The organism is Azospirillum sp. P4_B5 (genome assembly GCF_056402275.1).
The window spans coordinates 1-55,946 of sequence record NZ_JBFUHT010000016.1 but is presented as its reverse complement, the minus strand read 5'-3'; the positions used below and the strand labels follow the sequence as shown (position 1 = coordinate 55,946).

Sequence of the window (55,946 nt, the reverse complement as noted above, 5' to 3'; positions counted from 1 at the left end):
TTCTCCATGTGCCGGATGGCGCGGCGCCGGATGTAGGGCTCGCACACCGAGGACATGGGAATGGCCGACTGCACGCGGGTCGCCACACCCATCCGCTCCAGAGCGCTCTGCATCGACAGGGCGTTCATCACGGTGGCGAGCATCCCGATGTAGTCGGCCGAGGCGCGCTCCATGCCGCTCGCCGCACCCTTCACCCCGCGGAAGATGTTGCCCCCGCCGATGACCAGGCTGACCTGGACGCCCAGCTGGATCACCGCCTTCACCTCGTTGGCGACGCGGTTGACCACCTCCGGGTCGAGGCCGTAGTCGCGCTGACCCATCAACGCCTCGCCCGACACCTTCAGCAGGACTCGTTTGAAGCGGATGCCGTCAGCCGGCTCGGTGGTCCCGGTGGTCTGGGCCATGGGGGGCTTTCTCCCGGTTGGTGTGAAGAGTGCGTGCGGCGGGTCGCCGGGTCCTTACTTCTGGCCGGCGGCGGCGGCGACTTCGGCGGCGAAATCGCTCTCCGCCTTCTCGATGCCCTCGCCCAGCGCGAAGCGGACGAAGCCCGTCACCTTGACCGGGGCGCCGACGTCCTTGGCGGCGTTCTCCACGACCTTGCGGACCTTGGTCTCGCCGTCGATCACGTAGGTCTGCTCCAGCAGCACCACTTCCTCGTAGTACTTGCGGATGCGGCCTTCGAGCATCTTCTCGACGATGTTTTCCGGCTTGCCGGAGGCGCGGGCCTGCTCGGCGAGCACGTTGCGCTCACGCTCCAGCGCGGAGGTATCGACGTCGGCGATGTCCAGGGCGTCCGGACGGGCGGCGGCGATGTGCATCGCGACCTGCTTGCCCAGCTCGTTCAGCTTGGCGGTGTCGCCGGTCGACTCCAGGGCGACCAGAACGCCGATCTTGCCGAGGCCCGGCGCGATGGCCGAGTGGACGTAGGACACGACGACGCCCGCCGGAACCGACAGCTTGGCCGAGCGGCGGATGTTCATGTTCTCGCCGATGGTGGCGATCAGGTTGGTCAGCTCTTCCTGGACCGTGCGGCCGGCGTCCGGATAGGCGGTGCCCTTCAGACCCTCGACGTCGCCCGAACCGGACAGGACCAGCTCGGCGGCCTTCAGGGAGAAGGCCTGGAACTTGTCGTTGCGCGCGACGAAGTCGGTCTCGGCGTTCACCTCGACGACGGCGCCAGCGGTGCCGGCGGTGGCGACGGCGACCAGACCTTCGGCGGCGACGCGGCCGGACTTCTTGGCGGCGGCGGCGAGGCCCTTCTTGCGCAGCCAGTCAACGGCGCCCTCGAGGTCGCCCTGGGTCTCGGCCAGCGCCTTCTTGCAGTCCATCATGCCCGCGCCGGTCTTCTCGCGCAGTTCCTTGACGAGCGCGGCGGTAATCTCGGCCATGGTTTCGCCCTCTTCCTTCCGAACAGATCCAAGCGGATCGGGTTGATCCAAACAACTCATAAAAAAGGCAGCCGGGCCATAGGTCATAAGGCCCGGCTGCCCCGTATCACCGGGATCAGGCCTGGGCTTGCTCAGCCGGCGCGGCCTCTTCCGCTTCGGCTTCCGGCAGCTGCTCGGCCGGAGCCTCCTCGCTGGAGCCGACGTCGATGCCGGCGGCGCTCATCTCGGCCTGCAGACCGTCGAGCACGGCGCCGTTCACCAGCTCGCAGTACAGGTCGATGGCGCGCAGGGCGTCGTCGTTGCCCGGGATCGGGAAGGCCACGCCGTCCGGATCGGAGTTGCTGTCGATCACCGCGATGACCGGAATGCCGAGCTTGTTGGCTTCCTTGACGGCGATCGACTCCTTGTTGGTGTCGATGATGAAGAGGACGTCCGGCAGGCCGCCCATCTCCTTGATGCCGCCCAGCGCGCGCTCCAGCTTGTCGCGCTCGCGGGTCAGCTCCAGGATTTCGCGCTTGGTCAGGCCCGAGGTGTCGCCGCCCAGACGCTCTTCCATCTCGCGCAGGCGCTTGATCGACTGGGAGATGGTCTTCCAGTTGGTCAGCATGCCGCCGAGCCAGCGGTGGTTGACGTAGTACTGGCCACACTTCGACGCGGCCTCGGCCACCTTTTCCTGGGCCTGGCGCTTGGTGCCGACGAACAGGACGCGGCCACCGCCGGCGACGACGTCACGGACGGCCTGCAGGGCGCGGTGCAGCGCCGGGACGGTCTGCTCCAGGTCGATGATGTGCACGCCGTTGCGCACGCCGAAGATGTACGGACCCATCTTCGGGTTCCAGCGACGGGTGTGGTGACCGAAGTGGACGCCGGCTTCGAGCAGCTGGCGCATGGTGAAAGACGGAATAGCCATTTGGAAAAGTCCTTTTCCGGTTGCTCCGCCGCGGGCACTGTCCGTTTGACAGGACACCGGATCGGGCCATCGGGGTAAAGCCGAGGGACCGCCAGCCCGCGTGAGGTTTTGACGACGGCGCTTACATAGCCCGCCGCAACCGCTTTGGCAACACCGGTTTGCCAATTGGTTGGCGCCGAATGCGGTGCATCGCGCACCGCTTCGTCATGGAAAGCGTATTCTTTACAGCTCCACCACCTCGACCACCCCTGGCACCGCCTTCAGCGCGGCCCGGCTCTGGTTGGTGATGTTGAAGGAGCCGGGGAGCTGGATTTCCACCTCCTTCAGCGGGTCGATCTCGACCAGCAGGTGGATCTTGCCCTTGCCGCGGGCCAGCCGCTCCAGCATGCCGCGGATGCTCTCCACCGGTCCGCCGTCGCGCACCACCACCTTCAGCCCATCGGAGACCTGGGCGACGGCGTCCTCCAGCGGCTTCACCTCCTGGCAGGTCAGGCGGATGTCCTCGCCGTTCATCTGTACGTCCACGGTCATCAGAACCGGGCGCCCGGCCTCCAGCAGGTCGCGGTTGGTCGCCAGCACCTCGGAGAAGACCGTCACCTCGTAGCCGCCGCTGCCGTCGGACAGCTCCACGAAGGCGAAGCGGTTGCCGGACTTCGCGGTCTTCTCCTTGCGGCTGACCACGATGCCGGCCACGCTGCGCCGCGTCGAGCCCCCGCCGACCACCGCCCCCGCGAGATCCGCCGACCGCACCACCCTCATGCGGGCCAGCGGACCGGCGAAGGCGTCCAGCGGGTGGGCGGACAGGTAGAAGCCGATGGCGCCGAACTCGTGCTTCAGCTTCTCCAGCGGCTCCCATTCCTTGACCTTGGGCAGATCCGGCTCCTTCAGCCCGCCTCCGGCTCCGCCGAACAGGTTGCCGATGCCGCTGTCGCGCTCCGCCGCCTCGGCCTGGGCGTAGCGGATCAGAGTCTCCAGCGCCGCGTGGACCTGGGCGCGGTTGGGGTTGATCCCGTCGAAGGCGCCGGCGCAGGTCAGGTTCTCCAGCTGGCGCTTGTTGATGGTCTTGAGGTCGAGGCGGCGGGCGAAATCGAACAGGCTCTTGTAGGGGCCGTTCATCCGCCGCTCCTCCACCACCGCCTTCATGGCGGGCAGGCCGACGCCCTTCACGGCGGCCAGCGCGTAGCGCACCGCCTTGCCGCCGTCGGGCAGCGCCTCCACCCCGAAGATGCTGTCGGACTTGTTGATATCCGGCGTCAGCAGCTTGATCTTCAGCCGCACCAGCTCCTGCCGGAAGACGTTCAGCTTGTCGGTGTTGCCGAGGTCGAGCGTCATCGACGCCGCCATGAACTCCACCGGGTGGTTCGCCTTCAGATAGGCGGTGTGGTAGGCGACCAGGGCGTAGGCGGCGGCGTGGCTCTTGTTGAAGCCGTAGCCGGCGAACTTGGCCACCTGATCGAAGATCATGCTGGCCTGATCGGGGTCCACGCCCTTGTCCTTGGCGCCGACGACGAACTTGTCGCGCTCCTTGTCCATCTCCTCCTTGATCTTCTTGCCCATGGCGCGGCGCAGAAGATCGGCGCCGCCCAGCGAATAGCCGGACAGCACCTGGGCGATCTGCATGACCTGCTCCTGGTAGATCATGATCCCGAAGGTCTCCTTCAGGATCGGCTCCAGGGCCGGATTCATGTAGTCGGGCAACTCCTCCCCGTTCTTCACCTTGATGTATTTGGGGATGTTGTCCATCGGGCCGGGGCGGTAGAGCGACACCAGCGCGATGATGTCCTCCAGCCGGTTCGGCTTCAGCCGGCGCAGCACGTCGCGCATGCCCGAGCTTTCCAGCTGGAACACGCCCGTCGATTCGGCGCGCCCCAGGATCTCGTAGCTTCGGGGGTCGTCCAGCGTGACCGTGGTCAGGTCCGGCTTTTCGGGGATCAGGTCCACCGCCGTCTTCAGCACGGTCAGCGTCTTCAGGCCGAGGAAGTCGAACTTCACCAGACCGGCCTGCTCGACGAACTTCATGTTGAACTGGGTGACCGGCATGTCCGACCGCGGGTCTCGGTACAGCGGCACCAGATCGTGCAGCGGCCGGTCGCCGATCACCACGCCTGCCGCGTGGGTCGAGGCGTGACGGTACAGACCCTCCAGCTTCAGCGCGATGTTGACGAGGCGCGCCACCGTCTCGTCGCCGTCGCGGGCCTGGCGCAGCATCTCCTCGCTGTCCAGCGCCTGCTGGAGCGTCACCGGGTTGGCCGGGTTGTTCGGCACCAGCTTGCAGATCTTGTCCACCTGCCCGTAGGGCATCTGCAGCACGCGCCCGACGTCGCGCAGCACGGCGCGGGCCTGCAGCTTACCGAAGGTGATGATCTGGGCAACGCGGTCGTAGCCGTACTTGTCCTGGACGTAGCGGATCACCTCTTCGCGGCGGTCCTGGCAGAAGTCCACGTCGAAATCGGGCATCGACACGCGTTCGGGATTAAGGAAGCGCTCGAACAGCAGGCCGAAGCGCAGCGGGTCCAGGTCGGTAATGGTCAGCGCCCAGGCGACGACCGAGCCGGCGCCCGAACCACGGCCCGGCCCCACCGGGATGTCGTGCGACTTGGCCCATTTGATGAAGTCCGACACGATCAGGAAGTAGCCGGGAAACTTCATCGACACGATGACGTCCAGCTCGAACTCCAGCCGCTCGAAGTAGGTCTTGCGGGTCTCCGCGCGCTGCTCCGGCGTCATGTCCGGGGTGTAGACGACGCTGTTCAGCCGCATTTCCAGACCCTCGCGGGACTGGGCGCGCAGCTCCTCCCCCTCGTCGCGGCCGCCCTCGCAGGGGAAGGGCGGCAGGATGGGCTTGATCGGCTTCAGCAGGAAGGAGCAGCGCCGGGCGATGGCGACCGTGTTGTCCACCGCCTCCGGCAGGTCCTTGAACAGGTCCCGCATCTCCTCGGCCGACTTGAAGCGGTGGTCGGGGGTCAGGCGGCGGCGCTCGGTCTGGCTGATGTAGGCGCCCTCGGCGATGCAGAGCAGCGCGTCGTGCGCCTCGTACATGTCCTCGGTCGCGAAGTAACAGTCGTTGGTGGCGACCAGCGGCAGGTCATGGGCGTAGGCGAGGTCGATCAGCGCCGGCTCGATGGCATCCTCGATCACCTGGAAATGATCACGATGGCGCTGAAGCTCGACGTAGAGCCGACCGGGAAACAGCCGCTTCAACCGCTCCAGCACGTCGAGCGCCAGATCCTTCTGCCCCTCCCCCAGCAGCCGCCCGACCGAACCGGCTGGGCCGCCGGTCAGCGCGATCAGCCCGGCGGAGTGGCCCTCCAGCGCGTCCAGCGGGATTTGCGGCCCGGCCATCGGGTCGGATTCCAGGAAGGCCTTGGAGACCAGCTTCATCAGGTTCCGGTAGCCCTCGTCGCTCTGGCAGAGCAGGACGAGCTGGTCGGGAACCGACGCGGCCTTGCCCGGCAGGCCCGGCTTGCCGTTGGCGGGACCGACTCGGGTGATGCCCAGGACCGTGCCGATGATCGGCTGCACGCCCGAATCCGCGGCGGCCAGCGCGAACTCCAGCGCGCCGAACAGGTTGCCGGTGTCGGTCACGGCGACCGCCGGCATGCCCTTCTTCTGGCAGAGCTTGACCAGCTCCTTCACCTTGATGGCGCCCTCGGACAGGGAATAGGCGGAGTGGACGCGCAGGTGGATGAAGTCGGCGTGGGGCATGGCGGAGATGGGCACCGGTTCCAGCGAAGGGGGAAGTCTCCCCTAGTCGTCGCGCATCCCGCCCGCATCTGCAAGGGACCAAGCGCGGGCCCGGCCATGCGGCGATGCGCCGGCCCTATCGAAGGTAAGGGAAGATTTCCCGATCATGCGTGTTCGTGCTATCGAAAGAGGCAGAGCCACGATTCGAGAATGACCCGTTCCATGCGCCGCATCCGCTCCAGCGCCGTTCTGGCGGTGCTGGCGGCCACGCTCCTCACGGCTTGCCAGACCACCGGTGCACCCGCACCGTCCGCGGAGCAGACCCACCGGCCGCCGCCGCCCGAAACCGTCGCCTCCCCCCTGTCCGACGCGCCGGGGCGCGTCGTCGCGCAGAACAAGGGCTGGGTCGTGCGGGCGCATCCGGCGACCAAGACCGGCTCGGCCTATTGCTACGCCACGCGGACGGACGACTCCTCCCCCCTCTCCTTCCGGGCGACGGCGAAGGGAGCCGCCATGCTGGTCAACGCCGACCAGCACGCCCAGGCCAGCACGGACACGGAAAGCCGCCTGACCGCCATCTTCCCCGACGGCGAGACCATGGCGCTGGAGGCCAGCCCCATGCCCGACGGCGGCGTGGTGGTTCCGGTCGAACTACCGAAATACGAGGATCTCTTCGAACCCTTCATGCGGTCGCGCGCGGTGACGCTGCAACGGGACGGCGGCGGGACGGACATCGGCGACGTCAACCTGGGCGGTTCCTCCTGGGCGCTGGCGGCGTTGGACGAGTGCCGCATCCTGCACACGGATAAGTGAAGGGTTTCGGGGACCTGACCCGCGATGAGTGCATCGGGCACCGCATTGACCAACGGGTTGTCCACCGCTAACCTCCGCTCCCATGCGCACCGCTCACATTGGCCTTGCCCTCGCCGTCGCGGCGATCTGGGGCCTCAACTTCGTCGCCATCAAGGTCGGTCTGGCGGATTTCCCGCCCATCCTGTTCTGCGCCCTGCGCTTCGCGCTGGCGGCGCTGCCGCTTCTTTTCCTGGGGGTTCGCGGCGGTCCGCCGGTGCCCTGGCGCTTCATCCTGGGCATCGGGATGGTGCTGGGGGTGGTGAAGTTCTCGCTGCTGTTCGTCGGGATGGACATCGGCATGCCGGCAGGGCTGTCGTCGCTGGTGCTGCAATCGCAGGCCTTCTTCACCGCCCTGTTCGCCGCGGCGGTTCTGGGCGAGCGGCCCGGACCGAAGCAGGTGTTGGGCATGGCGGTGGCCTTCTCCGGAATCGGCCTGATCGCGCTGGAGATGCCGGCGGGCGATTCGCTGCTCGGGCTGGGGCTGGTCATCGCCGCCGCCGCGACCTGGGGCGTGGCCAACCTGCTGATGAAGCAGGCCAAGGCGCCGGACCTGTTCCGCATGATGCTGTGGATCAGCGTGGTGCCGCCGATCCCGCTGCTGCTGCTGTCGCTGGGGCTGGAGGGGCCGGACCGGGCATGGCAGGCCCTGACCCATCTGACTCCGCTGGGTGTCGGGGCGGTGGCCTACATCGCCTTCGGAGCGACGCTGTTCGGCTTCGCCGCCTGGGGCTTCCTGCTGCGCCATTACCCGGCGAGCCTGGTGGCGCCCTTCTCCCTGCTGGTGCCGGTCTTCGGCATGAGTTCCAGCGCGCTGTTCCTGGGGGAGAGCTTCACCCCGCTGAAGATGGCCGGCGCGCTTCTCGTCCTCGCCGGGCTGGCGGTGGCCGTGCTGAAGCTGCCCTCCGCACGGCCCGCCACCCATCGGCTATGACCCGGCCCTACGATTCGGTCATGACCGGTCAGGTCAGTTTCTTCTTCAGGAATTCCACGGACCGGCCCCAGGCGAGGTCCGCCGCTTCCTTGTTGTAGCGCTCCGCCGACGTGTCGTTGTGAAAGGCGTGGTTGACGTTCTCGTACATGAAGAGTTCGTAGGACTTGCCGGCCTTCTTCAAGGCCTCCTCATAGGCCGGGACCTTGGCGTTCACGTTGTTGTCCAGCCCGGCGTAGTGGAGTTGCAGCGGCGCCTTGATGGTGGTGACCAGCGCCGGGTCGGGCGACGGACCGTAGAAGACGACACCCGCCTTGAGGTCCGGCGCCTTGATGGCCAGCCGGTTGGTCATGCCACCGCCCCAGCAGAAGCCGATGGCACCCACCTTGGCGTTCGAATAGCGATAGGCCATGAGGTCGCTCATCGACGCGATCAGGTTGTTCACCGCCTTGTCGGGGTCGAGCTGACCGATCATCTCGCGCGCACGGTCGGGGTCCTGCGGGGTGCCGCCGAGCGGGGACAGCAGGTCCGGGGCCATGGCGACGAAGCCGGCCACCGCCAGCCGCCGCGTCACGTCCTCGATGTAGGGGTTCAGGCCACGGTTCTCGTGGACCACCACCACCGACGGCGCCTGCTCGGCCAGCTTCGGGCGCGCCCGATAGGCATGAACGTCGCCGGTCGCCCCCTGGAAGGTGACGCGGTCCGTGGCGATCCGGCTGTCATCCTCCGGCACCTCGGCGGCCAGGGCGTAGTTCGGCTCGATCTGTGAGAGGATCGCCGGAATGGCCGCCGCGCTGCCCGCCAGCACCGCCAGCCGCTCCAGAAAGACGCGGCGCGGCAGCGGCCGATGGGTGTACTCGTCGTACAAATCGATGATCTTCTGATCCATAGACTCCGGTCCCTCCTTGTTGGGTTGCGCGAAGTCTGCCCCAGGACGCGCCGATCACCAATCCGCCGAACGGCGATGCCACTCTTACGCGGTTTGGCCGGTTGCCCGGCCGCGCCACGACGGCGATCAAACCCGGGCGTGCTCCACGAGAAGACCGTCGCTCATCTCGAACACCCGGTCCATGCGGTTCGCCAGTTCCAGATTGTGGGTGGCGATCAGGGCACCGACACGGGCCTGCCGGACGATGGTGGTCAGCATGGCGAAGACCCCCTCGGCCGTGTGCGGGTCGAGGTTGCCCGTCGGCTCGTCGGCGATCAGCAGGCCCGGCCCGTTGGCCAGCGCGCGGGCGATGGCGACCCGCTGCTGCTCGCCGCCCGACAGGCGGGCCGGACGATGGCCGGCGCGCGGCTCCAGCCCGACCATGCGCAGCAGTTCCAGGGCGCGCTCGCGGGCGGTGCGCTTCGGCACGCCGTTGATCATCTGCGGCAGCACGATGTTCTCCAGCGCGGAGAATTCCGGCAGCAGGTGATGGAACTGGTAGACGAAGCCGACCGAGCGGCGGCGCACCTCCGTCCGCTTCCCGTCGTCCAGGGCGGACACGTCGGTCCCGGCGATGCGCACGGTGCCGGCGGTGGGGCGCTCCAGCAGGCCGGCGATGTGCAGCAGGGTCGATTTGCCGGCGCCCGACGGGCCGACCAGGGCGACCAGCTCGCCCGCATGGACGGTCAGCTCCGCCCCGCGCAACACCTGAAGCTCCGTCCCCGCCTGCTCGAAGGTGCGGACGATCCCCGACAGTTCCAGCATCGGCTCACTCATAGCGCAGGGCCTCCACCGGATCGAGACGGGCCGCCCGCCAGGACGGGTAGACGGTGGCGGCGAAGGACAGTCCCAGCGCCATCAGGGTGACCTGAACCACCTCCGACCAGTCGATCTTCGCCGGCAGTTGCGACAGGAAATAGATCTCGGCGTTGAACAGGTTGGTGCCGGTCAGCGCCTGGATGCCCTGGCGGATCGTCTCGATGTTCAGGGCGAAGGACACGCCCAGGGCCACCCCCAGCAGCGTCCCCGCCACCCCCACCGAGGCGCCGGACAGGAAGAAGATGCGCATGATCATGCCGCGGGTGGCGCCCATGGTGCGCAGGATGGCGATGTCCCGTCCCTTGTCCTTCACCAGCATGATCAGGCTGGAGATGATGTTGAAGGCGGCCACCGTGATGATCAGCGACAGGATCAGGAACATTACGTTGCGCTCGACCTGGAGCGCCGTGAAGAAGCTGGCGTTCGACTGCTGCCAGTCGACCACCCGCCCCACCCCGGCCACCGCCGCCTGGATGGCGTCGCGCGCCTCCCGTATCCGGGTCGGGTCGCTGACGAAGACCTCCAGCGAGGTCACCGCCTCACCGGTGCGGAAGAAGGCCTGGGCCTCCGGCAGGGGCAGGAAGATGAAGCTGTTGTCGTATTCGAACATGCCGACGTCGAACACGGCGCCGATGGTGAAGCTGCGCATCCGCGGCACGGTGCCGAAGGCGGTGACGTTGCCCTGCGGAGCGATCAGGGTCAGCTGATCGCCGACCACCAGACCCAGCCGCTGCGCCATGCGGATGCCGATGGCGATGTTGTCCTCTCCGAACGCCTCCACCGTGCCGCGCACGATGTTGCGGGACAGCGTCGGACGCACCCGGAAGTCCTCCGGCCGCACGCCGCGCACCACCGCGCCGGAGGCGACCCCGCGCACCGAGACCAGCGCCTGCCCCTCGACCGTCGGCGTCACCCCGACCACGCCGGGCACGCCCTGGAGCCGCTGCACCAGCGGGTCGTAGTCGGGCAGCGGGCCACCGCGGACGCTGTAGACGTTGAGATGGCCGTTCAAGCCGAGCACGCGGCCCAGAAGCTCCGCCCGGAAGCCGTTCATCACCGACATCACGATGATCAGCGTCGCCACGCCGAGCGCGATGCCCAGCAGCGAGAATCCCGCGATGACGGAGATGAACCCTTCCTGGCGGCGCGCCCGCAGATAGCGCATCGCGACCATGCGTTCGAAAGCGGAGAAGATCATGAGTTGTCCTGGGAGGGCACGGAAACGGCGTTTCTTGCGAAACGCCGCTCCGAACATAAGGCCGTGACCGTGGCAGGAAAAGGGCGACGGCCCCCTGCCCACGGCCTCAGGACATTTCCGTGATGTCCGCGACACCTTCGGCATGAAGCAGCCTCAGCGTTTCCAGCGTCGCGATGCACAGTTGAACCGTGGTTTCAGTCGTCGTGGTTACCACCGCATGGGCTTGCGACTGCCCGGCCGCCGGAGAATCGCCAGGGCCGGCGGACCCGACGAGCGCGTCCGTGGTGGCAACACTCGCCTCCCCCGTGGTCACGATCCAGCGGAACCGGCCGATGCCCTCGCCCTGGACCTGACAGCGCAAGGAAGCCAACAGTTTGAAGATGCGGCCCGCTGGCAAGAGAATGCCCTGGTCGGACACCGTCAGCCTGCCTCCCAACGGTTTGTCGAACCGCAGGAAATCGCCTTCCGTCAGGGAAGCGCCGGGGCTGGAGACAAGGGAGAAGACCACCCAGAGCGGAGGTTGGACGGACACGGCGCGCACCGCCATGTCACTGCCCTTCCCCCGTGGTCACGTCAAGAATCGTGTTTCCGTTATCCCCGGTACCGGCGATGTAGCCATTGGCTTGGCGATCGAAGATTTCAACCGTGCGTGCCAGGATTGTCAGCGTGTTCATGGTGGTCGACGTGAAGGACGCCGTAAACTTAAGGGTGGTTTCCAGAACTCCGGCGAAACCCGCGGCACGTACCTGTAATTGATCAGGTGGCCGTGATCCGCGGCTTTCTGCACCATTCAATGCGCAAGAAGGGCTTTCAGGTACCACCGCAGTGCGAAAAATTTTGACCGTCCTGAAGATGGGCATGACCTATGATGGCCTCTGGGTGGGGCGCAGAAGCATGGTTTGAGCCAGGGCGGCGATGATGGCCAGCTCGAAGCCCAGGATAGGCTTAGACCAGTCGGTGGGCTTGAGAACGCCCAAGTACACGACCAGCGCAAAGACCGGCATGTCGAGGAAGTGGGTGAACGAGGGCAGAAGGCTCCCCCGCGCTTCCGGCGGCCAGCTGTGGCGTCCCGATGCCGCCGCCTCCGCCGTCACCCACCGCAGGCGCAGGAAGAACAGCCGGGTGATGGTGTTGCCTTCGAGGAATTCCAGCGAGAACAGGATCACCATCCCGGCCAGCCAGGGGATGTCCAGGAAGGCGCTGCCGTAGAATATGGCGATCATCCATCCACCCGACGCCATCATCAGCAGGGCACCAGGGACCACGACCGCGTCGTAGGCCAGAGCGACCCGTCGGGCTGCCGTTGCGATCTCGTCCAACGAGCGCGCTCGGCGTCCAATGAGATCCATAACCCACACGGCCGCCAAGCCCAGCCCCAGTACGACCACGCCCACGATATGGGCCGTCTTCAACACCTCATGCATGGGCACGCCGCCCGCTCAGGCGCCCAGACATGCGCAGTCCGTCACGAGCGTTCATGACCAAGAAGGCGATCTGCACCGCGCCCACGGCAAGTTCGATGACCTGGACCAGGAAGAACAGGGCATCGGCCTCGTTGGCCGTGGCCTTAAAGTTCAGGAACAGCGCCGCCGGAATCATAACCAGCACACCGTTCATGGCCAGGATCTTCATCCGTTTGGTCTTGGCCACCACCAACCCGCCGCCGTGTCCCTTGGACAGCACGGCTCCGGTTATGCCCGTCACCGCCATGGCGGGAACCAGGACGAACAGCCCGTTGACGATGGCACCCTTGACGGCGACCACCGCTGGCCAGCCCAAGAAGCCCTCAGCCACTGCGGTTGAGATCCAGAAGGAGAGCAGGGTTAGTAGTGCCAGGGAGCCAGAAGCGGCGTGTAGTCGTTTCAGCATCGGGTCCTCGCCGGGTTGGGGAGATGCGCCGCGCCACCCAGCCCGTGGCTGGGCGACATTGGGGGCCTTCAGCGCTGCGCCATTTGACAACCAGTTACCATAATGGTAACCGGTTGTCAATCCTGTTTTGACAACCGGTTGTCCACTGTGCTTATCTGGATTTCCTTCCCGTCCGACCAGAGGAAACAATGACCCGTTCGAAAGAGAAGTTGGTGGCCGAGCTCATGGTGTTGGTGTTCCGTCTCAACGGTCGCCTGCTGGAGCAAGGCGACCGGCTGGTCGAGGGGCTGAACCTGACCAGTGCCCGGTGGCAAGTGTTGGGGGCGCTGAGCTTGGCTGGCCAGCCACTGACTGCACCACAGATCGCCGATGCCATGGGGATCACCCGCCAAGGGGCGCAGAAGCAACTGAACCTGCTGATGGAAGAAGGATTACTGGAACGGCGCCTCAATCCGTCCCATGAGCGCTCCCCGTTTTACGTCCTGACGGACGCAGGTGGGCGCGCCTTCTCCGAGGCCGACCGGCTATGCGACCTGTGGGCTGCCGACTTGGGGCAGGTGTTTTCCGAGGAGGCGTTGCACACCACCGAGACCGTGCTTGCCGAACTGTTGGCCCGCCTGAACCGCCCCCTGCCAATCCCAAATCGGGAATTGGGGCAGCACGTGTCTTGTTAGCCGCTGGTCTCTGTTTCCGTCAGAGCGGGTTTTCTGGAAATCAGCGTTGTGGCGCCGACACTCCCTGACCTCGCACCAGTTCCCCTGCCTCTGGCATGGGGAGGCTGGTATGGGACCAACAGCGGTGGAACTGGTGGCAGGCATCATTGACCAGATGGAATGGGCCGTCACAGGAACGGGTCGGCCTCCGGTGCCGACCAACACCATCCTTGAGACGCTGCGCTTCTTTCTGCGCGAAGGCGTGCAGTGGCGGGAACTTCGGGCCTCACCGGATCGCGCCTCCGGCTCCACATTGCGCCGTCGTCTGACGGAATGGAGTGCAACGGCCCTCTTGCGCCGTGTCCACGCCGTGCTGATCCGGATGGTGCGCTCCGGCCCGGAAGCCGCCGCCCAGGCATGGGACGTCGTTGTGGATAGTTGCTCGGTGCGCGCTAAACGGGGCGGCGCCTTGACCGGCCCGAACCCCACCGACCGGGGCAAGCCGGGCACCAAGTACCACGTGGTCGTTTCGACGGATGGGCTTCCGCTGGCAGCGTTGCCTTCCGCGGCCAACGTTCACGACACCCGGCTCTTCCCCGACCTGCTCCGGTTGGCCCTGGTGGTCTGCGCCAGCATCGCTCGCCTCTACGCCGACGCCGGATACGACAGCGCCGACAACCGTTGGCTCTGCCTGCGTGACGGCATCCAACCCAATATCCGCAAGATCGGCCAGCCACACGGCTCCGGTCTCGGCCAAGTCCGCTGTATCGTCGAGCATGCCAATGCCTGGTTGCTCGCCAACAAACGCCTGGATCGCCGCCATGACAGGTTGGGCGTCATCATCGATGCGCTGCTCACCGCAGCCTGCATCTTTGTCGTCGCGGCTCGCCTCGTTGAGTTCTGAAAACCATGCTTTAATGCGCGCATCCGACGGACCGAGATTGGCGATGCGCACGTTGCGCCCGACGGAGGGAAGCGCGTGGGTGCTGGTGCTGCCGGCGGTGAGGCTGATGCGATTGGATCCGATCGGGCTGAACGCGAAGCTCATGTTGCTCGTCCTCCCTGGGTTGGATTCGACACTAGCGATGGAGCTGACCCACCAAGGCCTGTGTTCAGCGCGCCGAACACCCGCGGTAGACGAACTCCATCAAAATCATTGAAACTTTCAGGAGCATCGTCAAAGCAAAAACATGCAATCTCTGAGAGTTTCTCCGCTCGATTGTCGGTGACGATAGCAACTCCGGTCCTCCCTATGCGACCAGGGGGAAGTACGCCAGGATTCAACCGGAATGCCACCATCCGAATGGCGAATCGCGCAAAGCAAAACGCGCCGGCAATTGCTGCCGGCGCGTTTGCGATAGATCGGTGGGTCCGGATTACGCCGAGAGCTTCTCCAGCGCGCTCTCCACCGACAGCTCCTGCTTCTCGCCGGTGGCGCGGCGCTTCAATTCGACCACGCCGTTCTTCAGGCCACGCGGCCCGACGACGAGCTGCCACGGCAGGCCGATCAGGTCCATGTCGGCGAACTTCACGCCCGGACGCTCGTCGCGGTCGTCGTACAGCACGTCCAGCCCGTTGGCGCGGAGCTTGTAGTACAGCTCCTGGCAGACGCGGTCGGTCTCGGCGTCGCCGACCTTGAGGTTCACGAGGCCGACGTTGAAGGGCGCCACGGCGTCCGGCCAGATGATGCCGTTGTCGTCATGGCTGGCCTCGATGATGGCGCCCATCAGGCGCGACACGCCGATGCCGTAGGACCCCATCTCCACCGGAACCGGCTCGCCGCCCGGACCGGCGACGACGGCGTTCATCGGCTTCGAATACTTGGTTCCGAAATTGAAGATGTGACCGACCTCGATGCCCCGGGCCGAGACCAGATCCGACTCCGGAACCGGGCAGTTGCCGGGCTCGTGCTTCTCGTCGGTCGCCGCGTAGATCGAGGTGTAGGTGTCGAAGAAGGGCTGGAGATCCTCGTCGAATCCCGGGGCGTTCTGCAGCACGTCCAGGGTCAGCCAGTCCTTGTGGCAGAAGACGCCGCTCTCGCCGGTCTCGGCCAGGATGATGAACTCGTGGCTGAGGTCGCCGCCGATGGGGCCGGTGTCGGCGCGCATCGGGATGGCCTTCAGCCCCATGCGGGCGAAGGTCCGCAGATAGGCCAGGAACATCTTCTGGTAGGAGCGCCGGGCGCTGGCCGCGTCGATGTCGAAGCTGTAGGCGTCCTTCATCAGGAACTCACGCCCGCGCATCACTCCGAAGCGGGGACGGATCTCGTCCCGGAACTTCCACTGGATGTGGTAGAGGTTCAGCGGAAGCTGGCGGTAGCTCTTCACGAAGGCGCGGAAGATGTCGGTGATCATCTCCTCGTTCGTCGGGCCGAACAGCATCTCGCGGTCGTGACGGTCGGTGATGCGCAGCATCTCCTTGCCGTAATCGTCGTAGCGGCCGCTTTCCTTCCACAGCTCCGCCGACTGGATGGTCGGCATCAGCAGTTCCTGGGCGCCGGCGGCGTCCTGCTCCTCGCGAACGATCTGCTCGATCTTCTTCAGGACCCGATGGCCCAGCGGCAGCCAGGCGTAGATGCCGGCGCTGGTCTGGCGGATCATCCCGGCCCGCAGCATCAGGCGGTGCGAGACGATCTGCGCCTCGGTCGGGGTCTCCTTGAGGGTCGGCAGGAAGAAGGTGGACAGCCGCATGGCTCTGCTCTCGGTTTCGAGGGGATTCGTCCGGCTGGTCGCCGGGCCGCAACAGGGACAGGGACTTTAGGAAGCCACCGCGCGCTTGTCCATCGTCACGGCGTGCAGCGAAGGGCGGACCGGCCTATCGGACGGTGCGGCAATAGGCGTAGACCTCGGCCTCGCTCGGCGCGCCGATGGGCTGACCGTTGAAGTAGAGCCGATTGGCGTACCAGGTCAGATAGCCGACCTCGACGCCCGGCGGCGCCGCGCCCGGCGGCACCGGGAAGCCCATACGGCGGGCGAAGTCGACGGTCACCGGGATGTCGAACCGCTCCAGCGGCGGCGCGGCACCCGCCGAGCCCGGCAGGTCGGCGGGGGCCACCGCCTTGCCGCTCACGTCCACGCCCGGCGTGTACTCCACCCCCGCCGCCGGACGGTGGGCTGTCAGGAACCGGCAGGCGGACAGGTCGACTGGTTGCGCCGCCGCCCCTTCGGACAGTGCCAGAAACGCGACGAGAAGGGGAGCGGAGCGGCTGATCATGGCGGTGCCTCAGCCTTGTGCGGCGGCGGACTGGTTCATGGATTTCCAGTAGGTGGCGAGGTAGGGCATGCCCTTCTCGGCCTCCTCCTGGGTGCGGGCCGACTGGCGGATGTACTTGCCGATGAAGGGCTTGTTCACGAACTCCATGTCCACCGCCGCCTTCAACACCAGAAATTCGCCGATCCGGTCGGGCAGGTTGTAATGCCATTTCTGCAGGCACTCGGAAGTCACCCCCGGCTTCGCCTGATCCTGCCCCGACAGGTAGAATTCCTGGTGATGATACTGGTTGATTTCCTTCCAGGCCTTGAAGATGCGCGCCGGCTTCACGCGGACCAGCCCCTTCAGCACCTTGATGTCGTCGTGGAACAGCGGCAGGTAGCCCCGCCGCTCGGCCTGTTCGTTCAGCATGGTGTAGAGGCCCGCCATGACGTCCCCCTCCCCGCTTTGCTCCGCGGTCTTCGTCTCCGGCTTGGCCTTCCTCCCGAACAGGGAGGCGAAGAAGCCCTGCTTCTTGGCCGGCGCCGAAGCGCCGCCATCCGCCCCCACCTTCCGCTCGTCCCACAACGCGTCCCAGGCGTAATCCCACGCTGTGAAGACGGCGTTGGAGCGATCGTCGAGCACAGTCAGCAGATAGTCGCGGCCGTCCCGCGGCCAATCCACGTCACCGACGATGGCCCGCACCGGACGGCGGCTGAGCAGCACGGGGAAGATCCCGACGCGCACCAGTTCGGCGTAGATTTCCTGAAAGGACGGGGTCAGGGCAAAGGGGAGCTTGGCCGCCGGCTGCTCTTCGGGGGTCAGCAGTTCAAGACTTTTGCGAGTGCGGTCGAGCAGTTCGGCGGTGAGAATGGCCGCGAACTGCTCGAATTTCTCGTTATCACCCGCGGTCATCGGCGCCTCGACATCGTTCTCCCCGCTGACGGCCGCAAATTCTGCCTGCGAACGCCGCCGCGCTTGAATCCAAAGTCCGAACGGACGCTTGCCCGCTTCCTGCACAGCTGGACGAGCTATACCCGATAAAGGGTTAATTCATTCTGTACCGAAGCACAACGCTCCGTCTGCCTATGGACGAAGGTGGCTCTGGGCTGCGTGAACCGGGCCGGGACGAAAAAAGGACCGCGCGGCGATCGCGGCGCGGCCCGAGGTTTAGGGAGGAATCGCCACCAGGCGTCGGAAAAGAGGGAAGAACCCCTCTCGTCACACAAAGTACAATGAACCCGACTTCATCCGATGACAAGACGGAATTTGGAATAAGCCAAGTCGTTGCCAAAGAATTCGCAGAATTCGCCCAAGACATAGGCGGGTGATTACGTAGTAGGCTGCGATATGCCCGTTTTATGAGCGTCGTATCCTGCGAACCCCTGCCGAACGGCGATCATCCAGGGGGGATCGAGTGTGGCGACATCGGACCAGACCGGGCAATGGACCTGATGCGCGCCCGGCAGATAGCCGAGGCTCATCAGAAACTCTCCGGTGATCTCGCCGCCGGTGAAGCGGAAGGTGCGCTTGAACAGCCGAACCCACTCCGCCTTGCTCAACGGGTGGTGGGTGCGCAGCCATCCGTCGAAGGACCCGTGCGACGCGCGCAGGGCTATGATCCGCCGCGCGTTCTCGATGGCAGCGTCGATCTTCAGCCGGTTGCGGACGATTCCCGGATCGGCGAGCAACCGTTCCCGCTCCGCCTCGCCATAGGCGGCGACGCGGTCGATGTCGAAGCCGTCGAAGGCGGCGCGGAAGGCGTCACGCTTCTTCAGGATGGTCAGCCAGGACAGGCCCGCCTGGTTGATCTCGAGAATCAGCCGTTCGAACAGCACCCGGTCGTCAGCGCTGGGGAACCCGTACTCGGTGTCGTGGTAGGGGCCGTGATGCGCATGGCCGGGCGCCGCGTCGCAATAGGTCAGGCTCACGCGAAGGCTCCATCCGGGGGTGGGATCAGTGCGGCTTGGCCATTTCGCGGAAGGAAATCAGGTCCGACTGCACGATGGCGAAGATGACCAGCCACACCACCGCCGCGACCAGGGTGGTGGCGGCGAATTTCAGGAGGATGCGCGGGCGCTCCGGCGCGCTGCTCGCCATGCCCGGCTCGGGCTGGGCCGGGGTGCGCACGCCCCAGGGCAGCACCGCGAACAGCACCACCCACCAGACGACCACATAAACGCTGATGCCCGTCACCCAGCCCATCCCATGCCTCCCTTCGACTCAGGCCTGCTCGAGTTCGACCAGGGTCCCGCAGAAGTCCTTCGGATGCAGGAACAGAACCGGCTTGTCATGGGCGCCGATCTTCGGCTCGCCGTCGCCCAGCACGCGGGCACCCTGCGCCTTCAGCCGGTCGCGGGCGGCCAGAATGTCGTCGACCTCGTAGCAGATGTGGTGGATGCCGCCCGACGGGTTCTTCTCCAGGAAGCCGGCGATCGGCGACTTCTCGCCGAAGGGATGCAGCAGCTCGATCTTCGTGTTGGGCAGCGTGACGAAGACGACGGTGACGCCGTGCGGCGGCAGGTCCACCGGCTGGGACACCGCGGCACCCAGCGTGTCGCGGTAGAGCGCGGTCGCCGCCGTCAGATCCGGCACGACGATGGCGACGTGGTTCAGCTTCCCGATCATGGGTCCTCCCAAAAGGCGTAAAGTCGGAAACGCTTATACACGGACCAGATGCACGTCCGTCATCGGCTTCTTGCCGTGCGTCGCGTTGAAGCAGCGTCGGACGGCGATTCGGGCGGCGGCGCGCACCTGCTCGTCGTCGGCACGGGCCGATTTCGGCATCTCGGCGACGGCCTCGCGCACCGCGTCCACCACGTCGAGCAGCATGTCGCGGTCCGCCGAGTCGTCCAGCAGCCCCATCACCGCGATCTGCGGCGCGGTCACCAGCTCGCCCTTGCCGTTCATCACCAGCGTGACGACGGCGGCGCCGTTGTGGACCATCCGGTGGCGCGCCCGCATCAGACCGGTGTCGAGCGGAATCAGCCGCTTGCCGTCCAACGCCATGCGGCCAGAGCGGACCTGCGCGACCACCCGCGGCGGCGCGTCGGGCGTCAGCCGGATCAGGTCACCGTTGCCCGGGACCAGCGCTTCCGGCACCTGACAGGCGCGGGCCAGCTTGGCGTGCTCCAGCTGGTGGCGCTGCTCGCCGTGCACCGGCATGGCGATGCGCGGGCGCACCCACTGGTACATGCGGACCAGCTCGTCCTGCGCCGGGTGGCCGGAGACATGGACCGGCGCCTCGTCGGCGGTGACGATGCGGATGCCCTGCGCAACCAGCAGATTCTGCATGCGGCCGATGGCCCGCTCGTTGCCGGGAATCTCGCGCGAGGAAAAGATCACCACGTCGCCGCGCTGCAGCGACACCTGGGGGTGGTCGTCCGACGCGATGCGGGCGAGCGCGGAGCGCGGCTCCCCCTGGCTGCCGGTGCAGACCAGAACCAGCTTGTCACGCGGCACGTAGTTGGCGTCATGCTCGGTCAGGAAGGCCGGCACGTCGGCGAGGTAGCCGTTGGAGCGCGCGGCCTCGTTGATCCGCCACATCGACCGCCCGACCAGCGCGACGTGGCGCCCATGCGCCGCCGCCGCGTGGGCGATGCTCTCCAGCCGTGCGACGTTGGTGGCGAAGCAGCTCACCGCGACCCGCACGTCGGGAAACTGCCCGATCAGCTCGGTCAGTGTCTTGCGCACACTCCCTTCCGACCCGGAACTGCCGGGCACCAGAGCGTTCGTGCTGTCGCCGATCAGCGCCAGCACGCCCTCGTCGCCGATGGCGCGCAGCCGCTCCTCGTCGGCCGCCTCCCCCACCAGTGGTTCGGGATCAAGCTTCCAGTCGCCGGTGTGCAGCACCGTGCCGGCGGCGGTGCGGATCGCCAGGGCGTTCGGCTCGGGAATGGAATGGGTGACCGTCACATATTCGACGGAGAAGGGGCCGATCTCGATGGTGCTGCCCAGCGTCACCTCGTGCACCGGCACCACCCCGGCCAACCCGCGCTCGTGCAGCTTGGCACGCAGCACGGCGGCGGTGAAGGGCGTGCAGTAGACGGGCACGCGGAGTTGCGGCCACAGATACTGGATGGCCCCCAGGTGATCCTCGTGCGCGTGCGTCACCACGATGCCCACGAGGTCGTGCCGGCGCTCCGCGATGAAGGCGGGGTCGGGCATGATGACGTCCAGCCCCGGCATCGTGTCGTCCGCAAAGGAGATGCCGAGATCCACCATCAACCACTTGCCGCGATGGCCGTAGAGGTTGAGGTTCATGCCGATCTCGCCCGAACCGCCCAGCGGCAGGAAGTAGAGCGCGTCGTCCTCGGGAGCGAACAGGTCGCCGTCTCCCTCGACCGGGTGGACGGAGGGAGCGGAGTCGGTTTGGGTCATTGGGCCGTGTTGCGCTTGTGGATCAGGAGGAGGCCGCGCAGCGTGAGTTCGCCGTCGGTGTGTTCGATTACATGGGTTGCCTTGGCGAAAAGCACACCCAGCCCTCCGGTCGCGACCACCGTCATCGGCTCGCCGTACTCCGCCCGGATGCGGTTGACCAGCCCTTCGATCAGGCCGACATAGCCCCAGAAGACGCCGGACTGCATGCATTCGACGGTGTTGGTGCCGATAACGTGGCCCGGCTGCTGGATCTCGACGCGGGGCAGCTTGCTCGCCGCCATCTGCAGCGCCTCCAGCGACAGGTTCAGACCGGGCGCGATGACGCCGCCGCGGTAGTTGCCGTCGCGGTCGACCACGTCGAAGGTCGTCGCCGTACCGAAGTCGATGACGATCAGCGGCGTCTTGTAGGTGGCCGCCGCCGCCACCGTGTTGACCAGCCGGTCGGCGCCGACCTCGTCGGGGCGATCCACCAGCGCACGCGTACCGAGATCGACCTCCGGCTGGCCGACCACCAGCGGCTCGCAACCGAAATGATCCTTGCACAGGCGCTTCAGGTTGAAGGTCGCGCCGGGCACGACGCTGGCGATGATGGCGCTGTCGATGTCCGCCGGGCCCAGGCCCTTCAGCGCCATCAGGTGGGTCACCCACACCATGTATTCGTCGGCGGTGCGCTTCTTGTCGGTCGCCGTGCGCCACAGGCCGCGCTGTTCGTCGCCCTCATAGATCGCGAACACCACGTTGGTGTTTCCGGCGTCGATGGCGAGCAGCATCTCTCAGGTCTCCACCGCTGGTGGGAAAAACACGTCTCCGGCGGCGATGCGCTGGCGCCCCGCCCCGTCATCCCGATCAAGCAACAGAACGCCGTCGCTGTCCAGATCGGCGAAGGTGCCGGTCAGCGTGCGGTCCGGCAGACGGACGACGATGGGCTCGCCCAGGCCCCGCGCCCGCTTCAGCCAAGCGGCGCGCACCGGGCCGAAGCCATGCTCCGCCCAGACGCCGTACCAGCGCGCCAATTGCTCCGCATAGATTTCCAGCAGCGCCGCGGGCTGCAGCGCCGGAGCGCCCTCCGCTGCCAGCGACGTGGCCGCGTAGTCGGTGCCCTCGGGAAAATGCCGCAGGTTGATGCCGACGCCGAGCACCAGCCAGGACACCCCTCCCCCGGCAGCAGCCTCCGACTCGAGCAGGATGCCGGACAGCTTGCGGCCATGCACCAGCACGTCGTTCGGCCATTTGCAGCGCACGCCGTCGGGATCGGGGAGGACGGCGGCGGCGGTGTCGGCGATGGCGAGCGCCGCCACGAACGAAATCTGCGCCGCCTCGGCCGGTGGGCGCGAGGGGCGCAGAATGGTCGAACTGTAAAGATTGCCTTCCGGCGAGGTCCAGGCCCGGCCGCGACGGCCGCGGCCCGAGTCCTGACGCTTCGCCCAGACGATGGTGCCTTCGGCAGCCCCTGAACGCGCGAAGGCCTTCGCCTCGTCGTTCGTGCTGCCGACGGAGTCGAAGGCCATCACCCGGAAGCCCGGAGGCAAGCGCAAGCGCGCCGCCTCCGCTTCGTTGCCTGCCGTCATCCGGCGAACAGCGAGGCCGCCGCCGCCGCCGCGTAGTTCAGGATCGGCGCCGGAACCACGAAGAACAGCAGGGTGAACAGACCGGTGGCGATCAGGATACCGGTCATCCCGTCGTCGCCGATCTTGTCGAACGCCTCCACCGGCTCATCGAAATACATGATCTTGATGATGCGCAGGTAGTAGTAGGCGCCCACGACGCTGGTCAGAACGCCGATCACCGCCAGCGTGTAGAGCTGCGCCTCGATGGCGGCGAGGAAGACGTAGAGCTTGCTGAAGAAGCCGGCCATGGGCGGGATGCCCGCCATGGAGAACATGAACACCGCCATCGCGCCCGCCAGCAGCGGGTTGGTGCGCGACAGGCCGGCAAGGTCCTTGATCTCCTCGACCATGCGGCCCTGCTGCTTCATGCACAGGATGACCGCGAAGGTGCCGATGTTCATGACGATGTAGACCGCCATGTAGATCAGCACGCCGCGCACGCCTTCCTGGGTGCCGGACGCGAGACCGACCAGGGCGTAGCCGACGTGGCCGATGGAGCTGTAGGCCATCAGACGCTTGATGTTGCTCTGGGTGATCGCCGCGAAGGCGCCGAGCGACATCGACAGGATCGAGCTGACGATGATGATCTGCTGCCACTGATGGGCCAGATGACCGAACGGTTCGATCAGCAGGCGGGTGACCAGCGCGATGGCGGCGACCTTCGGGGCGGCGGCGAAGAAGGCCGTGACCGGAGTCGGCGCGCCCTCGTAGACGTCCGGCGTCCACATGTGGAACGGCACGGCGGAGATCTTGAAGGCCAGACCGGCGACGACGAAGACCAGACCGATGATGACGCCCACCGACGGGTGCGCGCCGCCGGCGAACAGGGCGGCGATCTTGTCGAAGGAGGTCGTCCCGGCGAAGCCATAGACCATCGAGGCGCCGTACAGCAGCATGCCCGAGGAAAGCGAGCCGAGCACGAAGTACTTCAGGCCCGCTTCCGACGACTTGGCGCTGTCGCGGCGGAAGGCCGCGATGACGTACAGCGCGAGGCTCTGCGTCTCCAACCCGACATAGAGAGAGATGAGGTCGTTGGCCGACACCATCATCAGCATGCCGAGCGTGGCGAAGAGCATCAGCACCGGGAACTCGAACCGGGCCATCTTCTCGCGCTCGTTGAAGCCGAGGGCGAGAAGGACCGACAGCGAGGCGGCGACGAGGATCAGCACCTTCATGAAGACGCCGAAGGCGTCCATCACGAAGAGGCCGTTGAAGGTGACGACGCGGCCGGTGCCGTAGCCCATGGTCAGAATAGCGGCCAGCAACAGCGCCACCATCGTCATGTAGCCGATGGGGCGCGTGAAGCCGTCGCCGCGGAACACGCCGATCAGCAGCAGGGCCATGCCGGCGCAGGCGAGGAAGATTTCCGGCAGGGCCGGCCAGATGTCGGGAAACACAGCGGTCATGTCGGAACCTCTAGCGCGCGGCGACGGAGACGTCGGCCCCGCCCTGAGCGGCGGCCAGCTTGGTCTGATAGGTCTGGATCAGCTGCCCGACCGACGCCGAAGTGACGTTCAGGAAGGTGTTCGGATAGACGCCCATCCACAGCACCACGGCGATCAGCGGCAGGAAGATGGCAACCTCGCGGGTGTTCAGGTCGAACATCGCGCGGACGTCCGCCTTGACCAGCTTGCCGTACACGACACGGCGGAACAGCCACAGCGCGTAGGCCGGACCCAGGATCAGGCCGGTGGCGGCCAGGAAGGCAACCCAGGTGTTGTCGCGGAAGGCGCCGAGCAGAACCAGGAACTCGCCGACGAAGCCGGAGGTGCCCGGCAGGCCGACCGAGGCCATGGTCATGAACAGGAACACAACCGCGTACTTCGGCATGTTCTTCACCAGACCGCCGTAACGGGCGATCTCGCGGGTGTGCAGCCGGTCATAGACCACGCCGACGCAGAGGAAGAGCGCGCCCGAGACGATGCCGTGCGACAGCATCGTGAAGATCGAACCCTCGATGCCCTGCTGGTTCAGCGCGAACATGCCGATGGTGACGAAGCCCATGTGGGCGACGGACGAGTAGGCGATCAGCTTCTTCATGTCCTCCTGCGCCAGGGCGACGAGGGAGGTGTAGATCACCGCGACGATCGACAGCGTGTAGACCAGCGGGGCGAAATACTCGGTCGCTTCCGGCAGCATCGGGATGTTGAAGCGCAGGAAGCCGTAGCCGCCCATCTTCAGCAGCACGCCGGCCAGGATGACCGATCCGGCGGTCGGCGCCTCGACGTGGGCGTCGGGAAGCCAGGTGTGCACCGGCCACATCGGCACCTTCACCGCGAAGGAGGCGAAGAAGGCCAGCCACAGCCAGAGCTGCATATTGCGCGGGAAATGAGTCGCCGTGATCGTCGGGATGTCGGTCGTGCCGGCCGCGAAGTACATGGCCAGGATGGCCAGCAGCATCAGGACCGAGCCGAGCAGCGTGTAGAGGAAGAACTTGAACGCCGCGTAGACGCGCCGCGCACCGCCCCAGACACCGATGATCAGGAACATCGGGATCAGCACGCCCTCGAAGAACATGTAGAAGAGGACGAAATCCAGCGCGCAGAACATCCCCACCATGAGGGTTTCCAGCACGAGGAAGGCGATCATGTATTCCTTCACCCGGTTCTGCACCGCCTCCCAGGAGGAGAGGATGCAGAGCGGCATCAGGAAAGTGGAGAGGATGACGAACAGCATCGAAATGCCGTCCACACCCATGTGGTAGGAAATCCCAAACTCCGGAATCCACTCCGCCTTCTCCACGAGCTGGTAGCCCGGGTTGCGCTGGTCGAAGTTGAACCAGATGAACAGCGACAGGACGAAGGTGATGACCGTCGTCCAGAGCGCGACGTAACGGACGTTCCGAACCACATCCGGCGTGTTGCCCCTGCAGAAGAGCAGGATCAGCGCCACACCGGCCAGCGGCAGGAAGGTCGTGAACGACAGGAGCGGCCAGCTAGCCATTGTTCTTGTTCCCCTTCAAACCGCTCAACCGAACACCGAGAGCCAGGCGACCAGCAGCACCACGCCGATCACCATCGCGAAGGCGTAGTGATAGACGTAGCCGGACTGGAGGCGGCTGGCGCGCGCCGCGACGTCGCGGGTGGCGGCGGCGATCCCGTCCGGACCGACACCGTCGATCACGGCGCCGTCGCCGGATTTCCACAGGCCGTAGCCCAGATACTTGGCCGAGCGCACGAATAGGCGGTCATACAGCTCGTCGAAGTACCACTTGTTGTACAGGAACTGGTGCACGCCACGGAACGTGGTGGCGACCTTCTCCGGCAGGCCCGGCATCGCCATGTACATGATGTAGGCGAGCGCGATGCCGATCAGGCCGACGACCAGCGGAGCCAGCTTGACCCAGCCCGGGGTGTGGTGGTGGGCCGCCTCAATGCTGTTGTTGTCCGCCAGCACCAGGATGGTCTTGCCCCAGAAATGCTCCATGCCGTGGCCGATGAACAGCTCGTGGAAGCCGAAGCCCGCGAACAGCGCGCCCACCGCCAGGACGGCCAGCGGGATCAGCATGACGATCGGCGATTCATGGGCGTGGTCGAAGACCGACTTCTCCATCCGCGGCTTGCCGTGGAAGGTCATGAACAGCAGGCGCCAGGAGTAGAAGGCGGTCAGCAGGGCCGCGGCGATGCCGAGCGCGAAGGCGAACTTGCCGACCGGGCTGGCCGAGGCGAAGGCCGCCTCCAGGATCATGTCCTTGGAGTAGTAGCCGGCGAAGAAGGGCAGACCGGCGAGCGCGAGGTTGCCGATCCACATCACCGCGTAGGTGAAGGGGATCTTCCGCCAGACGCCGCCCATGTTGCGCATGTCCTGCTCATGGTGCAGGGCGTGGATCACCGAGCCGGCGCCGAGGAACAGCAGGGCCTTGAAGAAGGCGTGCGTGAACAGGTGGAACATCGCCGCACCGTAGGCGGAGACGCCCGCGGCGAAGAACATGTAGCCGAGCTGGCTCATGGTCGAATAGGCGATGACGCGCTTGATGTCGAACTGGGTGAACCCGATGGTCGCCGCGACGAAGGCCGTCAGGGCGCCGACCACGGCCACGATCTCCAGCGCCGTCGGCGCGTATTCGAAGACCGGGGACAGGCGGCAGACCATGAAGACACCGGCGGTCACCATGGTCGCCGCGTGGATGAGCGCCGACACCGGGGTCGGGCCCTCCATGGCGTCCGGCAGCCAGGTGTGCAGGCCGAGCTGCGCCGACTTGCCCATCGCGCCGATGAAGAGCAGCAGGCAGGTGATGGTCAGCGCGTCGAAGTTCCAGCTGAGGAAATGCAGCGTCTGGCCGGCCAGCTCCGGCGCCTTGGCGAAGATCGCGTCGAACTGGACGGAGCCCGTCAGCACGAAGATCGCGAAGATGCCGAGCACGAAGCCGAAATCGCCGACGCGGTTGACCAGGAAGGCCTTGATCGCCGCGTTGTTGGCCGAGGGCTTCTCGTACCAGAAGTTGATGAGCAGGTAGGAGGCGAGACCCACGCCCTCCCAGCCGAAGAAGAGCTGCACGAGGTTGTCGGCCGTCACCAGCATCAGCATGGCGAAGGTGAACAGCGACAGGTAACCCATGAAGCGCGGCTTCTGCGGGTCCTCGGCCATGTAGCCGATGGAGTAGAGGTGGACCATCGACGACACGGTGTTGACCACCACCAGCATGACCGCGGTGAGCTGGTCGACGCGCAGCGCCCAGGACACGTCCAGGCCGCCGCTGCGCATCCAGCTCATCAGCTCGATCGTGCGGGGATGGCCGCCGACGGCAACGTCGAAGAACAGCACCCAGGACAGGACCGCGGAGAGCAGGACGGCACCGGTGGTGACGAACTGCGCGGCGCGGTCGCCCACGGTGGGCGGCCCGGCGACGACGTGATGGTCGTCGTGGCCGTCATCGTGATGCTCGTCGTGAGCGCGCGCGTCATGCGCATGGGCGTCGTGGCCATGACCGTGGTCATGCCCATGGTGATCGTGGCCGCCGGCATGCGCCGGCTCCGCCTTCGGCCCGCCGAACAGGGCGATGGAACCCGCGACGAGGAACGCCAGGAGCGGGAGGAATACGACAAGGACTTCCATGGCGCTGCCTTAGCCCCTCATCAGATTGATGTCTTCGACCCGGATGGAGCCGCGGTTGCGGAAATACACCACCAGGATGGCGAGACCGATGGCCGCCTCGGCGGCGGCGACGGTCAGGATGATCATGGAGAAGACCTGCCCGACCAGATCGTTCAGGAAGACCGAGAACGACACCAGATTCAGGTTCACGGCGAGCAGCATCATCTCGATCGACATCAGGATGATGATGACGTTCTTCCGGTTGAGGAAGATGCCGAGGACGCCGAGCGTGAAGATGATGGCCGAGACCGTCAGATAATGCCCGAGACCGATTTCCATGATCACACACCCTCCCCGGTCGGCACCTTGCGGATGGCGACCACGTCCTCGCGCCGACGGGCGAGCTGGGAGCCGACGTTCTGCTTCCGGACACCCTCGCGCTGACGCAGGGTCAGGACGATGGCGCCGATCATGGCGATCAGCAGCACGAGGCCCGACGCCTGGAACAGATAGACGTAGTGGGTGTAGATGAGTTGGCCGAGCTGCTCGGTGTTGGTGGCTCCAGCCATCGCCGCGACCGGCGCCGAGGCGGCCTTCTCGGCGGCCGGGGCGATGATCCAGCCGCCGAGCACGGCGGCCAGCTCGGCCAGCAGGATGAGACCGACCAGCCCGCCGATCGGCAGATACTGCAACGCGCCCGCCCGCAGCTCGCGGAAGTTGATGTCGAGCATCATCACCACGAACAGGAACAGGACCGCGACCGCGCCCACATAGACGATCACCAGGATCATCGCGATGAACTCGGCCCCGAGCAGCACGCACAGGCCGGCGGCCTGGAAAAAGGCCAGGACCAGATAAAGGACCGAATGAACCGGATTCCGCGCCGAGATGACCATCACACCGGAGGCCACCAGCAGCGCGGCAAAGACGTAGAAGGCGATGCCTTGAACAATCATCGTTATCCCCGTTTCCGCTTACCGCACTGCGACGACTTACCGGTACGGCGCCTCGGCCGCGAGGTTCTGGGCGATTTCCGCTTCCCAGCGGTCGCCGTTCGCCAGCAGCTTCTGCTTGTTGTAGAAAAGCTCTTCACGGTTCTCGGTGGAGAACTCGAAGTTCGGACCCATGACGATGGCGTCCACCGGGCAAGCCTCCTGGCAATAGCCGCAGTAGATACACTTCGTCATGTCGATGTCGTAGCGCGTGGTGCGGCGGCTGCCGTCCTCACGCGGTTCGGCCTCGATGGTGATGGCCAGGGCCGGACACACCGCCTCGCACAGCTTGCAGGCGATGCAGCGCTCCTCGCCGCCGGGATACCGGCGCAGGACGTGCTCACCGCGGAAGCGGGGGCTGATGGGGCCCTTTTCGAACGGGTAGTTCAGGGTCACCTTGGGCTTGAACATGTAGCGCAGGGTGAGCCCGAGGCCGCCCAACAGTTCGGTCAGGAACAGGCTGCGCGCCGCACGATCGAGGAACGCCATGGCCTCTTCGTCTCCTTCCTAGCGGGCGCCCCGTTCCGGGTGACGCCCGCGCTTTCTCTTTGAAACTCGATCCGATGGTCCGCTCAGGCGCCGGTCACTTCGGCAGCCAGCCGAACGTCACCAGCACGCCAGCCGTCAGCACCACCCACAGCAGCGAGAACGGCAGGAACACCTTCCACCCCAGACGCATCAGCTGGTCGTAGCGGTAGCGCGGCATGGTCGCGCGGACCCACACATAGACGAACAGGCAGAAGGCGATCTTCAGGGCGAACCAGATCGGGCCGGGCACCCAGGTGAAGGGCGCGAACGGCAGCGGCGGCAGCCAGCCTCCCAGGAACAGGATGCTGGTCATCGCGCTCATCAGGATCATGTTTGCGTATTCGCCAAGGAAGAAGAGCGCGAAGGGAGCCGAGCTGTACTCCACCATGAAGCCGGCCACCAGCTCCGACTCGCCTTCCGGCAGGTCGAAGGGAGACCGGTTGGTTTCCGCCAGCGCCGAGATGAAGAAGATGACGAACATCGGCAGCAGCGGGATGGCGAACCAGATCGTCTCCTGCGCCTGCACGATCTTCGTCAGGTTCAGCGAGCCGACGCAGAGCAGGACGGAGATGATGACGAGGCCCATCGAGACCTCGTAGGACACCATCTGCGCCGCCGAGCGGAGCGCGCCGAGGAAGGCGTAGCGCGAGTTTGACGCCCAGCCGGCCATCACGATGCCGTACACGCCCAGCGACGAGATCGCGAACAGGTACAGGATGCCGACGTTGATGTCGGCCAGCACCATGCCGTAGTCGAAGGGAATGACCGCCCAGGCGACCAGCGCCAGGAAGAAGGTCAGCATCGGCGCCAGATAGAACACGAAGCGGTTCGCGCCGACCGGCAGGATCTGCTCCTTCGCGAACAGCTTCAAGCCGTCCGCGAAAGGCTGCAGAAGCCCGAACGGGCCGACGATGTTCGGCCCCTGGCGGAGCTGCATGGCGCCCATGATCTTACGCTCGGCGTAGGTCATGAAGGCCACGGCCACAAGGAGCGGCACGACGATCGCCAGGATCTTGAGGACGATGATGATCAGCGGCAGCAGGAAGCCGCTCCAGAACTCAGCCATGGGTACCGGTCCTCTCCTGAGCGCTCTCGGCGGGCTTCACGGCGGGCTTCACGAACGTCTCGGCACAACGAGCCATGGTCACCGAGGCGCGGCTGATCGGGTCGGTCATGTAGTAGTTCGCGACCGGCGACTGGAGCGGGGCCGCGTCGAGCGCGCCCTCCGCGCCGAACGGCGCCCAGGGGGCCGGCGTGACCGTGCCGACCGCCGCGAAGACCGGGTTGACCTCGGCCAGACGGCGACGGATCTGCGTCAGGCTGTCGTAGGGCAGCTTGTGGCCGAGCTGTTCCGACAGGGCGCGCAGGATCTTCCAGTCCTCCCGCGCCTCGCCGGGCGGGAAGGTGGCGAGACGCGCCTGCTGCGGACGGCCTTCGGTGTTGACGTAGAGGGCGTTCTTCTCGGTGTAGGCGGCACCCGGCAGGATAACGTCGGCGCGGTGCGCGCCCTTGTCGCCGTGGTGCCCCTGGTAGACCACGAAGGCCTTGCCGAGCGCGGCGGTGTCGATCTCGTCGGCGCCCAGCAGGTAGACCACGTCGATCTCGCCCTTCCCTGCCCCCTCGACGATGCCGGCGGTGCCGCGACCGCCCTCGCCCGGCAGGAAGCCGATGTCCAGACCGCCGACGCGCGACGCCGCCGTGTGCAGCACGTTGAAGCCGTTCCAGCCGTCCTGAACCACGTTGAAGGTCTCGGCCAGCTTGCGCACCGCGGCCTGGACGGAGGCTCCGTCCTTGCGACGGAAGGCACCGGCGCCGAGGATGACCATCGGGTTCTTGGCGCCGCGCAGCACATCGGCGAAGGCGTGCGTGCCGTCGACGAGCTGCCGCAGGGCGTCCGTTCCGGTGCCGAGATGGCTGTACGGATAGGTCAGCTCGCGGGCCTCGCCGATCACCGCCACCTTCAGGCCACCCATCAGGTAGCGCTTGCGGATGCGCGCGTTGACGATGGTGGCTTCCCAGCGCGGGTTGGTGCCGACGAGCAGGATGACGTCCGCCCGCTCGACCCCGGCGATGCCGCTGTTGAACAGGTAACCCGCGCGGGACGACGTGTCGAACAGGGCGCCGTCCTGGCGGCAGTCGATGTTGGCCGAGCCGAGGCCGGCCATCAGCTCCTTGAGCGCCAGCATGGACTCGGTGTCGGCCAGATCGCCGGCGATGGCGGCGATGCGGTTGCCCGGAACACCCTTGACCTTGGCGGCGATGGCCTGGAAGGCCTCGGCCCAGCTCGCCGGCTGGAGCTTGCCGTCCTTGCGGACGTAGGGGCGGTCGAGACGCTGGCGCTTCAGCCCGTCATAGGCGAAGCGGGTCTTGTCGGCGATCCACTCCTCGTTGACGTCCTCGTTGACGCGCGGCAGGACGCGCATCACCTCGGGGCCGCGGGTGTCGACGCGGATGTTCGAACCGACCGCGTCCAGCACGTCGATCGTCTCGGTCTTGCGCAGCTCCCACGGACGGGCCGTGAAGGCGTAGGGCTTGGAGAGCAGAGCGCCCACCGGACAGACGTCGGCGAGGTTGCCCGACAGCTCCGACCCGATGGCCTTCTCGACGAAGGTGGTGATCTCCATATGCTCGCCGCGGTTCACCGCGCCGAGATCGGGAACGCCGGCGATCTCGTTCACGAAGCGGATGCAGCGCGTGCAGTGGATGCAGCGCGTCATCTCGGTCCGGATCAGCGGCCCCATGTACTTGTCCTGGACGGCGCGCTTGTTCTCGCCGTAGCGGCCACGGTCGAAGCCGTAGGCCATCGCCTGGTCCTGGAGATCGCACTCGCCGCCCTGGTCGCAGATCGGACAGTCCAGCGGGTGGTTGATCAGCAGGAATTCCATGACGCCCTTGCGGGCCTTGTGCACGAGGTCGGTGTTGGTCTTGACGACCATCCCGTCGCCGCAGGGCATGGCGCAGGCGGCCACCGGCTTCGGCGCGCGCTCCATCTCCACAAGGCACATGCGGCAGTTCGCCGGCACGCTCAGACGCTCGTGGTAGCAGAAGCGCGGGATCTCGATGCCCAGCTGTTCGCAGGCCTGCAGGATCGAGGTGCCCGGCTCGACTTCGATCTCGATCCCGTCGATGGTGAGTTTCGGCATTGGAAACCGGGCTCCTTACTCGGCCGCCAAGGACTTGGCGGCGTTGCGGTAGTCGAGGATGCGGCGCTCGACCTCCGGCCGGAAATGCCGGAACAGGCCCTGGATCGGCCAGGCCGCGGCATCGCCGAGCGCGCAGATGGTGTGCCCCTCGATCTGCTTGGTGACCTCCAGCAGCATGTCGATTTCCTCGACGCGCGCGTTGCCGGTCACCATGCGCTGCATGATGCGGTTCATCCAGCCGGTGCCCTCGCGGCACGGCGTGCACTGGCCGCAACTTTCATGGGCGTAGAACTGCGACAGGCGCGCGATGGCCTTCACCACGTCGGTGGATTTGTCCATCACGATCACCGCCGCGGTGCCCAGGCCGGACCGCACGTCGCGCAGGCTGTCGAAGTCCATCAGGACCGTGTCGCAGATCGACTTCGGCAGCAGCGGCACCGACGAACCGCCGGGGATGATCGCCAGCAGGTTGTCCCACCCGCCACGCACACCGCCGGCGTGCTTCTCGATCAGCTCCTTCAGCGGGATGCCCATCTCCTCTTCCACGTTGCACGGCTTGTTGACGTGCCCGGAGATGCAGAAAAGCTTGGTGCCGGTGTTCTTCGGACGGCCGAGACCGGCGAACCACGCCGCACCGCGGCGCAGGATGGTCGGAACCACCGCGATGGATTCGACGTTGTTCACCGTGGTCGGGCAGGAATAGAGACCGGCCTGGGCGGGGAACGGCGGCTTGTTGCGCGGCTGGCCCTTCTTGCCCTCGATGGACTCGATGAGCGCCGTCTCCTCGCCGCAGATGTACGCGCCCGCGCCGCGGTGGATGTAGATGTCGTAGTCGTAGCCGGTGCCGCAGGCGTTCTTGCCGATCAGCCCCGCCTCGTACGCCTCGTCGATGGCGCGCTGGACGTTGGAGCCCTCGTTGTAGAACTCGCCGCGGATGTAGATGTAGCAGGCCGACGCGCCGATGGCGAAACCGGCGATCAGGCAGCCTTCGATCAGCTTGTGCGGATCGTGGCGCAGGATGTCGCGGTCCTTGCAGGTGCCCGGCTCGCCCTCGTCGGCGTTGATGACGAGGTAGACCGGCTTGTCCGTCACGTTCTTCGGCATGAAGGACCACTTCATGCCCGTCGAGAAGCCGGCGCCGCCGCGCCCGCGCAGGCCGGACTCCTTGACCTGCTCGATGATCCATTCCTTGCCCTGGGCGATCAGGGCCTTGGTGTTGTCCCAGTCACCACGCTTCCGGGCGGCGTCCAGGCCGAAGCTCTGGTAGCCGTACAGGTTGGTGAAAATGCGGTCCTCGTCGCGAAGCATCGCATCCCCCTCAATCGGCCGTGGTGGTGAAGGCCTTCAGAGTCGTCGGGCCGCCCACCGGTTCGGAGGACTGCCGGCCGATCTGCGAGCCATGCTTGGGGATCTCGCCGCTCTTGAGGGCGTCGATGATCGTTTCCATGTGTTCCGGGCTGACGTCTTCATAGTAGTCGTCGCCGATCTGGACCACCGGCGCGTTGACGCAGGCGCCCGAGCATTCGACCTCGCGCAGCGTGAACTGGCCGTCGGCCGTCGTCTCGCCGACACCGATGCCCAGCTTGCGCTCGCAGGTGTGCACGATGTCGTCCGACCCGCGCAGCCAGCACGGCGTGGTCGTGCAGACCTGGATGACATGCTTACCGACCGGGGTCTTGTTGTACATCGTGTAGAAGGTCGCGACCTCGTACACGCGGATGCGCGGCATGCCGAGCAGGTCGGCGACGGCGTCCATGGCGACGCGCGGCAGCCAGCCGTCGCTCTGGCGCTGGGCCAGATCGAGCAGCGGCATGCAGGCGCTGGCCTGCTTGCCCGCCGGGTACTTTGCGATGATGGCCTTCGCCCGTTCCAGATTTTCCGGAGTGAAGGCGAAGGAGGCCGGCTCCTTGGCCGGGTCGTGAGCCGGGGCGCTCATCGGTCAATTTCTCCGAACACGATGTCCATGGACGCGATGTTGGCCACCGCGTCGGCCAGCATGTGGCCCTTCGACATGAAGTCGAGGCCCTGCAGGTGGGCGAAGCCCGGCGCGCGGATCTTGCAGCGGTACGGCTTGTTCGTGCCGTCCGAGACCAGATACACGCCGAACTCGCCCTTCGGCGCCTCGATGGCGGTGTAGGTTTCGCCCGCCGGGACGTGGAAGCCCTCGGTGAAGAGCTTGAAATGGTGGATCAGCGCTTCCATCGACCGCTTCATCTCGCCGCGCGGCGGCGGGGAGACCTTGCGGTCCTCCGCGCGCACCGGGCCGTCGGGAAGCTCCTTCAGGCACTGGCGGATCATGCGGTTGGACTGGCGCATTTCCTCCATGCGGACGAGGTAGCGCGCCCAGCAGTCGCCGGTCAGGCCGACCGGAACGTCGAAGTCCATGCGGTCGTAGACTTCGTAGGGCTGCGACTTGCGCAGGTCCCAGGCGACGCCTGAACCGCGCAGCATCGGGCCGGTGAAGCCCCAGTTGAACGCCTCTTCCTTGGTGACGATGCCGATGTCGACCGTCCGCTGCTTGAAAATGCGATTGTTCGTCAGCAGATTGTCAATGTCGTCAACAAACTTCGGGAAGCGCTCCGTGAACTCCCAGATGTCGTCGGTCAGGCCAGCCGGCAGATCCCACGCGACGCCGCCGGGGCGGAAATAGTTCGCATGCAGGCGCGCGCCGCACACACGCTCGTAGAACTCCATGAGGATCTCGCGTTCCTCGAAGCCCCACAGCGCCGGCGTGATCGCGCCGACGTCGAGCGCGCCGGTGGTGATCGACAGGATGTGGTTCAGGATGCGCGTGATCTCGGAGAAGAGGACGCGGATGTACTGGGCGCGCAGCGGCGCCTTGATCTGCAGCAGGTTCTCGATGCCGAGCACATAGGCGTGCTCCATGCACATCGGGCTGACGTAGTCCAGGCGGTCGAAATACGGAACGGCCTGCAGGTAGGTCTTGTACTCGATCAGCTTCTCGGTGCCGCGGTGCAGCAGGCCGATGTGCGGGTCGCAGCGCTCGACGACTTCGCCGTTCAGTTCCATCACCAGACGCAACACGCCGTGGGCCGCAGGGTGCTGCGGCCCGAAGTTCATGGTGTAGGGCTTGATCTGGGTCTTGCCGCCGGACTGGCCGGCGGAGGGGTGTGCGGACGTGGCGATGGTCACGGCTTGCTCCCGGTGTCAGGGGCCTGGGCCTTCTCGTCGCCGGGCAGCATCACGTTCGTCATGCCTTCCCAGGGCGACAGGAAGTCGAAGCTGCGGAAATCCTGCGTCAGGCGGACGGGCTCGTAGACGACTCGCTTCTGGTCCTCGTCATAGCGGCACTCGACATAGCCCGTCATCGGGAAGTCCTTGCGCAACGGGTGACCTTCGAAGCCGTAGTCGGTCAGGATGCGGCGCAGATCCGGATGGTCGGAGAAGAAGATCCCGAACATGTCCCAGGTTTCACGCTCGAACCAACCGGCCGCGTTGTACACCGGCACGGCGGAGGCCACCGGGGTGTCCTCGTCCGTCGTGACCTTCACGCGGAGGCGCCGATTGTGCTTGTAGCTCAAAAGGATGTAGACGACCTCGAAGCGTTCCTCCCGCTCCGGCCAATCCACAGCGGTGACGTCCAGCAACTGCTCGAACGAGCAGGTCGGATCGTCACGCAGGAAGGTGAGCGACTTGATGAGCGAGGGCCGGCGGACGGTCACCATCAGCTCGCCAAGCTTCAGCTCGACCTTCAGGACGTCATCGCCGAGCGTCGCGGCGATATGGTCCCCAAGTTCCTTCAACGCCTGTTCGGACATGGCCAGGACCTGCCTTTTTCTTATTCAGCGAGCGATGCGGTTGCCGCGCCGGATCTTCTTCTGGAGTTGCAGAATGCCGTAGACCAGCGCTTCCGCGGTCGGAGGACAGCCCGGCACGTAAATATCGACCGGAACGATCCGGTCGCAGCCGCGCACCACCGAGTAGGAATAGTGATAGTAGCCGCCGCCGTTGGCGCAGGAGCCCATCGAGATCACCCAACGCGGTTCCGGCATCTGGTCATAGACCTTGCGCAGCGCGGGGGCCATCTTGTTGGTCAGCGTGCCGGCCACGATCATGCAATCGGACTGGCGCGGGCTGGGGCGCGGAATGACGCCGAAACGGTCCAGGTCGTAGCGGCTCATGTAGGCGTGGATCATCTCCACCGCGCAGCAGGCCAGACCGAAGGTCATCGGCCACAGGGAACCGGTGCGGGCCCAGGCGAGCACATCCTCGTACTTCGCCGTGATGAAGCCCTTCTCCTGGATCTCCTCGGTGACCGCGCGGAGATAGGCGTCCTGTTCCGGTCCGGGCGGAATCGGCGCCAGCTTGGCAGCCTCTACTCCCATTCCAGAGCTCCTTTCTTCCACTCATAGATGAAGCCGATGGTCAGGATCCCGAGGAACACGATCATCGACCAGAAACCGAAGAGGCCGATGTCCCCGAGCGCCACGGCCCACGGGAACAGGAAGGCGACCTCGAGGTCGAAGATGATGAACAGGATGGAGACCAGGTAAAACCGCACGTCGAACTTCGTGCGGGCATCCTCGAACGGCTCGAAGCCGCACTCGTAGGGGGAGAGCTTCTCCGAATCCGGGTTCTTCGGGCTGATGACGTAAGACGCGCCGACCATCACCACGGCCAGCGCGATACCGATCAACAGGAACACCAGGATCGGAAGGTACTCAATGATCAGCGGGTTGGTCACCGCGGTCCTCCCATAAGCCCACGCCACGATCGCCGGTACGGCCCGTAATCGGCCGCCGCGCGGTGTCGTGGCTGGAATGCCTTGGATTAGCCCATCAGACGGGGCGGAATATATGACGAGAGCGTGATCAAGGAAAGCGCTTTGAATCGCTTTCGGCCAACGAATCCACTCTGCGGAAATGAGCGGATGTCCTTGGTATTACCAAACTTTTTAAATGACCCTTCTCTCTATCCGGCTTATCGGATATGCGGGTCGAGCTTATCGGATATAGGGATCACGAACCCTCCGGTAAACCCGCGAACGCTTCGTTTTCATTGGGAAAAAGAGAAGGCTCTGGAAGGGAGAATGGCGCGAGTGACGGGACTTGAACCCGCGGCCTCCGGCGTGACAGGCCGGCGCTCTAACCAACTGAGCTACACCCGCGCAACGCGGCGAAATGAAACGCGCGAAACAAGCGTCCGTGTCATAGGATCGCAGCGCAGTTTCCAGGGCAATCGCCCGTCGCCGATGGGCGGTTTCTAGCCGCCCGACGCATGGCCTGTCAATCACGAATTTGAAAAGTGCCGGCCGGGATGGCCGGGCGCGCTGGTGGGCGATGAGGGTTTCGAACCCCCGACCCTCTCGGTGTAAACGAGATGCTCTACCGCTGAGCTAATCGCCCGCGCCGCGTCGTTGACCGGATTGGCATTCCCGACAACGCAAAGCCGGCCAGCCTGTGCTGACCGGCGCGCACTATGCCCGGAATGCCCTATCCGTTCAAGACGTCATCACTTCAGCCCGTCCTTCAAGGTCTTGCCCGGCTTGAACTTCGGCTGTTTCGACGCGGGAATGGCGATCTTCTCGCCGGTGCGCGGGTTGCGGCCCTCGCTGGCCGCGCGTTCGGAGATCGCAAAGGTGCCGAAGCCGACCAGACGAACCTCCTCCCCGTTCTTGAGCGAGTCGGCGATGCCGTCGAAAACGGCGTCGACCGCCTTGGTCGCATCGGTTCTAGACAAACCCACGGCGTCGGCGACGTGCGCCACCAAATCGTTCTTGTTCACCTGCTTCACCCCTTCTCAATCCGGCAAAGAAAATGGAAGCAAAGCCGCCCAATAACTTCACGCACTCAAACGATAGACGCGACATCGCCCGCCCGTCAATTGAAGACGGGCGGGCGATGCGAAGCACGGTAGGGCTTTAAGAGCGCTTTAAACGCCGGGCGTGATCAGTGACGCAGCACCTCGCCGCCGCCGTCGGGCTGCGGCTTGGCGACCGCCGGCTCGACCGCCTCCGGTTCCTTCCACTCGATGGGTTCGAGTTCCCGAACCAAGGCGTGCTTCAGGACATCGTCCACCGTGCTGACCGGGATGATCTCCAGGCCGCGCTTCACGTTGTCCGGAATCTCGGCAAGGTCCTTCTCGTTGTCCTTCGGGATCAGCACATGCTTCAACCCGCCGCGCAAGGCGGCCAGCAACTTCTCCTTCAAGCCGCCGATGGGCAGCACCCGGCCGCGCAGCGTGATCTCGCCGGTCATCGCCACGTCCTTGCGGACCGCGATTCCGGTCAGAACCGAGACGATCGAGGTGATCATCGCCACACCCGCCGAGGGGCCGTCCTTCGGGGTGGCGCCTTCGGGCACGTGGACGTGGATGTCCCGCTTCTCGAACAGCGTGGGCTTGATGCCGAATGCGGTGGCCCGCGACTTGACGTAGCTCTCCGCCGCCTGGACCGACTCCTTCATGACGTCGCCGAGCTTGCCGGTGGTGGTCACCCGCCCCTTGCCGGGAAGGCTGACCGCTTCGATCGACAGGAGCTCGCCGCCGACTTCCGTCCAGGCCAAGCCGGTGGTGACGCCCACCAGATCCTCCAGCTCCGCCTCACCGAAGTGGAAGCGGCGAACGCCGGCGTACTTGTCCAGATTCCGACGGGTGACCGAGACCTTGGCGCCGGCGGAGCCCTTCATCAGGATCTCCTTCACCGCCTTGCGGCAGAGGTTGGCGATCTCGCGCTCCAGGCTGCGGACGCCGGCCTCCCGCGTGTAGTAGCGGATCAGGTCGCGCAACGCGTCGTCGGAGATGGCGAACTCGCCCTTCTTCAGACCGTTGGCCTCCACCTGCTTCTCGATCAGGTGGCGCTTGGAAATCTCGACCTTCTCATCCTCGGTGTAGCCGGCGACGCGGATGATCTCCATACGGTCCAGCAGCGGCTGCGGCATACGCATCGTGTTGGCGGTGCAGACGAACATCACGTCCGACAGGTCGTAGTCGACCTCCAGGTAATGGTCGTTGAAAGTGCCGTTCTGCTCGGGGTCGAGGACCTCCAGCAGGGCCGACGACGGGTCGCCGCGCCAGTCGGCGCCGAGCTTGTCGATCTCGTCGAGCAGGAACAGCGGGTTGGAGGACTTCGCCTTCTTCATGCCCTGGATGACCTTGCCGGGCATCGAGCCGATGTAGGTGCGCCTGTGGCCGCGGACCTCGGCCTCGTCCCGCACACCGCCGAGCGACATGCGCACGAAGTTGCGGCCGGTGGATTTGGCGATCGACTTGCCGAGCGAGGTCTTGCCGACGCCGGGAGGCCCGACGAGGCAGAGGATCGGCCCCTTCACCTTGTTCATGCGGTTCTGGACCGCGAGATACTCGAGGATGCGTTCCTTGACCTTCTCCAGGCCGTAATGGTCGGCGTCGAGGATCTTCTGCGCGAGCTTCAGGTCCTTCTTCACCTTGGTACGCTTCTTCCACGGAATGGACAGCATCCAATCCAGGTAGTTGCGCACCACCGTCGCTTCGGCCGACATCGGGCTCATCGAGCGCAGCTTCTTTAGCTCGGCCAGGGCCTTGTCGCGGGCTTCCTTGGAGAAGCGGGTCTTGTTGATCTTCTCTTCCAGCTCGGCCGACTCGTCGCGGCCGTCCTCGGTCTCGCCGAGTTCCTTCTGGATCGCCTTGAGCTGTTCGTTGAGGTAGTACTCGCGCTGGGTCTTCTCCATCTGCCGCTTCACGCGGTTGCGGATGCGCTTTTCCACCTGCAGGACGCCGATCTCGCCTTCCATGAAGGCGTAGACCCGCTCCAGCCGCTCCGACACCGTGGCGCATTCCAGAAGCTGCTGCTTCTCCGGAATCTTCAGCGCGAGGTGGGACGCCACCGTGTCCGCCAGCTTGCCCGGCTCCTCAATCTGGTTGATCGAGACCAGGACCTCCGGCGGGATCTTCTTGTTCAGCTTGATGTACTGCTCGAATTGCGAAACGACGGCCCGACCCAGCGCCTCAAGCTCCTGGCTTTCCCCGACCTTCTCCTCGACGAGGTCGGCGTGGGCCTGGAAGAAATCCTCGTTCTCGGCGAACTTGGTGATGGACGCGCGCTGGCCGCCCTCCACGAGCACCTTCACCGTTCCGTCGGGCAGCTTCAGCAGCTGCAACACGGTCCCAACGGTGCCGACGCTGTAGATATCGGCCGGCGTCGGATCGTCCTGCGCGGCGTTCTTCTGGGTGACGAGAAGGATCTGCTTGTCGTCCTTCATCACGTCTTCCAGGGCGCGCACGGATTTCTCGCGGCCGACGAAAAGAGGCACGATCATGTGGGGGAAAACCACGATGTCGCGGAGCGGCAGGACCGGATAGAGGGCACCACGAGGGATTTCGAACATTGATTGGGCCTCTTTCATTGGGACGCCGTCAGCCCGGGATGGGCCTGGGAAGACCCCCGCCTCGGGGGATGAGCACAGGGATCGAAAACCGGCACTTTTTCTAACGTGGCACAGCCATAGCCCCCCTTCAAGGGCCAGAACCCCAATTCCGTATGGCGGTGCGGCATGCCGGTCCGGCCGCTCCACGGCCAATCTGGCGCCCCCGATGCCTGCAAAAGCCGAAAACGACAAAGGGCGCCCAAAGGCGCCCTTCCCCGTATCCAACTCTGATCAGCCGCAGCGAATTCAGGCACCCGGCGCCTGTTGCTCCCCGCGGCGTTCGGCGTGGACGTAAAGCGGCTTGGCGCGCCCTTCGACCACTTCCTTGTTGACCAGGATGCTTTCCACCCCCGACAGACCCGGCAGATCGAACATGGGGTCGAGCAGGATCGACTCCATGATCGAACGCAGGCCGCGCGCGCCGGTCTTCCGCTGGATCGCCTTGTGGGAGATGGTGCGCAGGGCGTCGTCGGAGAATTCCAGACGGACGTCTTCCATCTCGAACAGGCGCTGGTACTGCTTGACCAGCGCGTTCTTCGGCTTGGTGAGGATTTCGACCAGAGCCGCCTCGTCCAGGTCGGACAGGGTGGCAACCACCGGCAGACGACCGATGAATTCCGGGATGAGACCGAACTTCAGCAGATCCTCGGGCTCGACCTCACGCAGGATGTCGCCGGTCGAGCGCTCGTCCGGGCCGCGCACGTCGGCGCCGAAGCCGATCGACGTCCCCTTGCCGCGCTGCGCGATGATCTTGTCCAGCCCGGCGAAGGCGCCGCCGCAGATGAACAGGATGTTGCTGGTGTCGACCTGCAGGAACTCCTGCTGCGGGTGCTTGCGGCCACCCTGCGGAGGCACGGAGGCGACGGTGCCTTCCATGATCTTCAGCAGGGCCTGCTGCACGCCCTCGCCCGACACGTCGCGCGTGATCGAGGGGTTGTCGGACTTGCGGCTGATCTTGTCGACCTCGTCGATGTAGACGATGCCGCGCTGCGCCCGCTCGACGTTGTAGTCGGCGGCCTGGAGCAGCTTGAGGATGATGTTCTCGACGTCCTCGCCGACATAGCCCGCCTCGGTCAGAGTCGTGGCGTCGGCCATCGTGAAGGGGACGTCGATGATCCGGGCGAGCGTCTGTGCGAGCAGCGTCTTGCCGCAGCCGGTGGGGCCGACCAGCAGGATGTTGGACTTCGCAAGTTCGACGTCGTTGTGCTTCGTTCCGTGCGCCAACCGCTTATAGTGGTTATGCACCGCAACAGAAAGGACCCGTTTCGCGTGATGCTGGCCGATCACGTAATCGTCCAGTACCGCATGGATGTCGCGCGGGGTCGGCACGCCGTCGCGGGACTTCACGAGGGTCGTCTTGTTCTCCTCGCGAATGATGTCCATGCACAGCTCGACGCATTCATCGCAGATGAACACCGTCGGACCGGCAATCAGCTTGCGGACCTCGTGCTGGCTCTTGCCGCAAAAGGAGCAGTAGAGCGTGTTCTTCGAATCGCCGCTGCTGGACTTGCTCATCGGTACTCCGTCATCTCGCGGGGGACTGATCCGTATAACCTGTCAACCGCCTGCGGCGTCCCCCGACGCCGGTCCTTTCAAAGGTTGTCCCGGGGAAGGCCCGAGACAAGGTTAACGCATCCACTCACTCATTCATCGAACCCGATCCATCGGACCGGTTCCCCATCATTCAACAACAGGGAACCGGCGCAATCAATCATTAGTTCGCGCGCCCTATCAGGCGGCGTTGCCGTCGCCGATCGAGCCGGGGCGCTTTTCCACCACCTCGTCGATCAGGCCGAAGGCCTTGGCCTCCTCGGGCGACATGAACTTGTCGCGCTCCATGGCCGCCTCGATGGTGTCGAGCGACTGGCCGGTGTGCTTGACGTAGATGTCGTTGAGGCGCGAGCGCAGCTTCAGGATCTCCTGGGCCTGGATCTCGATGTCCGAGGCCTGACCCTGGGCGCCGCCCGACGGCTGGTGGATCATGATCCGGCTGTTCGGCAGCGAGAAGCGCTTGCCCGGCGCACCGGCGGCGAGCAGAAGCGAGCCCATCGAGGCCGCCTGCCCCATGCACACCGTCGACACCTGCGGACGGATGTACTGCATGGTGTCGTAGATGGCGAGGCCGGCCGAAACGTAGCCGCCCGGCGAATTGATGTAGAGCGCGATGTCCTTGCTCGGGTTTTCCGATTCCAGGAACAGCAGCTGCGAGCAGATCAGGCTGGCGACGGCGTCGTTCACGCCACCGATCAAGAAGATGATCCGTTCCTTCAGCAGGCGCGAGTAAATATCGTACGCTCGTTCGCCCCGGTTGGTCTGCTCGATGACCATCGGGACCAGAGCATTCATCTTCGGTTCGAAGTCGTACATTTTGGTCTTCCCTGCCCCCGCAGCTCGGTTAGTCGTCTGAGCAGCTTACATATAGGAATGGAAAGGGGCGACCGGTAGGCCGCCCCTCAACCTTTCTGACGATCAGGCCGCCTCGGCCTCCTCGTCGGGGTCCTTCATCAGCTCTTCGGCGGACACCGGCTTCTCGCTCACCTTGGCCTGGTCCAGGATGTAGTCGACAACCTTGTCCTCGAAGATCGGGGCGCGGAGGTTTTCCAGCGCTTCCCGGTTCTGCTTGAAGAACTCGAACACCTGACGCTCCTGACCGGGGAAGCGGCGGGCTTCCGTGATCAGGGCGCGGTTGATCTCGTCCTGGGACACCTGGATGTCGTTGCGGCGGCCGATCTCCGACAGCAGCAGGCCCAGGCGCACGCGGCGCTCGGCGATGCCGCGGTACTCGGCCTTCAGCTCCTCTTCCGGCTTGCCGGCGTCCTCACCGGCGGTGCCGTTCTGCAGTTCCTGCTGGAGGCGCTGCCAGATGCCCTCGAACTCGACGTCCACCATGCCCGGCGGCACCTCGAAGGAGTGGGCCTCGGCCAGCTTGTCGAGGAGCTGGCGCTTGACGCGCAGGCGCGACACGTTGGCGTACTCGCTCTTGATGCGGTCGCCGACGGCCTCGCGCAGCTTCTCCAGGCTCTCCATGCCGAACTCCTTGGCGAGGTCGTCGTTGACCTCGGCCGGGACGTTCTTGCGGAGTTCCTTGACGTCCACCTCGAACACGGTGTCCGCGCCCTTCAGGCGGTCGTGCGGGTAGTCCGCCGGGAAGGTGACCTTCACCGTGCGGTGCTCGCCGGCCTTGGCGCCGACCAGCTGCTCCTCGAAGCCCGGAACGAACTGGTTCGCGCCCAGCTCCAGCGGATAGTCCTTGCCGTCCATGCCCGGCAGGGCCTCGCCATCCACCGAACCGGCGAAGTCGATCACGGCGATGTCGCCCGTCTCGGCCGCGCGGTCCTCGGTGACCGGAGCCTGCACCGAATGGGCGGAAGCCAGACGGGTCAGGGCCTCGTCGACGGCCGAGTCCTCGACCGTGGCGACCGGCTTCTCAAGCTCCAGGCCGCTGAGGTCGCCCGGCTCGATGTCCGGCAGAAGCTCGACGCCCATGGTGTAGGACAGGTCGCCGCCGTCCTCGTACTTCTCGACGTTGATCTTCGGCTGCATGGCGATGCGCAGGCCGCGCTCGCTCAGCGCCTGGCGCGAGCTGTCGGCGATCGCATCCTCCAGAGCCTCGGCCAGCACGCTGCCGCCGTAGCGCTGCTTGATCACGGCAACCGGCACCTTGCCCGGACGGAAGCCGGGGAGCTGCACCGTCCGGCGCAGCTCTTCGAGCCGGCCCTGCACCTTCTGTTCGATATCCTGGGCGGAAATGACGACCTTGTACTCGCGCTTCAGGCCGTCGGCGCTGGTCTCGGTGATGTTCATCGGAACGAAAGCCTATCTCGTTGTCCGGCCCGGCGGCGCCCGTCCGGGCGGCCCGAAACCGTGTGTTCCCATGCGGTCCAAGCTGTTGCCATGGTGCGGGCGAAGGGACTCGAACCCCCACGACCGAAGTCACCGGAACCTAAATCCGGCGCGTCTACCAGTTCCGCCACGCCCGCAATGGCATAGACAGCCCGCGACGGGTGCGGAACACCCGACGGACTGCCGGCGAAGTCCGCTCTATAGCACAGGGTTCGCGCCGCAAACAGGCAAAATGGGCGCCGTTCCGCACGCCATTGGTGGGTGGCCCGGGACGGGCGGCGGCGAAGGGCGGACCGCCTCACGCGCCCCCCTTGCCCAAGGACCGGATCGCGGAGGAGGCGTTGACCTTGCCCTCCCCCCGGTACGCCTCGTGATTGGCGTCGATTTCACCCAGCTTGTAGCGGTAGTTGATCATCATTCCGCAGGACTGCCGAACCCCCTTGGGCGACCGGTCGCCCAGCCAGTTCAGCCGCTCCATGCGGGCGCCGTTGCTGAGGTGGAAGTGGGCGACCGGGTCGAGCGCCCGCGCCGGCGCTGCGCCCGGCCGTTCGCTGCGGCGGTCCGACGCGCGCGCCGTCGTCAGGTAATGCGCGCACAGCCGCATCAATGGGCCACGAAGCTGCTTTTGAAGCTCCTCGTCGGTGTGCCAGGAGGGCAGAGCCAGGGCTCCGGCCAGCACCGGGCGCTCGTCCGCGTCGCCGTCCGTCTCCGATTCGCCGTTTCCCGGATGACTGGTCATGGCTTCCGCGATGCGTTCCGCCTCGGGCGGGCTGAGCAGCGAATCTCCGCGCTCGGCCAGTTCCCGATCCAGCCAGCGGCGGAAGCCGGGAATCGGCGACAGGGTGGCGAAGCACTTGATGTTGGGAAACTCCCCGGTCAGGCCGTCGACCACCCGCTTGATCAGGAAGTTGCCGAAGCTGATCCCCGCCAGCCCCACCTGGGCGTTGGAGATGGAATAGAAGATGGCGCTGTCGGCGCTCTTCGGGTCGCAGACCGGGGCGGAGGGGTCGAGCAGGGCCTGGACGTTGTCCGACATGCCCTGGACCAGCGCCACCTCGACGAAAATCAGCGGCTCGTTCGGCATGCGCGGGTGGAAGAAAGCGAAGCAGCGGCGGTCGGAATCGAGACGGTCCTTTAGGTCGCGCCAACCGCTGATCTCGTGCACCGCCTCATACTTGATGAGCTTCTCCAGGAGCGAGGCCGGGCTGTCCCAGGTGATCCGGCGCATCTCCAGGAAGCCGACGTCGAACCAGTTCCGCAGCAGGCTCTTGAGATCGTCCTCCAGCGCCTGGAGCAGCGGCTCGCCCCGCGCCATCTCCATCAGCTCGGCGCGCAGGTCCACCAGGAACTTCACCCCTTCCGGCAGGCCGTTGAACTGGGTCAGCAGCCACAGCCGCGGCGGCTCCAGCGCCCGGCGCAGGGCGCGCTCGGCATGGCCGCGCGACACCGGATCGCCCGCCGTCTGGAAGGTCGCCATCGCCTGATCGACGGCGGCACGGTCCACGTCGAAATCGCGCGCCAGCATCATCAGGAAATTGCGCCGCCCCTGTCCGTCCAGCGCCAGATAGGTGCGGCCGAGCTGCGCCGCCCGCGCCCGCGCCGACACCTCGCCGCCGCGGCCTTCCAGGCAGGCTTCGATCTGTTCCTTCAGCCGCTCCGCGTCTTCCTTGGGCAGATTGGCGCGCGGCGCCGCGCCGACCACACCACGGGCGGAGGCGGCGATCTCGCGCCAGCCCGCGCGCAGCGTGTCCAGCGTGCGGTCGAGCAGCCCCGGCGGCGCTCCCGCGGCGGTGGCGGGCAGCTGGGACGGAACCGGCTCGGCGGGTTTGATCTCGGGCATCTCGCTCATACCCAGAGTCTGGCGTGCGGAGGCGCACTCGGCAAGCCATAGCTTGAGCCCGGCCTTAAGAGTAAGCCCCCTGTCCAGGCGTATATATGCCCACGGATTCCCGCGTCAGCGCGCCCCCGCCTTCAACATCTTCAGCACCCCCGGGAGCGCATCCGGCAAATCTTCGGCGATCAGGCCCGGTCCGAACGCGGTCGCCGCTTCGCCGTGCAGCCAGACCGCGGCGCAGGCGGCGTCGAACGTGTCCATTCCCTGGGCGATCAGCCCGAGCGCGACGCCCGCCAGCACGTCTCCCGACCCTGCGGTCGCCAGATCGGCCGGAGCGTTGGCGTTGATGACGGCCCGTCCGTCCGGTGCCGCGACCACCGTGTCGGCACCTTTCAAAAGGACAACGGCGCCGCAGCGCGCCGCCGCGGCGCGGGCGCGCATCAGTTTCCCGCCCTCCACCGCCGCGAGATCCGGAAAGATCCGCGCGAACTCGCCCTCGTGCGGGGTCAGCAGACAGCGTTCGCTCAACCGACCGAGCAGGTCGGCGGGCGACTCGGTGAAACTGGTCAGGGCGTCGGCGTCCAGCACGCACGCCTTTCCGGCTCCCAGAGCGGCGAGAACGTGGTTCCGCGTGTCCGCCCCGACGCCGGCGCCCGGCCCAAGCAGCACGGCGTTCTTGCGCGGGTCCGCCAGAAGAGCCTCGAAGGCGGCGCCATCCGCCACGGCGGTCACGATCAGGCTGGGCGAGCCGGCGGCATAGATGGGCATCGATTCGGGCGGACAGGCCACCGTCACCAGCCCCGCCCCGGCGCGCAGGGCGCCCCGCGCCGACAGGCGCGCCGCTCCGGTCATCCGCGCCCCGCCCAGCACCACCGCGTGCCCCCGCGCGTATTTGTGCGCGTCGAGCCGCGGCCAGGGGTAGCGCTGCCGCCACAGGTCGGGGCCGTTCACCAGGGTTTGCGGCGCGAGGGCGTCCAGCACGGTGTCGGGAATGCCGATGTCGGCGACCACCACCTCGCCGCACAGGGAGCGGCCCGGCAGCAGCAGATGGCCGGGCTTGCGACGGAAGAAGGTGACGGTCAGCGCCGCCTGCGGAGCTGCCCCCATCACCTGACCGCTGTCGCCATGCAGGCCGCTCGGCACGTCCACGGCGACGACGGTGCGCCCCGCCATCGCCTCGACGACCTCCTTCGCCATGCCGTCGAGCGGACGGGCGAGCCCGGCCCCGAACAGCGCGTCGATGACCAGGGGGTTGCCCTCCAGCAGCCAGGGATCGGCGGCCTCCACCGGTCCGGTCCAGCGCCCGGCCGCCACCGCCGCGTCGCCGCGCAGGGCGGAGCGCGACCCCAGCAGGGCCAGCCGCACCGGCCAGCCCGCTTCGAGAAGAAGACGCGCGATGACGAATCCGTCGCCGCCGTTGTTCCCCGGACCGCACAGGACGACGGTCGGGTGCGGCGCCCAGCGCTCGCAGACCGCACGCACCACCGCGGCCCCAGCCGCCTCCATCAGCACGGGCCCCGGCACGCCGCCCGCCATGGTCAGCGCGTCGGCGCGATACATCTCCGCCACGGAAAGCAGTTCGTCCATCGCCTCCACCCGCCGCAATCCCGCATCACCGTCACCCGGCACAATAAGCACCGCGACGGCCGCAGCATAGACGGGCACAGGAGGAATGAAAGATATGGCCTGTTTGGCACAGGAATTGGAAGGAAGGACTGGGGCGATGGATGGGACTCGAACCCACGACCGCTCGGACCACAACCGAGAGCTCTACCAACTGAGCTACCACCGCCACCGGAGGACGGAATGAACCGTCTGTAAAAACCCCACCCGCCGTTTCGATCGATGCAACGCCGACGTGAACTCCTCACGAGACGAGCGCATCCACCGTCAAGGGGGACTGGGGCGATGGATGGGACTCGAACCCACGACCGCTCGGACCACAACCGAGAGCTCTACCAACTGAGCTACCACCGCCACCGGGGTCGCCTATTTGCCCCAAGGGACGGGTCGGGTCAAGCTCTATTTTTCTCCGTGTTCATCAATCTGGAAAGCCGGCGCTAGCCCCTCCGAAAGGGTATGGCTGCGCGGATTGCTTGCAGGTTATGCACAAATATTGTTCACTTCGCCTCATCCGTCGGCAGCTGCGTGCCGCCCCCGGTGGCATTGGTGCGTTGCGCCCCGGCATCCCACGCTGCCGGACCGCAACCGCTCCGATTGGCACGCAACGTGCTTTACATCGGACCGTCGGCAGAGCCGTGGACGGTGCCTGCCGACGTTGGCACCTCGTACACGAGAGACCCATGAAGAAGATCGAAGCCATCATTAAGCCGTTCAAACTCGACGAAGTGAAGGAAGCCCTTCACGAAGTCGGCATCAAGGGCATCACCGTCACCGAGGCCAAGGGCTTCGGCCGTCAGAAGGGGCACACCGAGCTGTACCGCGGCGCGGAGTATGTGGTCGACTTCCTGCCGAAGGTGAAGATCGAGGTGGTGATGGAGGACTCCCTGGTGGAGCGGGCGATCGAGGCGATCCAGCAGGCCGCCCATACCGGCCGGATCGGCGACGGCAAGATCTTCGTCACCCCCGTGGAAGAAGTTGTCCGCATCCGGACCGGCGAGAAGGGAGGCGACGCGATCTGATCGCGTCCCGAGAACCCGACCACCGGCCACCATGAACCAGCCCCGCCCACAACCGACGCAAAGCCGGCCGATGCAAAGCCGACCGACGCCGAGCCGGCCGATGCAGACCGTCGCAACCGCGAGCGGAACGATCCGTGCGTGGAAGCCCCACCGGGCGCGACTTTTTGTGCTGTCACGTTGTGCGCTTGGGAAAGGCATGACATAACGTCCGCCGCGAGCGCCGTCACCCGCCCCTTGGTCGGTTTGACGCAGCGGGACCCAAACCTCTTAAGCGTGGAAAAAGAGATATGTCCGACATCAGCAAGGTCTTCGACCTGATCAAGGAACACGACGTCAAGTACGTGGACCTCCGCTTCACCGACCCGCGCGGCAAGCTGCACCACACCGCTCAGCACGTCTCGACCATCGACGAGGACGTGTTCGAAGACGGCATCATGTTCGACGGCTCCTCGATCGCCGGTTGGAAGGCGATCAACGAGTCGGACATGATCCTCCAGCTCGACCCGACCACCGCCGTCATGGACCCGTTCTCGGCCCAGCCGACGCTGAACATCCTCTGTGACGTGTACGAGCCGTCGACCGGCCAGCCCTACGCCCGTTGCCCGCGCGGCATCGCGAAGGCCGCCGAGAAATACATGGCGTCGGCCGGCATCGGCGACACCGCCTACTTCGGCCCGGAAGCCGAGTTCTTCGTCTTCGACGACGTGAAGTTCAAGGTCGAGATGAACAAGGTGTCCTACGAGTTCGACTCGGAGGAAGGCCCGTACACCTCCGACAAGGACTATGAGGACGGCAACCTGGGTCACCGCCCGGGCGTCAAGGGCGGCTACTTCCCGGTCGCTCCGGTCGACAGCGGCTCGGACCTGCGCGCCGAAATGCTGAGCGTGCTCGCCGAGATGGGCGTGCCGGTCGAGAAGCACCACCACGAGGTGGCCGCGTCGCAGCATGAGCTGGGCATCAAGTTCGACACGCTGGTCCGCACCGGCGACAACATGCAGTACTACAAGTACGTCGTGCACAACGTCGCCCACGCCTACGGCAAGACCGCGACCTTCATGCCGAAGCCCGTCTTCGGCGACAACGGCTCGGGCATGCACATGCACCAGTCGATCTGGAAGGAAGGCCAGCCGCTGTTCGCCGGCAACCAGTACGCCGACCTGTCGGAGCTGGCGCTGTACTACATCGGCGGCATCATCAAGCACGCCAAGGCGCTGAACGCCTTCACCAACCCGACGACCAACTCCTACAAGCGTCTGGTCCCGGGCTACGAGGCTCCGGTGCTGCTGGCCTACTCGGCCCGCAACCGTTCGGCCTCCTGCCGCATCCCGTACGTCGCGTCGCCGAAGGGCAAGCGCGTTGAGGTCCGTTTCCCGGACCCGTCGGCCAACCCGTACCTGGCCTTCGCCGCCCTGCTGATGGCCGGTCTGGACGGCATCCAGAACAAGATCCATCCGGGCGATGCGATGGACAAGAACCTGTACGACCTGCCGGCCGAAGAGCTGGCCAAGGTTCCGACGGTTTGCGGCTCGCTGCGCGAGGCCCTGGACAGCCTGAAGGCCGACAGCGCCTTCCTGCAGAAGGGCGACGTGTTCACGAAGGACATGATCGAGTCCTACATCGACCTGCGCACCGAGGAGCTGCTGGCCTTCGAGACCATGCCGCACCCGATCGAGTACAAGATGTACTACTCGGTCTGATCCATCGGACCTCGGTCCGCCGGTTCATGGTGCTCGCCCTGCCCTCGCGGCGCGGCGGGCACCACCGGAGGGCCGAGCCGCGGAGCAGAGCAGAAAAAAGCCCACCGGCGGCAACGTCGGTGGGCTTTTTCTTGTCCGGGACTTGAAGGGTGCCTCAGGCGGTGCCGCCGAAGCGCCGCGCCGCCTCAATGGTCAGGCCGGTGCCGACCGAACCGAAGATGTTGCCCTCCACCACGCGGGCGCCGGGCAGTTCGGCCAGGATGGCCGCCCGCACCTGCGGCAGCAGCGTGGAGCCGCCGGTCAGGAACACCGCGTCGATCTCCGCCGGCAGCGTGCCGGCCTCGGCCAGACAGGCGCGCACCCGCCCGCCGATGCGGCCGGCCAGGATCGCCGTCGCCTGATTCAACTCGTCCACCGACACCGGGCGCGTCATGCCGCCGCCGCCCCAATCCAGCAGCAAGCCGGCCTCCGGCCCGTCGGACAGGGCGATCTTGGTGCGCTCCACCGCCATGGCCAGCGCGTGCCCCAGCCGGTGCTCGACCACGCCGATCAGCCGCTCGATGCGGTCCGGAGTCGCGGAATCGCGCTTCAGGCGCTCCAGGTCGGCCATCGCCTTGGCGGTGTAGAGGAAGTTGATCTTCGACCAGGTCGCCAGATCGAAGAACAGATGCTTGGGGGCCAGCAGACCGGGGCGCTTCATGGCGCTGCCGTGGCCCAGCAGCGGCATGGCCGTCGCCAGCGACAGGTCGCGGTCGAAGTCGGTGCCGCCGACCCGGATGCCGTCGTTGGCCAGAATGTCGGCGCTGCGGTCGGCCCGCCCGCGCCGCTCCGGCCCGATGCGGACGATGGAGAAGTCCGACGTGCCGCCGCCGATGTCGGCGATCAGGGCCAGTTCCTCCCGCTCCACTTGCTGTTCGTAGTCGAGCGCCGCGGCGATCGGCTCATATTGGAAGGAGATGCCGCGGAAACCGACGGAGCGGGCGATCTCGCCAAGCACCTCCTCCGCTGCGGCGTCGCCCGCCGGGTCGCCGTCCACGAAATGCACCGGGCGGCCCAGCACCACGTCGGTCAGTTCGCCGCCGAGCGCGGCCTCCGCCCGCTCCTTGACCGCGGCCAGGAAGGTGGCGATGACCGCGCGGAAGGTGATGCGGCCCTTGCGGAGCGCGGTGTCGGCGTCGATCAGGTCGGTGCCCAGCATCGACTTGATGGAGCGCATCAGGCGCCCCTCGACGCCCGACGCATAGGCGTCGACGGCCGCCTGCCCGACCGTAACCGCGTCAGCTTCGAAATCGAAGAAAACGGCGCTGGGCAGGGTCGTCCGCGGACCGTCCAGGGCAAGCAGGCCGTAACCGCCCTCCCCCGTGTCGGCACCCGCGGACGCCGTCCGCACGCCGAGCGTCGTGTTGGACGTGCCGAAATCGAGGCCGCAAGCCGTCATGGGAACCCCCGCCGTGATGGAAGGGGCGAGGCTATACAGGGGGTGGGCCCGCGGATCAAGACGCGCGACAGGACAGGCCGTTCGTGTTTGCTACTCCGCGGGAACGCTGCGGGTCGCCACGATGTGGTTCAGGGTGATGGTCATCACCGCCTCGCCATGCTGGTTCAGCGTGGTGTAGGCCAGCCGGACGGTGCCGCGGTCGCCGCGGCGGGACGGAATGGCCTCCACCACCTCCACCCGGACGCGCAACGTGTCGCCGGGCCGGACCGGGCGCAGCCAGCGCAACTCGTCGCCGCCCGAACCGCCCAGACTGGTGCCGGTGATGGCCCCCGTGTCGCGGAACAGCCGGAAGGTCAGGGACAGGGTGTGGAAGCCGCTGGCGATCAGCCCGCCGAACGGCCCCTCCGCCGCGGCCACGGCGTCGATGTGGAAAGGTTGCGGGTCGAAGCGCTGGGCGAAATCCATGATCTGGCTGTCGGTGACCGTCGCCCCTTCGGTCTCGATCACGTCACCGACGCGGAAATCCTCGAAATAACGCCCCGCCATGCCCGCTGCCCTCCCGTTCCATTGGTCCTCGTATGGACGGTGCTAAATGTAGATGGCGCCATCCATATAGAGAACCGCTTTCCCGGCGATCTTTACGCGGTCACCCGCCAGCTCGCAGGACAGCGCGCCGCCGCGAGCCGAAACCTGCCGGGCCTTCAGCCGCTCCTTGCCCAGCCGCCGCGCCCAATAGGGGATCAGCGTGCAATGGGCGGAGCCGGTCACCGGGTCTTCCGGAATCCCCTGGGCCGGCGCGAAGAAGCGGGAGACGAAATCCACGCCACCACTCCCCGGCGCCGTCACGATGACCGCGTAGAAATCCTCCAGCCGGGCCAGGGCGCCCATGTCGGGCATCAGGGCGCGCACCGTCGCCTCGTCGTCATGGACGACCACGAGGTCGCGGGCCTTCAGCACCGCCGTGGGTGGCGGTCCGCCCAGCGCGTCGAGCAGGCCGGTCGGCGGCTCGGCGAGCGGTTCCGGAGGGCGGCTGGGGAAATCCAGCGTGTAGAGGTCGCCATTGCGGGTGACGCTGAGGGTTCCGGCCTTGCGGGTGGTGAAGTCGATGCGCGGGCAGCCCCACTCCAGCATCGTCGCGATGACGAAGGCCGAGGCCAGCGTGGCGTGGCCACACAAGTCCACTTCCACTGCCGGGGTGAACCACCGCAGTTCGTAACCGTCGTGGCGGCGGACGAAGAAGGCGGTTTCCGACAGGTTGTTTTCCGCCGCGATGGCCTGGAGCGTCGCGTCGGGAAGCCAGTCCTCCAGCGGCACGACCGCCGCCGGGTTGCCCGCGAACACCGCGTCCGCGAAGGCATCGACCTGATAAAGGGGAAGGCGCAAGGTGCCTCCTTAGGGTTTTTCGGTGAACAGGAACGCCTGGACGTGCCGCTCCATCCCCGCCGCTTCGTAGAAGGTGACCGCCTTGGGCGCGGACAGGAGAAGGCAGGTCACGCCCTCCCCCACCGCGGCGCGGGTGCGGCGCATCAGTTCCTTGCCGATGCCGCGCCCTTGGCAGGCACGATCGACGGCGAGATCGGACAGGTAGCAGCAGAAGGCGAAATCGGTGACGGACCGGGCGACGCCGACCAGATCGCCATCCGCGTTGCGGGCGGTGACGATCAGGCCGGCGTTGCGCAGCATCGCCTCCACCCGCGGGCGATCCGCCACGGGCCGGCGCTCGGCCAGCCCGGAGCGGTGGAGCACGTCGATGAAGGCGTCAGCGGTCAGATCGGGCTCGACGGCGTAGAGGATGGCATCGGCGCTCATCGCATCAACCCCGCCAGAAGGGCTTGCTGACTTCGCTGTCCACGTCGGCGCGGGACACGCCGATGTCCTTCAGCAGATGATCGTCCAGCCGCATCAGCGCCTGCCGCTGCCGCCACCGCTCGTAGCCGTTCAGGCCGGCTTCCATCACGAACCAGACGGGGCGGATGCCGACGGCGAGGGCGCGCGCGATGACCTTGAAGACGGTCGTGAACGAGGACGATCCGGACGAGCGGGTCGCTTCCGTGGTGCGCATGATGAATCTCCTCCGTCAAAACATTCAGCCCCGAACAATCGAGACAATGGTGATTATGTCCGCGCAACCTTGCCGGTCAATGTCATTATTGTCACCATCACATTTCCGATATCGGATGTATCTCGCGCGCCACACACGTCGCGTCGGAACGGCCCGCGCGAACCTGTGCGCAGTTTCCGATGGGCGTCAGCGCTCCAGACGCTCGGTCGCTTGCCTCCAGCGGGCCCGAAGAATGCTCAGATCCCGGGGAATCGAGATGTTCTGCTCGCCCGCCGCCAGGATCATGTCCAGCTGCTCTCGCAGCGGTTCCCGCTGGGCGTCCGACCGTACGCGCGGAGCCAACCGAAGAATGGCGTCGACAAGCCGGATGAGCACCGCGGCGTTTCCGCTTCCGGCCTGCCGGATCTGATCGAAGCCGGCACCGATGAAGCCATCGTATCCGGTCACGTCCCGCACGACCCGGACAACTCCGCCAGAGTCGCGCAGAACCATCGGCTCGATTGCGCGATCGAAGATGCGCGCCATCGAGGCCGAGAGGTTGTCGATCACCGCCAAGGCAGTGAACACGTCGTTGATCCCCGGCGACAGGGCTCGGGTGGCCATCTCCACCAGTTGGCGGATGCCGAACTCCACATCCTGGGTCGGGGTGCGCTCCGAACCGACGATGAAGGCACCGCGGATCGCCCCGGACAGGTCGGCCGTGCAGGCGCCGACCGTGAACACGGCCACATGCTCGCCGCCGCCGATGACGTAGTGGCCGGGCCGGACGTCCAGGCGGATCACCGCATTCGCTTGGCGGGCCGCGGCGACCAGCCTGTCCAGGTCGATCGCCTGGACATACCCATCCTGGCCGAGGTCTACCCAGGCAAAATCATTGCCCAGCTCGGGCGGCACTTCCGAAGGGCCGTCGCAGCGCTCGGGCAGCAAAGCCACCGTCACCTCACGCAGATCCGCCGCGACCCGCTGAACCACATTGTCGTAGATGATTGAGCGGGCGAGCTTATGGACATAGACCAGCAACACGAACAGGCACAGCGCGGTCAGTCCGGTCCCCGCGCTGACCGCCAAGTGGGGGACCGTGTCCGCCTGGTTTCCGTCGATGGTCCGGAAGACGACGAGGAGATAGATGATGTCGGCCAGGAAGAGCCCCAGCACCACCTGGGTCGTCCAATCCTGTATGAAGTTGCGGATCAGGCGGGGGCCGATCTGTCCGGCCGCTAGGGTCAGAACGACCATGGTGATCGAAACCACCAGCGACGTCATGGTGATCATGCCGGTCAGCAGGGACGACAACAGTTGGCGCGCGTTACCGGCGTCTCCAGCGTAGAGGAGCCAGTAATCTGTCGCGTCCTCCACGGCGCCGCGCCCCCAGGTGAGCAGCGCGACGGCCAGCACGGCCGCCACTCCCCCCATCACGACCGGAACGAACCACAGGCTGGCGCGGAGAAATGCCCAGTAATGGCGAATTCGGTCGCTCATTGCCGCTCCTGAGGATGTGCCGTTCGAAACCGGTGAACAACCTGCGGCACTGCCATATGGCTCGCGGCCTCGCTGCAGGCGGCACCCCGGAACGCACCATTCCATGAACAAGGCCGGTCCATGAAAAAGGCCGGTCGCGTGAAGCGACCGGCCTGGGCGTAGGATGGCGCCGAGACGCCACCTGTAGTCCGTGCCCGTTACTCGCGGTTGCCCATGAGCTGGAGGAGCATCTGGAAGAGGTTGATGAAGTTGAGGTAGAGCGAGAGGGCGCCCATGACGGCGAGCTTGGTGTTGCCCTCGTGCCCGTAGCCCTCGGCGTACTCCTCCTTGATGCGCTGGGTGTCGTAGGCGGTCAGGCCGGTGAAGATGACCACGCCGATGATCGAGATGGCGAACTGCAGCGCGCTGGAGCCGACGAAGATGTTGACGAGGCTGGCGATGACGATGCCGATCAGGCCCATCATCAGGAACGAGCCCATCTTCGAC

The 55,946-nt window shown here is 66.1% G+C and carries 54 protein-coding genes and 5 tRNA genes (1 of these 59 running past the window's edge); 6 read left to right on the top strand and 53 right to left on the bottom strand.

Annotation, left to right across the window (positions count from 1 at the left end):
* The 4 genes from pyrH to dnaE all read right to left on the bottom strand — a co-directional run.
* Positions 1-404, bottom strand: the 5' portion of a protein-coding gene (gene pyrH, locus AC1DVI_RS14435; protein ID WP_476958533.1) for a UMP kinase. It extends 352 nt beyond the left edge of the window; only the first 404 of its 756 coding nucleotides appear in the window; its start codon is at positions 402-404; the stop codon falls past the left edge of the window.
* 54 nt (positions 405-458) lie between these two features.
* Entirely contained in the window at positions 459-1,388 is a 930-nt protein-coding gene (gene tsf / locus AC1DVI_RS14430) for a translation elongation factor Ts (protein WP_237903792.1), read from the bottom strand.
* Between the two features lie 115 nt (positions 1,389-1,503).
* Entirely contained in the window at positions 1,504-2,298 is a 795-nt protein-coding gene (gene rpsB / locus AC1DVI_RS14425; RefSeq protein WP_035673095.1) for a 30S ribosomal protein S2, read from the bottom strand.
* 222 nt (positions 2,299-2,520) lie between these two features.
* Positions 2,521-6,003 carry a DNA polymerase III subunit alpha gene (gene dnaE, locus AC1DVI_RS14420; RefSeq protein ID WP_476958566.1) on the bottom strand — a complete coding sequence of 1,161 codons (3,483 nt, stop codon included), beginning with the start codon at positions 6,001-6,003 and terminating at the stop codon, positions 2,521-2,523.
* Between the two features lie 189 nt (positions 6,004-6,192).
* Between dnaE and AC1DVI_RS14415 the strand changes: the two genes are divergently transcribed.
* Entirely contained in the window at positions 6,193-6,795 is a 603-nt protein-coding gene (locus tag AC1DVI_RS14415; protein ID WP_476958532.1) for a hypothetical protein, read from the top strand.
* Positions 6,796-6,877: 82 nt separating this feature from the next.
* The gene (locus tag AC1DVI_RS14410; protein ID WP_476958531.1) at positions 6,878-7,765 is read left to right on the top strand and encodes an EamA family transporter; all 888 of its coding nucleotides are present in this window, start codon (positions 6,878-6,880) and stop codon (positions 7,763-7,765) included.
* 28 nt (positions 7,766-7,793) lie between these two features.
* Here AC1DVI_RS14410 and AC1DVI_RS14405 read toward each other — a convergent pair whose 3' ends face one another.
* The 7 genes from AC1DVI_RS14405 to AC1DVI_RS14375 form a co-directional block, all read right to left on the bottom strand.
* Complete coding sequence (locus tag AC1DVI_RS14405) at positions 7,794-8,651, bottom strand: dienelactone hydrolase family protein (protein ID WP_476958530.1); 858 nt, start codon at positions 8,649-8,651, stop codon at positions 7,794-7,796.
* Between the two features lie 126 nt (positions 8,652-8,777).
* Positions 8,778-9,467 carry an ABC transporter ATP-binding protein gene (locus AC1DVI_RS14400; protein WP_174437597.1) on the bottom strand — a complete coding sequence of 230 codons (690 nt, stop codon included), beginning with the start codon at positions 9,465-9,467 and terminating at the stop codon, positions 8,778-8,780.
* Positions 9,460-10,707, bottom strand: coding sequence for a lipoprotein-releasing ABC transporter permease subunit (locus AC1DVI_RS14395; protein ID WP_476958529.1), 1,248 nt, complete (start codon positions 10,705-10,707; stop codon positions 9,460-9,462). The genes AC1DVI_RS14400 and AC1DVI_RS14395 overlap by 8 nt, the downstream gene beginning before the upstream one ends.
* A gap of 106 nt (positions 10,708-10,813) precedes the next feature.
* The gene (locus AC1DVI_RS14390; protein WP_476958528.1) at positions 10,814-11,254 is read right to left on the bottom strand and encodes a hypothetical protein; all 441 of its coding nucleotides are present in this window, start codon (positions 11,252-11,254) and stop codon (positions 10,814-10,816) included.
* Position 11,255: 1 nt separating this feature from the next.
* Positions 11,256-11,567, bottom strand: coding sequence for a hypothetical protein (locus tag AC1DVI_RS14385; protein ID WP_476958527.1), 312 nt, complete (start codon positions 11,565-11,567; stop codon positions 11,256-11,258).
* 3 nt (positions 11,568-11,570) lie between these two features.
* Entirely contained in the window at positions 11,571-12,131 is a 561-nt protein-coding gene (locus AC1DVI_RS14380; protein ID WP_476958526.1) for a DUF2269 family protein, read from the bottom strand.
* Positions 12,124-12,576, bottom strand: coding sequence for a hypothetical protein (locus tag AC1DVI_RS14375; RefSeq protein WP_476958525.1), 453 nt, complete (start codon positions 12,574-12,576; stop codon positions 12,124-12,126). Before AC1DVI_RS14375 ends, AC1DVI_RS14380 begins: the two co-directional genes overlap by 8 nt.
* Positions 12,577-12,764: 188 nt before the next feature.
* On the opposite strand from AC1DVI_RS14375, the gene AC1DVI_RS14370 reads away from it, so the two are divergent.
* Both AC1DVI_RS14370 and AC1DVI_RS14365 read left to right on the top strand, forming a co-directional pair.
* A complete protein-coding gene (locus AC1DVI_RS14370) occupies positions 12,765-13,250 on the top strand; it encodes a MarR family winged helix-turn-helix transcriptional regulator (RefSeq protein ID WP_476958524.1) in 486 nt (161 codons plus the stop codon).
* A 124-nt stretch (positions 13,251-13,374) separates the two neighbouring features.
* On the top strand, positions 13,375-14,133 hold the full coding sequence (locus AC1DVI_RS14365; RefSeq protein WP_476958523.1) for an IS5 family transposase: 759 nt from the start codon (positions 13,375-13,377) through the stop codon (positions 14,131-14,133).
* Between the two features lie 472 nt (positions 14,134-14,605).
* Here the strand turns inward: AC1DVI_RS14365 and proS are convergent, their stop codons facing one another.
* From proS to AC1DVI_RS14190, 35 genes are all read right to left on the bottom strand, one after another.
* A complete protein-coding gene (proS, locus tag AC1DVI_RS14360; RefSeq protein ID WP_476958522.1) occupies positions 14,606-15,919 on the bottom strand; it encodes a proline--tRNA ligase in 1,314 nt (437 codons plus the stop codon).
* Positions 15,920-16,043: 124 nt separating this feature from the next.
* Positions 16,044-16,442 (bottom strand): hypothetical protein, encoded by a 399-nt coding sequence (locus AC1DVI_RS14355; RefSeq protein WP_476958521.1) that lies wholly within the window; start codon positions 16,440-16,442, stop codon positions 16,044-16,046.
* A 9-nt stretch (positions 16,443-16,451) separates the two neighbouring features.
* A complete protein-coding gene (locus tag AC1DVI_RS14350; protein WP_464878308.1) occupies positions 16,452-17,333 on the bottom strand; it encodes a hypothetical protein in 882 nt (293 codons plus the stop codon).
* Positions 17,334-17,749: 416 nt separating this feature from the next.
* A complete protein-coding gene (locus AC1DVI_RS14345) occupies positions 17,750-18,349 on the bottom strand; it encodes a DNA-3-methyladenine glycosylase I (RefSeq protein ID WP_476958520.1) in 600 nt (199 codons plus the stop codon).
* A 25-nt stretch (positions 18,350-18,374) separates the two neighbouring features.
* A complete protein-coding gene (locus tag AC1DVI_RS14340; protein ID WP_149166412.1) occupies positions 18,375-18,623 on the bottom strand; it encodes a DUF1467 family protein in 249 nt (82 codons plus the stop codon).
* Between the two features lie 18 nt (positions 18,624-18,641).
* The gene (mce, locus tag AC1DVI_RS14335; RefSeq protein ID WP_109071935.1) at positions 18,642-19,046 is read right to left on the bottom strand and encodes a methylmalonyl-CoA epimerase; all 405 of its coding nucleotides are present in this window, start codon (positions 19,044-19,046) and stop codon (positions 18,642-18,644) included.
* 33 nt (positions 19,047-19,079) lie between these two features.
* Entirely contained in the window at positions 19,080-20,798 is a 1,719-nt protein-coding gene (locus AC1DVI_RS14330) for a ribonuclease J (protein WP_476958519.1), read from the bottom strand.
* The gene (locus AC1DVI_RS14325; protein ID WP_149166414.1) at positions 20,795-21,568 is read right to left on the bottom strand and encodes a type III pantothenate kinase; all 774 of its coding nucleotides are present in this window, start codon (positions 21,566-21,568) and stop codon (positions 20,795-20,797) included. Before AC1DVI_RS14325 ends, AC1DVI_RS14330 begins: the two co-directional genes overlap by 4 nt.
* 3 nt (positions 21,569-21,571) lie before the next feature.
* Complete coding sequence (locus tag AC1DVI_RS14320) at positions 21,572-22,366, bottom strand: biotin--[acetyl-CoA-carboxylase] ligase (protein WP_476958518.1); 795 nt, start codon at positions 22,364-22,366, stop codon at positions 21,572-21,574.
* Entirely contained in the window at positions 22,363-23,811 is a 1,449-nt protein-coding gene (nuoN, locus tag AC1DVI_RS14315; RefSeq protein ID WP_014240133.1) for an NADH-quinone oxidoreductase subunit NuoN, read from the bottom strand. Before nuoN ends, AC1DVI_RS14320 begins: the two co-directional genes overlap by 4 nt.
* Before the next feature lie 10 nt (positions 23,812-23,821).
* On the bottom strand, positions 23,822-25,348 hold the full coding sequence (locus AC1DVI_RS14310) for an NADH-quinone oxidoreductase subunit M (protein ID WP_476958517.1): 1,527 nt from the start codon (positions 25,346-25,348) through the stop codon (positions 23,822-23,824).
* Between the two features lie 24 nt (positions 25,349-25,372).
* On the bottom strand, positions 25,373-27,460 hold the full coding sequence (nuoL, locus tag AC1DVI_RS14305; RefSeq protein ID WP_476958516.1) for an NADH-quinone oxidoreductase subunit L: 2,088 nt from the start codon (positions 27,458-27,460) through the stop codon (positions 25,373-25,375).
* Between the two features lie 9 nt (positions 27,461-27,469).
* Entirely contained in the window at positions 27,470-27,778 is a 309-nt protein-coding gene (gene nuoK, locus AC1DVI_RS14300) for an NADH-quinone oxidoreductase subunit NuoK (protein WP_014240130.1), read from the bottom strand.
* A 2-nt stretch (positions 27,779-27,780) separates the two neighbouring features.
* Positions 27,781-28,395 (bottom strand): NADH-quinone oxidoreductase subunit J, encoded by a 615-nt coding sequence (locus AC1DVI_RS14295; RefSeq protein WP_476958515.1) that lies wholly within the window; start codon positions 28,393-28,395, stop codon positions 27,781-27,783.
* Between the two features lie 36 nt (positions 28,396-28,431).
* On the bottom strand, positions 28,432-28,920 hold the full coding sequence (gene nuoI / locus AC1DVI_RS14290) for an NADH-quinone oxidoreductase subunit NuoI (RefSeq protein ID WP_014240128.1): 489 nt from the start codon (positions 28,918-28,920) through the stop codon (positions 28,432-28,434).
* Positions 28,921-29,014: 94 nt separating this feature from the next.
* A complete protein-coding gene (nuoH, locus tag AC1DVI_RS14285; protein WP_149166418.1) occupies positions 29,015-30,025 on the bottom strand; it encodes an NADH-quinone oxidoreductase subunit NuoH in 1,011 nt (336 codons plus the stop codon).
* Complete coding sequence (nuoG, locus tag AC1DVI_RS14280; protein ID WP_476958514.1) at positions 30,018-32,102, bottom strand: NADH-quinone oxidoreductase subunit NuoG; 2,085 nt, start codon at positions 32,100-32,102, stop codon at positions 30,018-30,020. Before nuoG ends, nuoH begins: the two co-directional genes overlap by 8 nt.
* A 15-nt stretch (positions 32,103-32,117) precedes the next feature.
* Complete coding sequence (gene nuoF, locus AC1DVI_RS14275) at positions 32,118-33,410, bottom strand: NADH-quinone oxidoreductase subunit NuoF (protein WP_014240125.1); 1,293 nt, start codon at positions 33,408-33,410, stop codon at positions 32,118-32,120.
* 10 nt (positions 33,411-33,420) lie between these two features.
* A complete protein-coding gene (nuoE, locus tag AC1DVI_RS14270) occupies positions 33,421-34,038 on the bottom strand; it encodes an NADH-quinone oxidoreductase subunit NuoE (protein WP_476958513.1) in 618 nt (205 codons plus the stop codon).
* On the bottom strand, positions 34,035-35,183 hold the full coding sequence (locus AC1DVI_RS14265) for an NADH-quinone oxidoreductase subunit D (RefSeq protein ID WP_247890049.1): 1,149 nt from the start codon (positions 35,181-35,183) through the stop codon (positions 34,035-34,037). The genes nuoE and AC1DVI_RS14265 overlap by 4 nt, the downstream gene beginning before the upstream one ends.
* 68 nt (positions 35,184-35,251) lie before the next feature.
* On the bottom strand, positions 35,252-35,881 hold the full coding sequence (locus tag AC1DVI_RS14260; protein ID WP_014240122.1) for an NADH-quinone oxidoreductase subunit C: 630 nt from the start codon (positions 35,879-35,881) through the stop codon (positions 35,252-35,254).
* 24 nt (positions 35,882-35,905) lie between these two features.
* Positions 35,906-36,448 (bottom strand): NuoB/complex I 20 kDa subunit family protein, encoded by a 543-nt coding sequence (locus tag AC1DVI_RS14255; protein ID WP_014240121.1) that lies wholly within the window; start codon positions 36,446-36,448, stop codon positions 35,906-35,908.
* Positions 36,439-36,807 carry an NADH-quinone oxidoreductase subunit A gene (locus AC1DVI_RS14250; protein WP_014240120.1) on the bottom strand — a complete coding sequence of 123 codons (369 nt, stop codon included), beginning with the start codon at positions 36,805-36,807 and terminating at the stop codon, positions 36,439-36,441. Before AC1DVI_RS14250 ends, AC1DVI_RS14255 begins: the two co-directional genes overlap by 10 nt.
* A 346-nt stretch (positions 36,808-37,153) precedes the next feature.
* Positions 37,154-37,230 (bottom strand) — tRNA-Asp (locus tag AC1DVI_RS14245).
* A gap of 163 nt (positions 37,231-37,393) precedes the next feature.
* Positions 37,394-37,468: transfer RNA gene (locus tag AC1DVI_RS14240), tRNA-Val, on the bottom strand.
* Between the two features lie 106 nt (positions 37,469-37,574).
* Positions 37,575-37,847, bottom strand: coding sequence for an HU family DNA-binding protein (locus tag AC1DVI_RS14235; RefSeq protein ID WP_476958565.1), 273 nt, complete (start codon positions 37,845-37,847; stop codon positions 37,575-37,577).
* A 164-nt stretch (positions 37,848-38,011) separates the two neighbouring features.
* Positions 38,012-40,426: an endopeptidase La gene (gene lon, locus AC1DVI_RS14230; protein ID WP_376995067.1), complete on the bottom strand. Its 2,415-nt coding sequence runs from the start codon at positions 40,424-40,426 to the stop codon at positions 38,012-38,014.
* 285 nt (positions 40,427-40,711) lie between these two features.
* Positions 40,712-41,980 carry an ATP-dependent Clp protease ATP-binding subunit ClpX gene (gene clpX / locus AC1DVI_RS14225; RefSeq protein WP_145625755.1) on the bottom strand — a complete coding sequence of 423 codons (1,269 nt, stop codon included), beginning with the start codon at positions 41,978-41,980 and terminating at the stop codon, positions 40,712-40,714.
* Positions 41,981-42,196: 216 nt separating this feature from the next.
* A complete protein-coding gene (clpP, locus tag AC1DVI_RS14220; protein ID WP_038528407.1) occupies positions 42,197-42,832 on the bottom strand; it encodes an ATP-dependent Clp endopeptidase proteolytic subunit ClpP in 636 nt (211 codons plus the stop codon).
* 102 nt (positions 42,833-42,934) lie between these two features.
* The gene (tig, locus tag AC1DVI_RS14215; protein WP_145625753.1) at positions 42,935-44,269 is read right to left on the bottom strand and encodes a trigger factor; all 1,335 of its coding nucleotides are present in this window, start codon (positions 44,267-44,269) and stop codon (positions 42,935-42,937) included.
* A 91-nt stretch (positions 44,270-44,360) separates the two neighbouring features.
* Positions 44,361-44,445 (bottom strand) — tRNA-Leu (locus AC1DVI_RS14210).
* 161 nt (positions 44,446-44,606) lie between these two features.
* A complete protein-coding gene (locus AC1DVI_RS14205; protein ID WP_476958512.1) occupies positions 44,607-46,157 on the bottom strand; it encodes a malonyl-CoA decarboxylase in 1,551 nt (516 codons plus the stop codon).
* A 105-nt stretch (positions 46,158-46,262) separates the two neighbouring features.
* Entirely contained in the window at positions 46,263-47,729 is a 1,467-nt protein-coding gene (locus tag AC1DVI_RS14200; protein ID WP_476958511.1) for an NAD(P)H-hydrate dehydratase, read from the bottom strand.
* Between the two features lie 129 nt (positions 47,730-47,858).
* A tRNA-His gene (locus AC1DVI_RS14195) sits at positions 47,859-47,934 on the bottom strand.
* A gap of 109 nt (positions 47,935-48,043) precedes the next feature.
* Positions 48,044-48,119: transfer RNA gene (locus tag AC1DVI_RS14190), tRNA-His, on the bottom strand.
* Positions 48,120-48,445: 326 nt separating this feature from the next.
* Between AC1DVI_RS14190 and AC1DVI_RS14185 the strand changes: the two genes are divergently transcribed.
* Positions 48,446-48,784, top strand: a complete 339-nt coding sequence (locus tag AC1DVI_RS14185) for a P-II family nitrogen regulator (protein WP_014240107.1) — start codon at positions 48,446-48,448, stop codon at positions 48,782-48,784.
* 287 nt (positions 48,785-49,071) lie between these two features.
* On the top strand, positions 49,072-50,481 hold the full coding sequence (glnA, locus tag AC1DVI_RS14180) for a type I glutamate--ammonia ligase (protein ID WP_149166428.1): 1,410 nt from the start codon (positions 49,072-49,074) through the stop codon (positions 50,479-50,481).
* Positions 50,482-50,635: 154 nt separating this feature from the next.
* Here glnA and AC1DVI_RS14175 read toward each other — a convergent pair whose 3' ends face one another.
* The 7 genes from AC1DVI_RS14175 to AC1DVI_RS14145 form a co-directional block, all read right to left on the bottom strand.
* The gene (locus AC1DVI_RS14175) at positions 50,636-51,919 is read right to left on the bottom strand and encodes an Hsp70 family protein (RefSeq protein ID WP_476958510.1); all 1,284 of its coding nucleotides are present in this window, start codon (positions 51,917-51,919) and stop codon (positions 50,636-50,638) included.
* Positions 51,920-52,009: 90 nt separating this feature from the next.
* The gene (locus AC1DVI_RS14170) at positions 52,010-52,465 is read right to left on the bottom strand and encodes a MaoC family dehydratase (RefSeq protein ID WP_476958509.1); all 456 of its coding nucleotides are present in this window, start codon (positions 52,463-52,465) and stop codon (positions 52,010-52,012) included.
* A gap of 42 nt (positions 52,466-52,507) precedes the next feature.
* Entirely contained in the window at positions 52,508-53,302 is a 795-nt protein-coding gene (locus AC1DVI_RS14165) for a PhzF family phenazine biosynthesis protein (protein WP_476958508.1), read from the bottom strand.
* Between the two features lie 9 nt (positions 53,303-53,311).
* Entirely contained in the window at positions 53,312-53,728 is a 417-nt protein-coding gene (locus AC1DVI_RS14160) for a GNAT family N-acetyltransferase (RefSeq protein ID WP_476958507.1), read from the bottom strand.
* 4 nt (positions 53,729-53,732) lie between these two features.
* Positions 53,733-53,981 (bottom strand): DUF1127 domain-containing protein, encoded by a 249-nt coding sequence (locus AC1DVI_RS14155; RefSeq protein WP_476958506.1) that lies wholly within the window; start codon positions 53,979-53,981, stop codon positions 53,733-53,735.
* A 186-nt stretch (positions 53,982-54,167) separates the two neighbouring features.
* A complete protein-coding gene (locus AC1DVI_RS14150) occupies positions 54,168-55,460 on the bottom strand; it encodes a DUF2254 domain-containing protein (RefSeq protein ID WP_476958505.1) in 1,293 nt (430 codons plus the stop codon).
* A gap of 197 nt (positions 55,461-55,657) precedes the next feature.
* The coding region (locus tag AC1DVI_RS14145; RefSeq protein WP_476958504.1) for a Bax inhibitor-1/YccA family protein at positions 55,658-55,946 on the bottom strand (289 nt) is incomplete at its 5' end.

What these genes read in the sequence shown, in the direction of transcription:
- tsf (WP_237903792.1), bottom strand. Translation starts at nt 1,388, where the DNA reads ATGGCCGAGATTACCGCCGCGCTCGTCAAGGAACTGCGCGAGAAGACC.
- rpsB (WP_035673095.1), bottom strand. Translation starts at nt 2,298, where the DNA reads ATGGCTATTCCGTCTTTCACCATGCGCCAGCTGCTCGAAGCCGGCGTC.
- dnaE (WP_476958566.1), bottom strand. Translation starts at nt 6,003, where the DNA reads ATGCCCCACGCCGACTTCATCCACCTGCGCGTCCACTCCGCCTATTCC.
- AC1DVI_RS14415 (WP_476958532.1), top strand. Translation starts at nt 6,193, where the DNA reads ATGACCCGTTCCATGCGCCGCATCCGCTCCAGCGCCGTTCTGGCGGTG.
- AC1DVI_RS14410 (WP_476958531.1), top strand. Translation starts at nt 6,878, where the DNA reads ATGCGCACCGCTCACATTGGCCTTGCCCTCGCCGTCGCGGCGATCTGG.
- AC1DVI_RS14405 (WP_476958530.1), bottom strand. Translation starts at nt 8,651, where the DNA reads ATGGATCAGAAGATCATCGATTTGTACGACGAGTACACCCATCGGCCG.
- AC1DVI_RS14400 (WP_174437597.1), bottom strand. Translation starts at nt 9,467, where the DNA reads ATGAGTGAGCCGATGCTGGAACTGTCGGGGATCGTCCGCACCTTCGAG.
- AC1DVI_RS14395 (WP_476958529.1), bottom strand. Translation starts at nt 10,707, where the DNA reads ATGATCTTCTCCGCTTTCGAACGCATGGTCGCGATGCGCTATCTGCGG.
- AC1DVI_RS14390 (WP_476958528.1), bottom strand. Translation starts at nt 11,254, where the DNA reads ATGGCGGTGCGCGCCGTGTCCGTCCAACCTCCGCTCTGGGTGGTCTTC.
- AC1DVI_RS14385 (WP_476958527.1), bottom strand. Translation starts at nt 11,567, where the DNA reads ATGCCCATCTTCAGGACGGTCAAAATTTTTCGCACTGCGGTGGTACCT.
- AC1DVI_RS14380 (WP_476958526.1), bottom strand. Translation starts at nt 12,131, where the DNA reads ATGCATGAGGTGTTGAAGACGGCCCATATCGTGGGCGTGGTCGTACTG.
- AC1DVI_RS14375 (WP_476958525.1), bottom strand. Translation starts at nt 12,576, where the DNA reads ATGCTGAAACGACTACACGCCGCTTCTGGCTCCCTGGCACTACTAACC.
- AC1DVI_RS14370 (WP_476958524.1), top strand. Translation starts at nt 12,765, where the DNA reads ATGACCCGTTCGAAAGAGAAGTTGGTGGCCGAGCTCATGGTGTTGGTG.
- proS (WP_476958522.1), bottom strand. Translation starts at nt 15,919, where the DNA reads ATGCGGCTGTCCACCTTCTTCCTGCCGACCCTCAAGGAGACCCCGACC.
- AC1DVI_RS14355 (WP_476958521.1), bottom strand. Translation starts at nt 16,442, where the DNA reads ATGATCAGCCGCTCCGCTCCCCTTCTCGTCGCGTTTCTGGCACTGTCC.
- AC1DVI_RS14350 (WP_464878308.1), bottom strand. Translation starts at nt 17,333, where the DNA reads ATGACCGCGGGTGATAACGAGAAATTCGAGCAGTTCGCGGCCATTCTC.
- AC1DVI_RS14340 (WP_149166412.1), bottom strand. Translation starts at nt 18,623, where the DNA reads ATGGGCTGGGTGACGGGCATCAGCGTTTATGTGGTCGTCTGGTGGGTG.
- mce (WP_109071935.1), bottom strand. Translation starts at nt 19,046, where the DNA reads ATGATCGGGAAGCTGAACCACGTCGCCATCGTCGTGCCGGATCTGACG.
- AC1DVI_RS14330 (WP_476958519.1), bottom strand. Translation starts at nt 20,798, where the DNA reads ATGACCCAAACCGACTCCGCTCCCTCCGTCCACCCGGTCGAGGGAGAC.
- AC1DVI_RS14325 (WP_149166414.1), bottom strand. Translation starts at nt 21,568, where the DNA reads ATGCTGCTCGCCATCGACGCCGGAAACACCAACGTGGTGTTCGCGATC.
- AC1DVI_RS14320 (WP_476958518.1), bottom strand. Translation starts at nt 22,366, where the DNA reads ATGACGGCAGGCAACGAAGCGGAGGCGGCGCGCTTGCGCTTGCCTCCG.
- nuoN (WP_014240133.1), bottom strand. Translation starts at nt 23,811, where the DNA reads ATGACCGCTGTGTTTCCCGACATCTGGCCGGCCCTGCCGGAAATCTTC.
- AC1DVI_RS14310 (WP_476958517.1), bottom strand. Translation starts at nt 25,348, where the DNA reads ATGGCTAGCTGGCCGCTCCTGTCGTTCACGACCTTCCTGCCGCTGGCC.
- nuoL (WP_476958516.1), bottom strand. Translation starts at nt 27,460, where the DNA reads ATGGAAGTCCTTGTCGTATTCCTCCCGCTCCTGGCGTTCCTCGTCGCG.
- nuoK (WP_014240130.1), bottom strand. Translation starts at nt 27,778, where the DNA reads ATGGAAATCGGTCTCGGGCATTATCTGACGGTCTCGGCCATCATCTTC.
- AC1DVI_RS14295 (WP_476958515.1), bottom strand. Translation starts at nt 28,395, where the DNA reads ATGATTGTTCAAGGCATCGCCTTCTACGTCTTTGCCGCGCTGCTGGTG.
- nuoI (WP_014240128.1), bottom strand. Translation starts at nt 28,920, where the DNA reads ATGGCGTTCCTCGATCGTGCGGCGCGCAGCCTGTTCCTGACCGAACTG.
- nuoH (WP_149166418.1), bottom strand. Translation starts at nt 30,025, where the DNA reads ATGGCTGAGTTCTGGAGCGGCTTCCTGCTGCCGCTGATCATCATCGTC.
- nuoG (WP_476958514.1), bottom strand. Translation starts at nt 32,102, where the DNA reads ATGCCGAAACTCACCATCGACGGGATCGAGATCGAAGTCGAGCCGGGC.
- nuoF (WP_014240125.1), bottom strand. Translation starts at nt 33,410, where the DNA reads ATGCTTCGCGACGAGGACCGCATTTTCACCAACCTGTACGGCTACCAG.
- nuoE (WP_476958513.1), bottom strand. Translation starts at nt 34,038, where the DNA reads ATGAGCGCCCCGGCTCACGACCCGGCCAAGGAGCCGGCCTCCTTCGCC.
- AC1DVI_RS14265 (WP_247890049.1), bottom strand. Translation starts at nt 35,183, where the DNA reads ATGAACTTCGGGCCGCAGCACCCTGCGGCCCACGGCGTGTTGCGTCTG.
- AC1DVI_RS14260 (WP_014240122.1), bottom strand. Translation starts at nt 35,881, where the DNA reads ATGTCCGAACAGGCGTTGAAGGAACTTGGGGACCATATCGCCGCGACG.
- AC1DVI_RS14255 (WP_014240121.1), bottom strand. Translation starts at nt 36,448, where the DNA reads ATGGGAGTAGAGGCTGCCAAGCTGGCGCCGATTCCGCCCGGACCGGAA.
- lon (WP_376995067.1), bottom strand. Translation starts at nt 40,426, where the DNA reads ATGTTCGAAATCCCTCGTGGTGCCCTCTATCCGGTCCTGCCGCTCCGC.
- clpX (WP_145625755.1), bottom strand. Translation starts at nt 41,980, where the DNA reads ATGAGCAAGTCCAGCAGCGGCGATTCGAAGAACACGCTCTACTGCTCC.
- clpP (WP_038528407.1), bottom strand. Translation starts at nt 42,832, where the DNA reads ATGTACGACTTCGAACCGAAGATGAATGCTCTGGTCCCGATGGTCATC.
- tig (WP_145625753.1), bottom strand. Translation starts at nt 44,269, where the DNA reads ATGAACATCACCGAGACCAGCGCCGACGGCCTGAAGCGCGAGTACAAG.
- AC1DVI_RS14205 (WP_476958512.1), bottom strand. Translation starts at nt 46,157, where the DNA reads ATGAGCGAGATGCCCGAGATCAAACCCGCCGAGCCGGTTCCGTCCCAG.
- AC1DVI_RS14200 (WP_476958511.1), bottom strand. Translation starts at nt 47,729, where the DNA reads ATGGACGAACTGCTTTCCGTGGCGGAGATGTATCGCGCCGACGCGCTG.
- AC1DVI_RS14185 (WP_014240107.1), top strand. Translation starts at nt 48,446, where the DNA reads ATGAAGAAGATCGAAGCCATCATTAAGCCGTTCAAACTCGACGAAGTG.
- glnA (WP_149166428.1), top strand. Translation starts at nt 49,072, where the DNA reads ATGTCCGACATCAGCAAGGTCTTCGACCTGATCAAGGAACACGACGTC.
- AC1DVI_RS14175 (WP_476958510.1), bottom strand. Translation starts at nt 51,919, where the DNA reads ATGACGGCTTGCGGCCTCGATTTCGGCACGTCCAACACGACGCTCGGC.
- AC1DVI_RS14170 (WP_476958509.1), bottom strand. Translation starts at nt 52,465, where the DNA reads ATGGCGGGGCGTTATTTCGAGGATTTCCGCGTCGGTGACGTGATCGAG.
- AC1DVI_RS14160 (WP_476958507.1), bottom strand. Translation starts at nt 53,728, where the DNA reads ATGAGCGCCGATGCCATCCTCTACGCCGTCGAGCCCGATCTGACCGCT.
- AC1DVI_RS14155 (WP_476958506.1), bottom strand. Translation starts at nt 53,981, where the DNA reads ATGCGCACCACGGAAGCGACCCGCTCGTCCGGATCGTCCTCGTTCACG.
- AC1DVI_RS14150 (WP_476958505.1), bottom strand. Translation starts at nt 55,460, where the DNA reads ATGAGCGACCGAATTCGCCATTACTGGGCATTTCTCCGCGCCAGCCTG.